42 protein-coding genes (1 of these 42 running past the window's edge) are annotated in these 46,178 nt (G+C 71.3%); 25 read left to right on the top strand and 17 right to left on the bottom strand.

Features of this window, described 5'->3' with window-relative positions; all coding sequences use genetic code 11:
• The first annotated feature begins 417 nt into the window (after positions 1-417).
• The gene (trpS, locus tag AB0E24_RS40380; RefSeq protein ID WP_359384604.1) at positions 418-1,437 is read left to right on the top strand and encodes a tryptophan--tRNA ligase; all 1,020 of its coding nucleotides are present in this window, start codon (positions 418-420) and stop codon (positions 1,435-1,437) included.
• Between the two features lie 72 nt (positions 1,438-1,509).
• On the opposite strand, the gene proC is transcribed toward trpS, so the two are convergent.
• Entirely contained in the window at positions 1,510-2,319 is an 810-nt protein-coding gene (gene proC / locus AB0E24_RS40375) for a pyrroline-5-carboxylate reductase (protein ID WP_069873493.1), read from the bottom strand.
• Positions 2,320-2,641: 322 nt separating this feature from the next.
• Here proC and AB0E24_RS40370 point away from each other — a divergent pair, with 322 nt between their 5' ends.
• Together AB0E24_RS40370 and AB0E24_RS40365 are read left to right on the top strand one after the other, a co-directional pair.
• Complete coding sequence (locus AB0E24_RS40370; protein ID WP_079260598.1) at positions 2,642-3,028, top strand: hypothetical protein; 387 nt, start codon at positions 2,642-2,644, stop codon at positions 3,026-3,028.
• A gap of 178 nt (positions 3,029-3,206) precedes the next feature.
• Entirely contained in the window at positions 3,207-4,745 is a 1,539-nt protein-coding gene (locus AB0E24_RS40365) for a SulP family inorganic anion transporter (protein WP_069873495.1), read from the top strand.
• 113 nt (positions 4,746-4,858) lie between these two features.
• Here the strand turns inward: AB0E24_RS40365 and AB0E24_RS40360 are convergent, their stop codons facing one another.
• The gene (locus AB0E24_RS40360) at positions 4,859-5,221 is read right to left on the bottom strand and encodes an SH3 domain-containing protein (protein WP_359384600.1); all 363 of its coding nucleotides are present in this window, start codon (positions 5,219-5,221) and stop codon (positions 4,859-4,861) included.
• Between the two features lie 120 nt (positions 5,222-5,341).
• Here AB0E24_RS40360 and AB0E24_RS40355 point away from each other — a divergent pair, with 120 nt between their 5' ends.
• Complete coding sequence (locus AB0E24_RS40355) at positions 5,342-7,675, top strand: protein kinase domain-containing protein (protein ID WP_359384598.1); 2,334 nt, start codon at positions 5,342-5,344, stop codon at positions 7,673-7,675.
• A gap of 72 nt (positions 7,676-7,747) precedes the next feature.
• Positions 7,748-9,973 carry a serine/threonine-protein kinase gene (locus tag AB0E24_RS40350; RefSeq protein WP_435865377.1) on the top strand — a complete coding sequence of 742 codons (2,226 nt, stop codon included), beginning with the start codon at positions 7,748-7,750 and terminating at the stop codon, positions 9,971-9,973.
• Here the strand turns inward: AB0E24_RS40350 and ilvD are convergent.
• The 4 genes from ilvD to AB0E24_RS40330 all read right to left on the bottom strand — a co-directional run bounded on the left by ilvD (position 9,957) and on the right by AB0E24_RS40330 (position 14,628).
• Positions 9,957-11,807, bottom strand: coding sequence for a dihydroxy-acid dehydratase (gene ilvD, locus AB0E24_RS40345; protein ID WP_359384594.1), 1,851 nt, complete (start codon positions 11,805-11,807; stop codon positions 9,957-9,959). The genes AB0E24_RS40350 and ilvD overlap by 17 nt on opposite strands.
• Positions 11,808-12,130: 323 nt before the next feature.
• Entirely contained in the window at positions 12,131-12,760 is a 630-nt protein-coding gene (locus AB0E24_RS40340; RefSeq protein WP_174885640.1) for a TetR/AcrR family transcriptional regulator, read from the bottom strand.
• Positions 12,757-13,602: a sugar phosphate isomerase/epimerase family protein gene (locus AB0E24_RS40335; protein WP_069873661.1), complete on the bottom strand. Its 846-nt coding sequence runs from the start codon at positions 13,600-13,602 to the stop codon at positions 12,757-12,759. The genes AB0E24_RS40340 and AB0E24_RS40335 overlap by 4 nt, the downstream gene beginning before the upstream one ends.
• A gap of 96 nt (positions 13,603-13,698) precedes the next feature.
• A complete protein-coding gene (locus AB0E24_RS40330) occupies positions 13,699-14,628 on the bottom strand; it encodes a Ppx/GppA family phosphatase (RefSeq protein WP_069873505.1) in 930 nt (309 codons plus the stop codon).
• A gap of 131 nt (positions 14,629-14,759) precedes the next feature.
• Between AB0E24_RS40330 and AB0E24_RS40325 the strand changes: the two genes are divergently transcribed.
• Positions 14,760-15,695 (top strand): DUF3109 family protein, encoded by a 936-nt coding sequence (locus AB0E24_RS40325; protein ID WP_359384591.1) that lies wholly within the window; start codon positions 14,760-14,762, stop codon positions 15,693-15,695.
• A 115-nt stretch (positions 15,696-15,810) separates the two neighbouring features.
• On the opposite strand, the gene AB0E24_RS40320 is transcribed toward AB0E24_RS40325, so the two are convergent.
• On the bottom strand, positions 15,811-17,520 hold the full coding sequence (locus AB0E24_RS40320) for a BACON domain-containing protein (protein ID WP_069873509.1): 1,710 nt from the start codon (positions 17,518-17,520) through the stop codon (positions 15,811-15,813).
• Between the two features lie 200 nt (positions 17,521-17,720).
• Between AB0E24_RS40320 and radA the strand changes: the two genes are divergently transcribed.
• Both radA and disA read left to right on the top strand, forming a co-directional pair.
• Positions 17,721-19,145 carry a DNA repair protein RadA gene (gene radA, locus AB0E24_RS40315; protein WP_079258500.1) on the top strand — a complete coding sequence of 475 codons (1,425 nt, stop codon included), beginning with the start codon at positions 17,721-17,723 and terminating at the stop codon, positions 19,143-19,145.
• 514 nt (positions 19,146-19,659) lie between these two features.
• Positions 19,660-20,718: a DNA integrity scanning diadenylate cyclase DisA gene (gene disA, locus AB0E24_RS40310; protein WP_069873662.1), complete on the top strand. Its 1,059-nt coding sequence runs from the start codon at positions 19,660-19,662 to the stop codon at positions 20,716-20,718.
• A gap of 411 nt (positions 20,719-21,129) precedes the next feature.
• On the opposite strand, the gene AB0E24_RS40305 is transcribed toward disA, so the two are convergent.
• On the bottom strand, positions 21,130-21,987 hold the full coding sequence (locus AB0E24_RS40305) for a hypothetical protein (RefSeq protein WP_359384588.1): 858 nt from the start codon (positions 21,985-21,987) through the stop codon (positions 21,130-21,132).
• A 292-nt stretch (positions 21,988-22,279) separates the two neighbouring features.
• On the opposite strand from AB0E24_RS40305, the gene AB0E24_RS40300 reads away from it, so the two are divergent.
• From AB0E24_RS40300 to cseC, 5 genes are all read left to right on the top strand, one after another.
• The gene (locus AB0E24_RS40300; RefSeq protein WP_069873517.1) at positions 22,280-23,206 is read left to right on the top strand and encodes an iron-sulfur binding domain-containing protein; all 927 of its coding nucleotides are present in this window, start codon (positions 22,280-22,282) and stop codon (positions 23,204-23,206) included.
• 392 nt (positions 23,207-23,598) lie between these two features.
• Positions 23,599-24,210 (top strand): SigE family RNA polymerase sigma factor, encoded by a 612-nt coding sequence (locus tag AB0E24_RS40295; RefSeq protein ID WP_069873518.1) that lies wholly within the window; start codon positions 23,599-23,601, stop codon positions 24,208-24,210.
• A gap of 26 nt (positions 24,211-24,236) precedes the next feature.
• Positions 24,237-24,926 carry a hypothetical protein gene (locus tag AB0E24_RS40290; protein ID WP_069873520.1) on the top strand — a complete coding sequence of 230 codons (690 nt, stop codon included), beginning with the start codon at positions 24,237-24,239 and terminating at the stop codon, positions 24,924-24,926.
• Between the two features lie 9 nt (positions 24,927-24,935).
• On the top strand, positions 24,936-25,643 hold the full coding sequence (gene cseB, locus AB0E24_RS40285) for a two-component system response regulator CseB (RefSeq protein WP_069873528.1): 708 nt from the start codon (positions 24,936-24,938) through the stop codon (positions 25,641-25,643).
• Positions 25,644-25,649: 6 nt separating this feature from the next.
• On the top strand, positions 25,650-26,969 hold the full coding sequence (gene cseC / locus AB0E24_RS40280) for a two-component system sensor histidine kinase CseC (protein ID WP_079258497.1): 1,320 nt from the start codon (positions 25,650-25,652) through the stop codon (positions 26,967-26,969).
• 81 nt (positions 26,970-27,050) lie between these two features.
• On the opposite strand, the gene AB0E24_RS40275 is transcribed toward cseC, so the two are convergent.
• The 3 genes from AB0E24_RS40275 to AB0E24_RS40265 all read right to left on the bottom strand — a co-directional run bounded on the left by AB0E24_RS40275 (position 27,051) and on the right by AB0E24_RS40265 (position 29,814).
• Positions 27,051-27,512 carry a VOC family protein gene (locus tag AB0E24_RS40275; RefSeq protein WP_069873532.1) on the bottom strand — a complete coding sequence of 154 codons (462 nt, stop codon included), beginning with the start codon at positions 27,510-27,512 and terminating at the stop codon, positions 27,051-27,053.
• Positions 27,513-27,595: 83 nt separating this feature from the next.
• Positions 27,596-28,078, bottom strand: a complete 483-nt coding sequence (locus AB0E24_RS40270; protein WP_069873663.1) for a helix-turn-helix transcriptional regulator — start codon at positions 28,076-28,078, stop codon at positions 27,596-27,598.
• Positions 28,079-28,179: 101 nt separating this feature from the next.
• Positions 28,180-29,814 (bottom strand): MDR family MFS transporter, encoded by a 1,635-nt coding sequence (locus tag AB0E24_RS40265; RefSeq protein WP_079153742.1) that lies wholly within the window; start codon positions 29,812-29,814, stop codon positions 28,180-28,182.
• A gap of 158 nt (positions 29,815-29,972) precedes the next feature.
• Here AB0E24_RS40265 and AB0E24_RS40260 point away from each other — a divergent pair, with 158 nt between their 5' ends.
• Positions 29,973-30,551 (top strand): TetR/AcrR family transcriptional regulator, encoded by a 579-nt coding sequence (locus tag AB0E24_RS40260; RefSeq protein WP_069873536.1) that lies wholly within the window; start codon positions 29,973-29,975, stop codon positions 30,549-30,551.
• Positions 30,552-30,577: 26 nt separating this feature from the next.
• Here the strand turns inward: AB0E24_RS40260 and AB0E24_RS40255 are convergent, their stop codons facing one another.
• Complete coding sequence (locus AB0E24_RS40255) at positions 30,578-31,201, bottom strand: M23 family metallopeptidase (RefSeq protein WP_206333000.1); 624 nt, start codon at positions 31,199-31,201, stop codon at positions 30,578-30,580.
• A gap of 379 nt (positions 31,202-31,580) precedes the next feature.
• Between AB0E24_RS40255 and AB0E24_RS40250 the strand changes: the two genes are divergently transcribed.
• The 4 genes from AB0E24_RS40250 to AB0E24_RS40235 all read left to right on the top strand — a co-directional run bounded on the left by AB0E24_RS40250 (position 31,581) and on the right by AB0E24_RS40235 (position 34,953).
• Positions 31,581-32,375, top strand: coding sequence for a DUF4232 domain-containing protein (locus tag AB0E24_RS40250; RefSeq protein WP_359384582.1), 795 nt, complete (start codon positions 31,581-31,583; stop codon positions 32,373-32,375).
• Positions 32,376-32,799: 424 nt separating this feature from the next.
• Positions 32,800-32,925 carry a hypothetical protein gene (locus AB0E24_RS40245; protein ID WP_359384580.1) on the top strand — a complete coding sequence of 42 codons (126 nt, stop codon included), beginning with the start codon at positions 32,800-32,802 and terminating at the stop codon, positions 32,923-32,925.
• A gap of 326 nt (positions 32,926-33,251) precedes the next feature.
• A complete protein-coding gene (locus AB0E24_RS40240; RefSeq protein ID WP_079258493.1) occupies positions 33,252-33,998 on the top strand; it encodes a hypothetical protein in 747 nt (248 codons plus the stop codon).
• 232 nt (positions 33,999-34,230) lie between these two features.
• A complete protein-coding gene (locus tag AB0E24_RS40235) occupies positions 34,231-34,953 on the top strand; it encodes a dienelactone hydrolase family protein (RefSeq protein WP_359384578.1) in 723 nt (240 codons plus the stop codon).
• Positions 34,954-35,090: 137 nt separating this feature from the next.
• Here the strand turns inward: AB0E24_RS40235 and AB0E24_RS40230 are convergent, their stop codons facing one another.
• Positions 35,091-35,351: a hypothetical protein gene (locus AB0E24_RS40230; RefSeq protein WP_174885631.1), complete on the bottom strand. Its 261-nt coding sequence runs from the start codon at positions 35,349-35,351 to the stop codon at positions 35,091-35,093.
• Positions 35,348-35,782 carry an ATP-binding protein gene (locus AB0E24_RS40225; protein WP_069873548.1) on the bottom strand — a complete coding sequence of 145 codons (435 nt, stop codon included), beginning with the start codon at positions 35,780-35,782 and terminating at the stop codon, positions 35,348-35,350. Before AB0E24_RS40225 ends, AB0E24_RS40230 begins: the two co-directional genes overlap by 4 nt.
• A 159-nt stretch (positions 35,783-35,941) precedes the next feature.
• Between AB0E24_RS40225 and AB0E24_RS40220 the strand changes: the two genes are divergently transcribed.
• Both AB0E24_RS40220 and AB0E24_RS40215 read left to right on the top strand, forming a co-directional pair.
• On the top strand, positions 35,942-36,829 hold the full coding sequence (locus tag AB0E24_RS40220) for a helix-turn-helix domain-containing protein (protein ID WP_102937699.1): 888 nt from the start codon (positions 35,942-35,944) through the stop codon (positions 36,827-36,829).
• A 10-nt stretch (positions 36,830-36,839) separates the two neighbouring features.
• Positions 36,840-37,037, top strand: coding sequence for a DUF397 domain-containing protein (locus AB0E24_RS40215; protein WP_102937700.1), 198 nt, complete (start codon positions 36,840-36,842; stop codon positions 37,035-37,037).
• A gap of 561 nt (positions 37,038-37,598) precedes the next feature.
• Here AB0E24_RS40215 and AB0E24_RS40210 read toward each other — a convergent pair.
• Positions 37,599-38,711: a methyltransferase domain-containing protein gene (locus AB0E24_RS40210; RefSeq protein WP_359384575.1), complete on the bottom strand. Its 1,113-nt coding sequence runs from the start codon at positions 38,709-38,711 to the stop codon at positions 37,599-37,601.
• Positions 38,712-39,043: 332 nt separating this feature from the next.
• Here AB0E24_RS40210 and AB0E24_RS40205 point away from each other — a divergent pair, with 332 nt between their 5' ends.
• The 5 genes from AB0E24_RS40205 to AB0E24_RS40185 all read left to right on the top strand — a co-directional run bounded on the left by AB0E24_RS40205 (position 39,044) and on the right by AB0E24_RS40185 (position 44,385).
• Positions 39,044-40,177: an NADH:flavin oxidoreductase gene (locus AB0E24_RS40205; protein WP_359384573.1), complete on the top strand. Its 1,134-nt coding sequence runs from the start codon at positions 39,044-39,046 to the stop codon at positions 40,175-40,177.
• 106 nt (positions 40,178-40,283) lie between these two features.
• Positions 40,284-40,544 (top strand): RNA recognition motif domain-containing protein, encoded by a 261-nt coding sequence (locus tag AB0E24_RS40200; RefSeq protein WP_069873558.1) that lies wholly within the window; start codon positions 40,284-40,286, stop codon positions 40,542-40,544.
• Positions 40,545-40,645: 101 nt separating this feature from the next.
• Entirely contained in the window at positions 40,646-41,947 is a 1,302-nt protein-coding gene (locus tag AB0E24_RS40195; RefSeq protein ID WP_359384570.1) for an LmeA family phospholipid-binding protein, read from the top strand.
• Positions 41,948-42,196: 249 nt separating this feature from the next.
• Positions 42,197-42,325, top strand: coding sequence for a hypothetical protein (locus AB0E24_RS40190; protein WP_256115369.1), 129 nt, complete (start codon positions 42,197-42,199; stop codon positions 42,323-42,325).
• A gap of 113 nt (positions 42,326-42,438) precedes the next feature.
• Positions 42,439-44,385 carry an ABC transporter ATP-binding protein gene (locus AB0E24_RS40185; RefSeq protein ID WP_359384607.1) on the top strand — a complete coding sequence of 649 codons (1,947 nt, stop codon included), beginning with the start codon at positions 42,439-42,441 and terminating at the stop codon, positions 44,383-44,385.
• Here the strand turns inward: AB0E24_RS40185 and AB0E24_RS40180 are convergent.
• Together AB0E24_RS40180 and AB0E24_RS40175 are read right to left on the bottom strand one after the other, a co-directional pair.
• Positions 44,354-45,775, bottom strand: coding sequence for a sensor histidine kinase (locus AB0E24_RS40180; protein ID WP_079153744.1), 1,422 nt, complete (start codon positions 45,773-45,775; stop codon positions 44,354-44,356). The two genes, AB0E24_RS40185 and AB0E24_RS40180, sit on opposite strands and share 32 nt — an antisense overlap.
• On the bottom strand, positions 45,772-46,178 hold the 3' portion of the coding sequence (locus tag AB0E24_RS40175; RefSeq protein WP_102937704.1) for a response regulator transcription factor. Its footprint extends 331 nt past the window's final position; only the last 407 of its 738 coding nucleotides appear in the window; its start codon lies off the right edge, out of view — the gene reads right to left on this strand; its stop codon occupies positions 45,772-45,774. The genes AB0E24_RS40180 and AB0E24_RS40175 overlap by 4 nt, the downstream gene beginning before the upstream one ends.

Raw genomic sequence — 46,178 nt, 5'->3', positions numbered from 1 at the left:
CTTCCGGCGTGTCCACCACTTTAGCGGATTCCCCCGGATGCTCATAATCGAGTTCCCCGGTCCGAATTCCGGCATGCCGAAATCCATCCCGATGAAGGGCCGTGCAGTAGTGGTTTGCCGCCGGTGCGGCTCAAGTGGTTGTCGCGTTTCCCCGTAGGGCTCCGTGGCAACCCGGTGAACACTACACGACGCCCCGAGGACCATCAAACTCATGGCCGAGCCCCCTGCCAGGGCGTACTCTCCATGGCATGACGAGCGCATGTGTTCACCCACGGTGGTGGGCCGCCTGACGGCGGCCGCCTCATCAACACATGCGCAACCACGGCCGCCGCTCCGGCGGCCGTTCGCGTATCTCCCTCTCCGCGAATCCCGGCCGACCGGGTCGGCGGCCCCGACACAGCGGGAGATGGCGGAGAGATGACAGAGACGAAGACGGCACGGCGCCGGATCTTCAGTGGGGTCAAACCGAGCGGGCATCTGACCCTCGGGAATTACCTCGGGGCCGTACGCCGGTGGGCCCAGGAGGACCAGCACCGCGCCGACGCGCTGTTCTGCGTCGTCGATCTGCACGCGCTCACGGTGGAGCACGATCCGGCGCGGGTGCGGCGGCTCACCCGGCAGGCCGCCACGCTGCTGCTGGCCTCGGGGCTCGACCCCGAGCACTGCACGCTGTTCGTACAGAGCCATGTGGACGAGCACGCGCGGCTGTCCTATCTCATGGAGTGCACCGCCACCGACGGCGAGATGCGGCGGATGATCCAGTACAAGGAGAAGGCCGCGCGGGAGCAGGCGAGGGGGCGGAGCGTACGGCTGTCGCTGCTCACCTATCCGGCGCTGATGGCGGCCGACATCCTCGTATACGGAACGCATGAGGTGCCGGTCGGCGAGGACCAGACCCAGCATGTGGAGGTGGCCCGGGATCTGGCGCAGCGGTTCAACCAGCGGTACGGACCGGTTTTCACCGTGCCCCGGGCCACCAATCCAAGGGTTTCGGCACGGGTGATGGATCTCCAGGACCCGACGTCGAAGATGGGGAAGTCGCATGCGGAGACGGCGGGCATCGTCTATCTGCTCGACGAGCCGGATGTGGTGCGGAAGAAGATCATGCGGGCCGTCACGGACAGCGGAACCGAGGTGCGGTACGACCGGACGGGACAGCCGGGGGTGGCCAATCTGCTGGATGTGCTCGCCTCGTGCACCGACGGCAAGCCGGAGGTGCTGGCCGGGGAGTTCTCCTCGTACGGGGAGTTGAAACGGGCCACGGCGGAGGCGGTGCTGGAACTGTTGCGGCCGCTCCAGGCCCGGCATGCGGAGCTGTGCGCCGACCCGCCGTATGTGGACGGGGTGCTGCGGGCCGGGGCCGAGCGGGCGCGTGACCTGGCCCGGCCCCGGGTGAACGAGGCGTATGCGGCGGTCGGGCTGCTGCCGCCCGCGTGAGTCAGGCGGCTCCCGTTTGACCGGAGCGGTTCGCCCTTGCCGTCGGTCATTCGCCCTTGCCTCGGTCGGACGTCAGCCGTTGCCGGAGGCGAGTTCGCGGCTGCGGTCGCGGGCCGCCTCCAGCGCGGCGATCAGCGCGGCGCGCACCCCGTGGCTCTCCAGCTCGCGGATGGCGTTGATGGTGGTGCCCGCCGGGGAGGTGACGGCCTCCCGCAGCTTGACCGGGTGCTGATCGCTGTCGCGCAGCATCACCGCCGCGCCGATGGCCGCCTGGACGATCAGGTCATGGGCCTTGTCACGGGGCAGGCCCAGCAGGATGCCCGCGTCGGTCATCGCCTCGACCAGGAAGTAGAAGTACGCCGGGCCGGAGCCGGAGAGGGCGGTCGCGGCGTCCTGCTGGGACTCGGGGACGCGCAGCGTCTTGCCGACACCGCCGAAGATCGCCTCGGTGTGGGCGAGGTGCTCCTCGGTGGCGTGGCTGCCCGCCGAGATGACGGACATGGCCTCGTCGACCAGTGCGGGGGTGTTGGTCATGACGCGGACGACCGGGGTGCCCGCGGCCAGGCGCGCCTCGAAGAAGGAGGTGGGGATGCCGGCGGCGCCGGAGACGATCAGCCGGTCGGTGGGGACATGGGGGGCGAGCTCGTCGAGCAGGGCGCCCATGTCCTGCGGTTTGACGGTGAGGATGAGGGTGTCGGCGGACTTGGCGGCCTCGGGGTTGGATACGGCCTCGACGCCGTAGCGCGACCGGAGCTCCGCTGCGCGCTCGGGGCGGCGCGCCGTGACCAGCAGATCGGACGGCGACCAGCCGCCGCGGATCATTCCGCTGAGAAGGGCTTCGCCGATCTTTCCCGTGCCGAGCACGGCGACCTTCTCCGTCATGGTGCGGCTCTCCTCATGCCTGTTCGGTATGTCTGTTCGGTTTCGCGCTGTGGTGCGTGTGTGTTCTCCGCCATCTTCGCACGAGTGGCGCATTCTCCTTGTCTCTTATGAATTACTTATTCGTCGTTCGATGAATTAAATTTTACGCGCCATCCGGCGTGACGTGATAAGCGCTTTGCGCCAGCGCCAACCAGGGCGCCCGGAACGAAGCAGTCCTGTTCGATGACCCCGTGTTCACAAGTCGGTTACATATCGACTTGCAAACGGTCACAGTCCCATGGACACAATGGGGGTCGCTGTCTATACGTACGGGAAGGGGGCGATGGTGAGGACCGTCCGGCTTACCGCTCACGCACTGGTTACAGCGGTAGCCGTATTGCTTGCCCTCTTCATCGCGGCCGATTCCGCGTCCGCACAGGTCATCCATCCCGAAGCAATCAGCGCGAGCGCAGCAGCCGATCCACGGCCGGCCTCGGAGACATTGGTCTTCGCGCATGGCGACAACGGAACAGTGGACTGCAAGGGGCTTCGCGGACGAACCCCGCTCACCGCTCCCACACCGAGCGGCAAATACGGATGTGTGTGCGGTTGCGATGCCGGTATTCCGGCGCCGCGTACCGCTATCTCCACATCGGTCACCGGACGGCAGGCCGTTCCGGTGTCGAGATCGGGCGAGCTGCCCGTCATCCTCCAGATCTTCCGCTGCTGAGTGCTACACCGCCGTAGCCCGGCGGTCCGTCCCACGCGCTTTCCCACGCTTTTCTCGCGTCTCGCAGCTAGCGATCTCAACCGCCAGCGACCGATTCCATCGATCCCACTGACGTAGCGCTATGCCGTGCCCCCGCCTGCCCATGAGCCGGTGACGGGGCGCACTGGAGGCAACCCTCATGCGAAACTCTCTTCTTGACCGTTTCCGTGGTGCCCGAGGCACCTCAGGCTCATCCGGCGCCGGTACGTTCCGCGCCGACTTCACCGCTTCACTCGTCGTCTTCCTCGTTGCCGTCCCCCTGTGCGTGGGGGTGGCGGTGGCCTCCGGTGTACCGGCCGAACTCGGCCTGATCACCGGCATCGTGGGCGGGCTGATCACCGGTTTCCTGCCGGGCAGCAGCCTTCAGGTCTCCGGCCCGGCCGCCGGTCTGACCGTGCTGGTCTACGAGGCCGTGGAGGAATACGGCGTCGCCGCGCTCGGCGTCCTCGTCCTGATCTCCGGACTGCTCCAGCTGGCCATGGGCGCGCTCGGCCTAGGCCGCTGGTTCCGGGCGATCTCCGTCGCCGTGGTGCAGGGCATGCTCGCGGGCATCGGCCTGGTGCTGATCGCCGGGCAGCTGTACGCGCTCGCCGACGCCAAGGCGCCGAGCAGCGGGCTCGACAAAATCTTCGGCATCCCGGAGCTCATCGGGGACGTGGCCGGATCCGGTGACGCCCTGAAGGCGGTCGCCGTGGGCGTCGGCACGATCGCGGTGCTGGTGCTGTGGCCGCGTTTCCGCCAGGGGGCCAAGGTGCTGCCCGCGCCGCTGGCGGCCGTCGCACTCGCCACGGCCGCGACCGCGATCTTCGACCTGCCGATCGCGCGGGTCGAGGTCAAGGGCCTGCTGGACGCGGTCCAGCCGCCCGGTGGCAGTGAGTTCGCGGCCCTCGCCGAGGTGGGTGTCATCGGCACCGTGCTCGCCTTCACGCTGATCGCCTCGGCCGAGAGCCTGTTCAGCGCCGCGGCCGTGGACCGGCTGCACGACGGTGCGCGCACCGACTACAACAAGGAGCTCATGGCGCAGGGCGCGGGCAACGCGGTGTGCGGTGTCCTCGGTGCGCTGCCGATGACCGCGGTGATCGTGCGGAGCGCGGCCAATGTCCAGGCCGGTGCGAAGACCAAGGCGTCGCGGGTGCTGCACGGTGTATGGCTGCTGATCTTCGCGGTGCTCTTCCCCGCTGCCCTGGGCATCATCCCGGTGGCGACGCTCGCCGGTGTGCTGGTCTACTCCGGCTGGAAGCTGATCCCGACCAAGGACCTGGTGCCGCTGTGGCGGACCCACCGCGGTGAGGCGATCATCCTGATCGTCACCGCAGGGGCGATCGTGATCACCAATATGTTCGAGGGCGTGATCATCGGTCTGCTGATGGCCGTGGCCAAGACGGCCTGGGAGACCTCGCATGTGCATGTCGAGGTCAGCGGGCGCGAGGACGGGGACGGGAACGGGGACGGCGACAAGCCCCTGTACGTCCGGGTGCGCGGCAACGCGACCTTCCTGCGGCTGCCCAAGCTGCTGGACGAGTTGGAGGGCCTGCCCCGTGAGCGGGAGGTGGAGCTCGACCTGACCGGGCTGCGCCATGTGGACCACGCCTGCGAGATGGCGCTGGCCACCTGGACCGAGCGGCACAACGCCGTGGTCAAGCGGGACGCCGCCGTGGAAACGCAGGTCCCGGCCTAACGGCGCCCGCGTCGGACACTCCCCCTTCTTCGGGGACACTCCCCCTTCCGCCACCCCCGGCCCCCGGCGCCGCCCTCGCGGCGCCGGGGGCCGGCTGCGCTCCGGGCCGTGGCTCAGCCGCAGGGCACGGTGACGAAACCGTCGCTGCCGGTCTTCACATACGCGTCGGAGACGTACTGACCCGGGGCGATGTTGTCCCAGATGTCCGAGGTGCCGTAGGGCCCCGACACCTTCTGGCCGTGCCGCTGGCAGCGGATGGGGACACGGCTGTTGTACGGCAGCACCTTGACGACCCTGTAGTTGGTGCCGGGCCCGCTGCGGACGTTCACCTGATAGCCGGGCGCGACCGGATAGGTGATCGCTCCGGCGGCGATCCCGACGGCGTCCGTGGTGGCTTCCGCGGTGTCGTTCGCCGTGTCGTTCGCGGTGTCCGCGCCGTCGGTGGCGGCGGTGTCCGCGGTCTCTTCGATGGCCATGTACGGCCCCTCCCCCGTTGAACTTCTTTCCGAAGTTGTGCACATGTCGTGTGAAGTGACACGACATGCGGAGGCTAACAAGGCTCGCACGTGTCATCGACTAGGCTCGCCGAGTCGCGAATGCGGCCGAATTCACGGGGGTGGGGCATGCCGCCGGTGCGCAGAGCCGGGACGGGCCCGGAAGCGGAGGATCCGGAATACGCCGGGCAGTACCGGCTCGAGGCACGCCTCGGATCGGGCGGCATGGGCGTGGTCCATCTGGCCCGTTCACCCTCGGGACGGCGGCTCGCGGTGAAGGTCGTCCATGCCGAGTACGCCGAAGACCCCGAGTTCCGGGCGCGGTTCCGGCAGGAGGTGGCGGCCGCCCGGCGGGTCAGCGGCGCGTTCACGGCGCCCGTGGTGGATGCCGACCCGCAAGCGCCGAGGCCCTGGATGGCCACCCTCTACATCCCCGGCCCGACCCTCGCCGAACACGTCAAGCGGAGCGGCCCGTTGCCGCCGGACGACACGGTGCAGCTGGCCGCGGGGCTCGCGGAGGCGCTGCGGGACATCCATCGGGTGGGCGTGGTGCACCGCGATCTCAAGCCGAGCAATGTGCTGCTCGCGGCGGACGGCCCGAAGGTCATCGACTTCGGCATCTCCCGGCCGGCCGACAGCGAACTGCGCACCGAGACCGGGAAGTTGATCGGCACTCCGCCGTTCATGGCGCCGGAGCAGTTCCAGCGGCCGCGTGCGGTGGGCCCGGCGGCGGATGTGTTCGCGCTGGGGTCGGTGCTGGTGCACGCGGCCACCGGGCGGGGGCCGTTCGAGTCCGAGAGTCCGTACATCGTGGCGTACCAGGTGGTGCACGACGAGGCGGATCTGGCGGGGGTGCCGGATGAGCTGCTGCCGCTGATCCAGCGGTGCCTGGCCAAGAACCCCGAGGAACGCCCCACGCCCGACGCCCTGATGACGGTCCTGCGCGCCGTCCGCGGCCCCCACGCGCCGGCGCCGCGCGGACCGGTTCCGCTGGTGCCGCAGCAGCGGACGCCGGAGCCGCACTCCCTGCCGGGTGGGCGCGCGGAGCGGGACGGCGGCGGCGCCACGGATACGCATGTGAAGGCGGCATCCGGCGAGTCGGCGCCCCGGCTCGCGGAGGGCACGCCGGAACCGGTGGCGGACGAGTCGGGGACGGATGGATCGCTGACCAACGAATCGGTCGCGGACGAGCCGGGGACGCGGCGCCGGGGCATTCCGCGGTGGACCCTTTCCGGGCTCGCGGCCGCCGTGCTGCTCGGCGCGGCGGGCACGGCCGTCGCGCTGCGCCCGTTCGACGGCAGGGACTCCTCCGGCGGCGGCCGGCCGCGGATCAGCGCCGCGACCGCGGAGGCGTGGCGCCCCTGGGTCACCGGGCTGGAGGCCGGAAAGTCCGCGGGTTCGGGGGCGCGGCCCGCGTTCTGCTCGTACGGAGCGGACGCGCTGTACTGCTCCCGGCGCGGTGTCGAGGTCGCCCGGGTCGATCCGGACGACGGCCGGGTGGTCTGGTCGCGCCCGTCCGCGGCGGGGCGCCCCGGCGAGGGCGAGGCGATCTCCGCTCCCGTGTTCTCCGGTGGTCTGGTGCGGACGGTGTCCCCGGACGGCGGGCGGCTGCGGGCGCTCGACCCCACGACCCACCGCGTGCGCTGGAGCCGTGATGTGTCCGGTTACGAGGGCGGGGTCTACTCCTCGGGTGACACCGTGCTGCTGGCCGCGCCGGACGGCACGGTCACGGCGGTGAACGGCGCGACGAACAAGGAGCGTTGGAGCCACCCGCTGCCCGGCCACGCCCGGCCCGTCTTCTTCTCGTACGGCGACGGCCGCACGGCGTACGCCGTGACCACCGCGGGCGACGGCTCGCACACGCTGGTCACGGCGGTGGACCCGGTGCGCGGTACGACGCGCTGGCACGCCTCGCTCGACGGCCACCTCACCCCGGCCGGGAGCGGCCCTGGCGGAACGTTGCTGCTGACCGAGTCGGACAGCCGGACCCGTACCACCGCCGTCGTCCGCTACGACCCTGAGCGGCGCGCGGAGCGGCGGGTCGCGCTGTCCGCGCCGGTGTCCGCGTCCGGCGCCGTCACCAGCGGCGACCGGGTGTATGTGCTGGGCGCGGACGGCGGGTTGGTGGCGGTCGACACCGCGCGCGAGGGTTCGGCGAAGGCGCAGCGCTGGCGCCTGGAGACCTCGGTGTCCAACGCCTCGCCCCTGGTGACGGCGGACGGCCGGCTGTACTTCTCGGCGGCGGACGGCCGGCTGCTGGCCGTGGACGCCGAGCGGGGCGAGGTGATCGGCGAGACCCGCTCGCGCGGGGGCGCGGCCGGTCGCGGCTTCCTGGATCTGATGGCGGCGCCGGTGGTGGCGGACGGCAAGGTCTTCGCGACGACCCCGGACGGCACGGTCTTCGCCGTGAACGGGCGCAATCCGGCCGGTTGGTGAGCCACGACCCGGCCTCCGGCGCCAATCGGGCCTAAGGTGACCGCCGATCGTGGGTCGGTGGGGGAGACGGAAATGGCACTGCGCGCCGGGGACCCGGAGTCCATCGGAGGCTACGCACTCGAGCGGCGGCTCGGCCGCGGCGGTATGGGCACGGTGTATCTGGCCCGGTCGCGGTCGGGGCGGCGGCTGGCGCTGAAGGTGGTGCATCAGCAGTTCGCCGACGACGACGAGTTCCGGGTGCGGTTCCGGCAGGAGGTGGCGGCCGCCCGGCGGGTCAGCGGCGCGTTCACCGCGGCCGTCGTGGACGCGGATCCCGATGCCGTACTGCCGTGGATGGCGACCTCGTACGTGCGCGGGCGCACCCTCGCCGAGCGGGTCGCGGCGGACGGTCCGCTGCGCGGTGCCGAGTTGCGGCGGCTGGCGATCGGGCTGGTCGAGGCGTTGCGGGACATCCATCGGGCGGGCGTGGTCCACCGGGATCTGAAACCGGCCAACATCGTGCTGTCCGAAGAGGGCCCCCGCGTGATCGACTTCGGCATCTCCCGGGCGGCGGACCACCAGACCCTGACCATGACGGGCCGGGTCATGGGCACGCCCCCGTTCATGTCGCCGGAGCAGCTGCGCGATCCGCGGGAGGTCGGACCGGAGTCCGATGTGTTCTCGCTGGCGACGGTGGTGGTGTACGCGGCGACCGGCCACAGCCCGTTCGACGCGGACAGCCCGTATATGACGGCCTATCAGGTGGTGTACGAACCGCCGGAGCTGGACGCGGTGACCGGGCCGCTGCGTGACGCGGTCGCGGACTGCCTGGACAAGGATCCGTCCGCGCGCCCCGCGCTGGACGAGCTGCTGGAGCGGCTGGGGAGGCTGCCCGAGGACGATACGGACGCGGTCGGTACGGCCATGGACGGTACGGATAAGGACGATACGGACGCGGATGGCGCGGGCTCGGATGGCGCGGCGCACCCGGTCGGCACCGGTGATCGCGGCACGGACGAGGCCGATGCCGTACCCACCGAAGTCGGCCGTGCGCCGCGCCGTCCCCCGCTCCGGAGCCGCCCCCTGGTGGCCGCCGCGGCGGCCGCGGGCCTGGTCGCCGCTGTCGTGGGGACGATCGTCGTCCTCCGTGCCGGATCCGGACCCGATGGCGGGCCGGACGCCCGCCCCACCACCGGATCCTCGGCCAACTCCGCGCTCCCCTCCGGATGGCGCCCCTGGCAGCGCACGCTCGCCAAGTCCGGCGGCGATGTCATGACCCGTGTCGACGGCACTCCGCGCACGGTCAGCGGGCTGACCGGCCGCCGCTGTCTGGCCTCGGGCACGGATCTGTACTGCGGCGGTTCCGGGGTCGCCCTCACCCGGCTGGACACCCGGGGGCATATGGCCTGGCAGCGGCCGACGAAGCCGGGCGACCTGATCGGGGTGGCCGACGGTCTCGTCCTGGGCACCGTGGAGGCGTCGGACGGCACGACCCGGCTGGAGGGCTACCGCACCGGTGACGGTGAGCGGGTCTGGAAGACCGATATCGGCAGCTCGTACCAGGGGGCGGTGTTCCAGCGGGGGCGCCACCACGCCGTGCTCACCCAGAGCTGGGACGAGGAGACCTTCCAGGCGGTGGATGTGCGCACCGGCGGCACGCTCTGGTCGCGCCGGATCGCCCACGGGCTGAGCTGCGGCCCCGATGTGGTGGCCGGACGCCCTCTCGCAGACTGCGGACCGGTGGAGGACCGGGGCGACCCGGACACCCCGAACCAGCTCTACGCCCTCTCCCCCACCACCGGAGCGCCCGAGCGGATCGCCACGCTCGGCTCGGGCTCATTCCTCGCCGAGCGCTCGGGTGACCTCCTCTATCTGGAGGAGCACGGCGACGACTACACCGATCTGCTGTTCCTCGGCACGGACGGCGGACGGGAGCGCCGGGTGAAGCTGCCCCCGGGGCTCTCCGCCCGGCAGACCACGCCCACGCTGGTGGGCGACACGCTCTACTTCGTACGGCAGAACGGCGAGGTCACCGCCGTCACCACGGCCGGAAAGCGGCTGTGGACCAGGGCGACGCAGGTGGAGTGGCTGGGCCCGCCCGTGGTGTCCGGGCGCCGGGACGCCCTGTATCTGGGCACCGCCGCGGGCCGGGTGATCGCGCTGGACCGCGGGGACGGCCGGGTGCTGTGGCGGGGCGAGGCGCGCACCGACCCCGGTGGCATCCCCGCCGAGCTGACGCTGAACGGGGACGCCCTCACCACGGTCTACGGGTTCGACAGCGTGGAGGCGGCCGGGTCCGACGTCAGCCGAGGAGGCTGACGTCCCGGATCGCGCCCTTGTCCGCGCTGGTGGCCATCGCCGCGTAGGCGCGCAGCGCGGTGGACACCTTGCGCTCGCGGTTCTTCGGGGCGTAGACACCGCCGAGCGCCTCGCGGCGGGCCGCCAGCTCCTCCTCGCTCACCAGGAGTTCGATGGAGCGGCCGGGGATGTCGATGCGGATCCGGTCGCCGTCCTGGACCAGGGCGATGGTGCCGCCGGACGCCGCCTCCGGCGAGGCGTGGCCGATGGAGAGACCCGAAGTGCCGCCGGAGAAGCGGCCGTCGGTGACCAGCGCACACGCCTTGCCCAGGCCGCGGCCCTTGAGGAAGGAGGTGGGGTAGAGCATCTCCTGCATACCGGGGCCGCCCTTGGGGCCCTCGTAGCGGATGACGACGACGTCGCCCTCCTTGACCTGCTTGCCCAGGATCCGCTCGACGGCCTCATCCTGGGATTCGCAGACCACGGCAGGGCCCTCGAAGGTCCAGATGGACTCGTCCACGCCGGCGGTCTTCACCACACTGCCGTCGACGGACAGATTGCCCTTGAGGACGGCGAGTCCGCCGTCCTTGGAGTAGGCGTGCTCCATGTCGCGGATGCAGCCGCCCGCGGCGTCGGTGTCCAGCGAGTCCCAGCGCTCGGACTGCGAGAAGGCGGTGGCGGAGCGCTTGCAGCCGGGGGCCGCGTGCCACAGCTCGACGGCCTCGGCCGAGGGCGAACCGCCGCGCACGTCCCAGGTCTTGAGCCAGTCGGCGAGCGAGGCGCTGTGCACGGAGTGGACGTCCTCGTTCAGCAGCCCGCCGCGGAACAGCTCGCCGAGGATCGCCGGGATGCCGCCCGCGCGATGCACGTCCTCCATGTAGTACGTGCCGCCGGGGGCGACGTTGGGGGCGACCTTGGCCAGACAGGGCACCCGCCGCGAGACCTCGTCGATGTCCTCGAGGTTGTAGTCGAGACCGGCCTCCTGGGCGGCGGCCAGCAGATGCAGGATCGTGTTGGTCGAGCCGCCCATGGCGATGTCGAGCGCCATGGCGTTCTCGAAGGCGGCGCGGGAGCCGATGGAGCGCGGCAGCACGGTGTGGTCGTCCTGCTCGTAGTGGCGCTTGGTGATCTCCACAACGGTGCGGCCCGCGGTCTCGTAGAGCGCCTTGCGGGCGGTGTGGGTGGCCAGCACCGAGCCGTTGCCCGGCAGGGAGAGGCCGATCGCCTCGGTCAGGCAGTTCATCGAGTTGGCGGTGAACATGCCGGAACAGGAGCCGCAGGTCGGGCAGGCGTTGTTCTCGATACGGAGGATGTCCTCGTCCGAGACGCTCTCGTTGACCGCGTCCGAGATCGCGTTGACCAGGTCCAGCTTGCGGACGGTGCCGTCCACGAGCGTGGCCTCGCCCGCCTCCATGGGGCCGCCGGACACGAAGACGGTCGGGATGTTGAGCCGCATCGCGGCCATCAGCATCCCGGGCGTGATCTTGTCGCAGTTGGAGATGCAGATCAGCGCGTCGGCGCAGTGGGCCTCGACCATGTACTCCACGGAGTCGGCGATCAGGTCGCGGGAGGGGAGGCTGTAGAGCATCCCGCCGTGGCCCATGGCGATGCCGTCGTCCACGGCGATGGTGTTGAACTCGCGCGCGATGCCGCCCGCCGCGTGGATCGCCTCGCTCACGATCCGGCCCACCGGCTGGAGGTGGGTGTGGCCGGGCACGAACTCGGTGAAGCTGTTGGCCACGGCGACGATCGGCTTGCCGAAGTCCTCGCGCGCTACGCCGGAAGCCTGCATAAGGGCGCGGGCGCCCGCCATGTTTCGGCCGTGGGTGACGGTGCGAGACCTCAGCTCGGGCACGGTGCTCGGCTCCCTCGTAGTACGTGCGTCATGCGAATCGGATCAGAGTCTTCTGAGACTACGCCTCTGTCCACGGATCCGGATGGTCCGTCCGGATCCAGAGACGGCCGGGTCACTGTGCGGAGCGGGGGAACGGCGCTGGGTCAGCGGCCGGGTCCGTCGTCGGGCCGGGGTCAGCGGCTGAGGCTGTCGTCGGCTCTGAGTCGGCGGCCGGATCCGTCGTCGGGCCTCGATCAGCGGCCCGGTCCGTTGTCGGCTCTCGATCAGCGGCTGAGTCCGTCGCCGGGCCTCGATCAGGGGCTGAGGCTGTCGTCGGGTCTCGATCAGCTCTCGGTCAGATAGCGCTGGATGGTGGGCCCCACCATGGCCACGATGTCGTCGACCGCCGCCGACGCGATCGGCTCCATCCGGATCACATAGCGCAGCATCGCGATCCCGATGAGATGGCCGGCCGCCAGCTGCGCCCGGAACTCGGGGCTCGGGACGTCCAGCTCACCCGCCATCCGCAGCAGCACCCGGCGCTCGATCATGCCGCGCAGCACCGCGGCGGCGGTCTCGTTCGTCAGCGCGGAGCGCATCACGGCGAGCATGGGCGGCCGGCTGACCGGGTTCTCCCAGATGCCGAACATATAGCGGGCCATCCGCTCGCCCGCGCCCTCCCGGCTGCCGTGCACCGCGTCCGGGGTGCCCATGGCGGGCGCCAGGATCAGCTCGATGGCCGCCTCGAAGACCTGCTCCTTGGTGCCGAAGTAGTGGTGGACCAGGGCCGGGTCCACCTCCGCGGCCTTGGCGATACCGCGGATCGAGGTCTTGTCGTAGCCGCGCGCGGCGAATTCGCCGCGCGCCGCGGTCAGGATCCGGTCGCGGGCCGCGGGGCCCTCGGAGGCGCTGGTACGGGCCGGGCGGCCACGCTTGCGCGGGCCCGTGGCGGGCCCGGATGCGGCGGGGGTCATGAACCGGGCACCACCCTGCTCGGCGGGTTGGCCGAGGTCGGCGAGGCGAGATGCAGCCGGGTGAAGGCCAGGGCCTCCGCCAGATCGGCCTCGCGCTCGGTCGTGGACATGGCACGCCGGGTGTTGACCTCGACGACCACATTGCCGTCGAAACCGGTGGTCGCGAGCCGTTCCAGCAGTTCGGCGCAGGGCTGGGTGCCGCGTCCTGGCACCAGGTGCTCGTCCTTGTTGGAGCCCTGGCCGTCGGCGAGGTGGAGATGGGCCAGCCGGTCGCCCATGCGGTCCACCATCTCCAGGGCGTTCGTACGGGCGGTCGCGGTGTGCGACAGATCGATCGTGAAGTGGCGGTAGTCGTCCTTGGTGACGTCCCATCCCGGGGCGTACGCGAGCATCTCGCGGTCGCGGTAGCGCCACGGGTACATGTTCTCGACCGCGAACCGCACATCGGTCTCATCGGCCATCCGCCAGATTCCGCGGACGAACTCGCGGGCGTAGGCCCGCTGCCACCGGAACGGCGGATGGACCACGACGGTGGACGCGTCCAGCTTCTCGGCGGCCGCCCTCGCCCGCTGGAGCTTCACCCACGGGTCGGTCGACCAGACCCGCTGGGTGATCAGCAGACAGGGGGCGTGCACGGCGAGGATCGGCACCTGGTGGTAGTCCGACAGCCGACGCAGCGCCTCGATGTCCTGGCTGACCGGATCGGTCCACACCATGACCTCGACGCCGTCGTAGCCCAGGCGTGCCGCGATCTCGAAGGCCGTCGCCGTCGACTCCGGATAGACCGAGGCTGTGGACAGCGCGACCTTCGCATCCGGGATGCGCACCACTGGCTCTGTCACGAGGGACAGCGTACGGCGGCTGCTCTCCGCAACCGAACCGCGGCGGTCTTCGCGGCCGAACGGCCGCCGCTTTCCGGCCCCGGTCACGCTCCGTGGTCAGGTGGGCAGATGGTCGAGGCGGCGCAGGATGACGCCCTCGCGCAGCGCCCAGGGGCAGATCTCCAGCTGGTCCACGCCGAACAGATCCATCGCGGCCTCCGCCACCAGCGCCCCGGCCGGGAGCTGCCCGGCCCGGCCCTCGGAGACCCCGGGCAGCTCGGCCCGTTCCTGGGTGGACATGACGGCCAGCTTGGGCACCCACTCCTCCAGCGCCCGGCGGGTGAGCCGGCGCTCCACGTACAGCCCCTCGGCGGAGCGCGCGGCGCCGGTGATCCTGGCCAACTGCTTGAACGTCTTGGAGGTGGCCACCACATGGTCCGGTGCACCATGACGGCTGAAATCGCCGACGCTCCGGGCGATCTCGGCCCGCACATGGCGCCGCAGGGCCCGTATGTCGGCCGTGTCCGGCGGGTCGCCGGGCAGCCAGGATCCGGTCAGCCGGCCGGCCCCCAGCGGCAGCGAGACCGCCGCGTCGGGCTCCTCGTCCATGCCGTACGCGATCTCCAGCGAACCGCCGCCGATGTCCAGGACCAGCAGCTTCCCCGCGGACCAGCCGAACCAGCGGCGGGCGGCCAGAAAGGTGAGCCGCGCCTCGTCCGCGCCGCTGAGCACCTGGAGCCGTACCCCGGTCTCCTCGGTGACCCGGGCCAGGACCTCATCGGCGTTGGACGCCTCGCGGACGGCGGAGGTCGCGAACGGCAGAACGTCCTCGACGCCCTTGTCCTCGGCCGCCTCCAGCGCCTCCATGACCACCGCGACCAGGCGGTCGATGCCTTCGGGGCCGATGGCCCCGTCCCCGTCGAGGAGTTCGGCCAGCCGCAGTTCGGCCTTGTGCGAATGGGCGGGCAGCGGGCGCGCGCCGGGGTGGGCGTCCATCACGAGCAGATGAACTGTATTCGAACCCACGTCGAGGACACCGAGTCTCATGACGTGAACGCTACTGCTCCCACCTTGGTGTCATGCACAGGTCCCCCGCGATCTAGCGCAGCGGCGGCGCCGCCGGGTGTACGCGGTCCCCACCTTCGGCTTTTCGCCGGGCGGCCGCCTACCCTTGCACCGTGGCAAAGACGAAAAAGGCGAAGCGGGACAAAGGCCGGAAGAACGCCCTGGAGTGGGCGGCCGAGGAGCCGAACACGTCCGAGGCCGTGGATGCCGGGACCGGGGGCGCCGGGACCGGGGCCGCCGGGACCGGGGCCGCCGGGGCTGCCGAGGACGAGGTCGGTCTTGACTTCGCCCGCGCCTGGGTCGAATTCCCCGACCCGGCCGACGACGAACAGCTCTTCCGATGCGATCTGACCTGGCTGACCTCCCGGTGGACCTGCATCTTCGGCCAGGGCTGCCAGGGCATCCAGGCGGGGCGGGCCAGCGACGGCTGCTGCACGCTGGGCGCGCACTTCTCCGACGAGGACGACGAGGCGCGGGTCGGACGCCATATGGCCCGGCTGACCCCGGAGATCTGGCAGTTCCACGACGAGGGGCACGCCTCGGGGTGGGTCCAGGAGGACGAGGACGGCGAACGGCAGACCCGGCGCCACAAGGGCTCATGCATCTTCCAGAACCGGCCGGGCTTCGCGGGCGGCGCGGGCTGCGCACTGCACATCCTGGCGCTGCGGGAGGGTCGCGAGCCGCTTGAGACCAAGCCCGACGTCTGCTGGCAGCTGCCGGTACGCCGGTCCTACGACTGGATCGACCGGCCGGACGACACCCGGGTGCTGCGGATCACCATCGCCGAGTACGACCGCCGCGGCTGGGGGCCTGGCGGCCACGATCTGCACTGGTGGTGCACGTCGGCCACCTCGGCGCACGGCGGCGGGGAGCCGGTGTTCCGCTCGTACCGGCCGGAGCTCACGGAGCTGATGGGCAAGGGCGGCTACGACCGACTGGTCGAGCTGTGCGAACAGCGCATGGCGTCCTCGCTACCGCTGCTGGCGCCGCACCCGGCGGATCCAAGAGGTCCGATGGATTCGGCACACCCGACGGGTGGGACTGACTGACGCGGGCGATGCAGCCGCGCTGGGCCACCCCCCGTCCGGCCGATCCAACCGTCGATGCGCGTGTCGTGTCCGTCAGCGCCGTCAGCGCCGTCAATCGACGTTCCCGGGCCGTGGCTCAGCGTTTCGCGGCGGGGGCGTCGGGGGGCGTGGGCGAGGGGTTGCCCGGTGCCGAGGTCGGGTCGCCGGAGGGGTCCGTGGGGGTGGGCGTGGGGTCGGGGGCCGTGCCCCGGCCCTCGATCCGCACCACCGCGCCCGCCGGGTCCACCGAGACCCGTGCGCTCCAGTGCCCGGCTGGTTCCCGGCCATGGTCCACCGAGACCGTGATGGTGCTGGAGTCGCCGGGCCGCAGCACCCCGGACGCGTGGTTCAGCCGGAGCCAGGACGCCTCGGCGGAGGCCGACCAGTGGACCGGTGCGCCGCCGGACGCGGTGAGTGTGATGACCGTCACCTCGCCCTCGGGGTGTGCCGTGACCGTGAGCCGCCCCGGGCCGGGGACCGGCCGGGAGGGTCCGGAGCCGTCCCCGGGGCGGCCGCCACCGGCCGGGGAGCCGTCATGGTGCGAGGCGCCGCCCTTGTGGCCCGGCCGCCGCACCGCGCCGTCCGCGCCGAGGACCTCGACCGACACATCCGACGCCCCCCGGCCCGCCCTGGTGCTCCGCGGGCCGGAGCCGATCCGGGTGCCGGAACGGTCCTGCGCGCTGCCGGTCTGCTCGTACGAGCGACGGGCGGGCCGCTCCTGACCGGCCGGGGCCTGGTCCGCGCCGTCCACGTCGGCGGCGGCCACGGAGTCCGTGTCGCGCTCGTCACCGGCGAGCGGGGCGCCCCGGTAGGCGGCCCACAGCGCGAGCACCGGGGCCGCCACGACCGCGGCGACCACCGTCGTGGTCATCGCGCGGCTGCGCATCCGGCTACGGCGGGCGGCCCGGTCCTGGGGCTCCAGGGGGAAGCCGCGCCGGTCGAACCGCGGCCCGGCGCCCACGCGGGCTGGGCGCCCGCCGAGCGCGCTCAGCATCGCGGCGTGCACGGCGGCGCGGGGTGCCTCCAGCACCGGCAGCGCGGCGGGCGCGGCGGCCGTACCGGGCCAGGGTCCGTCGGCCGTGGCGCGCTCGGCCATCCGGCGGCACTCGCGGCAGTCGTCCACATGGCGCACCAGCTCACGGCGGAGCGCGGCGGAGAGCAGCACCTGGGTGTCGCCCGCGAGCCGCGCGACGACCGGGCAGTGGCCGAGCTCGACGACGGCGAGCGCGGCGCGGGTCCGCTCGACCTCGCAGGCGGCGCTGGAGAGCAGGGCGCGGGTCTCCTCCCGGTCCTTGCCGAGCACGGCGGCCACCTCGGAGGGGCCCAGCCGGTGGCGCACCGCGAGCTCGAGCGCCTCGCGCTGCTCGGCGGTGGTCCCGGCGGCCTCCGGCCAGGCCAGCGCGGCCAGTTCGCGGCGGCGCTGGGCGGCGATGGGCTCGGGCAGCCCGGCCTCGTCGCCGTCGCCCGGGGTGTCCGTCCCCGAACGGCCGCGGCGCTCGGCCAGTTTGCGCAGACAGGCCCAGCGGGCGACCGCGTAGAGCCAGGGGCGGGAGAGCTCGCCCGCCTCGTTCACCCGGCCGCGCCCCCGGCCGGGGCGGCGCTCGGCGACCGCCAGCACATCGCCCACCGCGACGGCGGCGGCGTCGTGCTCGCACAGGGCCGACAGACAGTAGGTGAACAGGCCGTCGAGATACGGCTCGTAGCGTTCGGGAGGCCGCTGGGGGCGGGTGGTGGTGGAGCGGGGCGCACGGCGCCGCGCCCGCTGTGCGCCGGTGGGCTGTGTCGAGTGCTCGGACCTGCTGCTCATCACCCGGTGACGGTAGGCGGATGATGCAGACTTCCTCGCGCCACTTGCGCTGTTTTAACCCTTACGGGTGACCATCTCCCTCATAAGGGGACAGGTGTCCCACTCCGGTGGCCGCAACCTGCTATGCGCCCCGGCGCCCTCCGGCGGTGCCGTCACCAGCGCCGTTCGGCTCTGTCGGCGGCCGACGCTAGCGTTACGGCATGGCTGCCCGTAGCTCCTCCCGCTCATCCGCCAAGGACCGCCCCTCCTACCGCTGTACGGAGTGCGGCTGGACCACCGCCAAGTGGCTCGGCCGCTGCCCGGAATGCCAGGCGTGGGGCACGGTCGAGGAGTACGGCACGCCCGCGGTGCGGACCACCACGCCCGGCCGGGTCACCTCCGCCGCCCTGCCCATCGGCCAGGTGGACGGCCGTCAGGCCACCGCGCGGACCACGGGCGTGGACGAGCTCGACCGGGTGCTCGGCGGCGGGCTGGTCCCCGGCGCCGTCGTGCTGCTCGCCGGGGAGCCCGGGGTCGGCAAGTCCACCCTGCTGCTGGACGTGGCGGCCAAGGCCGCCTCCGAGGAGCGCCGCACGCTCTACATCACCGGTGAGGAGTCGGCGAGCCAGGTGCGGCTGCGCGCCGACCGCATCGGCGCGCTCAGCGACCATCTCTACCTGGCCGCCGAGACCGACCTCTCCGCGGTCCTCGGCCACCTCGACTCGGTCAAGCCCTCGCTGCTGGTCCTGGACTCGGTGCAGACCGTCGCCTCGCCCGAGATCGACGGCGCGCCGGGCGGGATGGCGCAGGTGCGCGAGGTGGCCGGGGCGCTCATCCGCGCGTCCAAGGATCGCGGGATGTCCACCCTGCTGGTGGGCCATGTCACCAAGGACGGCGCCATCGCGGGGCCCCGGCTGCTGGAGCATCTGGTCGATGTCGTCCTGCACTTCGAGGGCGACCGGCACGCCCGGCTGCGCCTGGTCCGCGGGGTGAAGAACCGCTACGGGGCGACGGACGAGGTCGGCTGCTTCGAGCTGCACGACGAGGGCATCACGGGGCTCGCCGACCCCTCCGGGCTGTTCCTCACCCGCCGTGACGAGCCGGTGCCGGGCACCTGTCTGACGGTCACCCTGGAGGGCCGCCGGCCGCTGGTGGCCGAGGTGCAGGCGCTCACCGTTGACTCCCAGATCCCCTCCCCCCGCCGCACCACCTCCGGTCTGGAGACCTCCCGGGTCTCGATGATGCTCGCCGTGCTGGAGCAGCGCGGCCGGATCAGCGCGCTGGGCAAACGGGACATCTACAGCGCCACGGTGGGCGGGGTGAAGCTGTCCGAGCCCGCCGCGGACCTCGCGGTGGCGCTCGCGCTGGCCAGCGCCGCCAGTGACACCCCGCTGCCCAAGAACCTGGTGGCGGTGGGCGAGGTGGGGCTCGCGGGCGAGGTCCGGCGGGTCACCGGCGTACAGCGGCGGCTGTCGGAGGCGGCCCGGCTCGGCTTCACCCACGCCCTGGTGCCGGGCGATCCGGGCCGGATACCGGACGGGATGCGGGTGCTGGAGGTCGCGGACATCGGGGACGCGCTGCGGGTGCTGCCGCGGCGGCGGGAGCGTGGCGAGAAGGCGCGGGCGGAAGCGGAGGGCAATGGCTGAGGTGAACGGTGGCTGCGACTGCGACTGCGACTGCGACTGCGACTGCGACTGCGACGAACGGTGGCTGAGGCAGCGGGCCATGTCCGTGTCCGAGGTGGCGGGCCGTGTCCGAGCCGATGGCGGCGGGCCGTGTCCGAGGTGGCGGTGGCGGGCCGTGCGAACGTGGTGGCCCCCGGCCGAGGCGGCGGTCCGTGGCTGAGGCACCGTCGGAGCACCCGCGGGAGCATGGCCGAGCGCACAGCCGAGTGCGCTGGTGAGGGCGTGCGGCAGGGGGTGGCGAGCCGGGTGGCGCGCGGCCCAGGGGGAGTCACACTCCGCTTCACGGCTACGGGCGTACGCCGGGAGACCCCACGGGACGCCGGTGGCCGCCGGTAGACTTTGCCCTGGTCTCGCCCATACGTGGCCTCGCGCATCGGCATGGCAGGGCGACTCGTGGCACCGACAGACCTTGCGACGGAGGAGTGCAGTGGCAGCAGGCGACCGGGCAACGGCACCCGGCAAGGCCGACGGTCTGATGCGTGCCTCCCTGAGCGCGGTCGCGCCCGGCACGGCGCTGCGCGACGGCCTCGAGCGCGTTCTCCGGGGAAACACCGGCGGGCTGATCGTGCTCGGCACCGACAAGACCGTCGAGTCGCTGTGTACCGGCGGCTTCGTCATCGACGTCGAGTTCACCGCGACCCGGCTGCGCGAGCTGTGCAAGCTGGACGGCGCGCTGGTCCTCGACAAGGACATCACCAAGATCGTGCGGGCCGGGGTGCAGCTGGTGCCCGACGCGGCGATCCCCACCGAGGAGACCGGCACCCGGCACCGCACCGCGCAGCGCGTCTCCATCCAGACGGGGTTCCCGGTGGTCTCGGTCAGCCAGTCGATGCGGCTGATCGCGCTGTATGTGGACGGTCAGCGGCGGGTCCTGGAAGATTCGGCGGCGATCCTGTCCCGCGCCAACCAGGCGCTGGCCACGCTGGAGCGCTACAAGCTCCGCCTCGACGAGGTGGCGGGCACGCTCTCGGCGCTGGAGATCGAGGACCTGGTCACCGTCCGGGATGTGAGCGCGGTCGCACAGCGGCTGGAGATGGTTCGCCGCATCGCCACCGAGATCGCGGAGTACGTGGTCGAGCTGGGCACCGACGGCCGGCTGCTCTCCCTCCAGCTGGACGAGCTGATCGCGGGCGTGGAGCCGGAGCGTGAGCTGGTGGTGCGGGACTACGTCCCCGAGCCGACCGCCAAGCGCACCCGTACGGTGACCGACGCGCTCGCCGAGCTGGACCGGCTGACCCACGCCGAGCTGCTCGAACTCCCCATCGTGGCCCGGGCGCTGGGGTACACCGGCTCGCCCGAGACCCTCGACTCGGCGGTCTCGCCGCGCGGCTTCCGGCTGCTGGCGAAGGTGCCGCGGCTTCCGGGCGCCATCATCGAGCGGCTCGTGGAGCACTTCGGGGGCTTGCAGAAGCTGCTGGCGGCGAGCGTGGACGACCTCCAGATGGTGGACGGCGTGGGCGAGGCCCGCGCGCGCTCGGTCCGCGAGGGCCTGTCGCGGCTGGCCGAGTCGTCCATCCTGGAGCGGTACGTCTAGTTCTGGGCGGGCCGTACGTCTGTGGGGTGCGCGGTGGGTCTTTCCCCTCCCCGCCCCTTCCCGTAACCATGGGCTCCGCCCCTGGACCCCAAAGCCCGCGCCGCAGCCCCGCCATGCCGCAGCCCCGCCATGCGGCAGCGCCGCAGGAGCGGGCAGCCTAGCCACGGCTGCCCGGGCCGCAGCCCCGGTTACGGAACCCGGGACGCAACCCCGACCACAGGGCCCCGGGCGGAGCCCGAGACACAACCCCGGTTACGGGGGCCGGGGCGGAGCTCCGGTTACGGGGAGGGGCGGGTGGGGGAGCAGGCCGCTGTAGGCGTCGCGGTCCGGCGGGTGGCTGCTGGCCGGGTGGGTTCGGCGGTGGGGCGCGGCGCCCGGCGTGATCGTGGACGCGGCCGCGAAAGCCGCTGGTCAGTCCTTTTCGAGGACGAACGACACCTTCGCCGTGCCGAGGCCGTCCACCTTCACCTCGACCAGATAGGTGCCGGACTTGGCCGACGCGCTGCCCGACGGGGTGGCGCAGTGCTCGGCGCTGCGCTTGCGGTCCCACTCCACGGTGCGCTTGGCCTGGCCGGAGCCCGCCACCTCGATCAGCGCGGAGGCGCTCCCCTCCGGGCAGTCGCCGGAGGCCCAGACGTGGGTGTTCTCGGCGTCGGTGATGGTCAGCGAGGCCGCCGTGCGGCCGAAGTCGACCTTGCAGGAGCTCGACTTGGTGTTCTTCACGACGATCTCGAAGGTGGGCTTCTCGCCCGGCGCCCAGGTGTTCTTGACCTTGGAGTCCTTGACGCTGCGCACCGTCAACTCCGCGTCACCGGAGCGGCAGTCCGGCAGGCTCGACCCGGCGGGCAGGCCCCGCCCGGTCCCGGTGCCGATGCCACCGCCCGCGCCGCCACCGCCCGAAGAGCCACCCGCGCCACCCGCACCGCCGGAGCCGCTGCCGCCGCCGGTGTCCTTACCGCCGTCACCGCCGTCGTCCGAGCCGCCGCCGCTGCCGCCGGAGCCCGAGCCGCCGTTGTCCGACTCGTCGCGTCCGCCCGGCCGTTCGCTGTTGACCGGCCCGGAGGAGGAGGGTCCCGGGGTGATCGTGCTCGCGGGTCCCCCGCCGCCCGATCCCTTGCCCTCGTCACTTCCGCCGCCGCCCGAACCACCCCAGCCGAAGGCCCAGATGACCACGAGAACGATGGCGATGAAAAGGGCGAGCGCAACGGCCCTCCGCCGCCAGTAAATGGAGGAGGGAAGCGGCCCGATCGGATTGCGCAGAGATCCCACGCGGAAACTCTACGAGAGATCGGGAGCGGTACCGGCCAATAACCCCCGCTACGGGCCCTACTTTTCTCATGATCCGACCGGATCCCGCACATGAGGGGTCCACAAGGCGTCCACGAGGTCACCCCGAGATCACCCCGAGATCACGAAAAGACCGCACCCAGGCGCGGCAAGCGTCCATCCGTTCCCTTGTCGGCGCCCGGATCGCACGATTTGGCAACGACTGGAGCGGCTCGACCCGAACGCCCGCGCCCTGGGCCCCGCGAGCCGCCCCGTCGTGTCAGGATCGAGGGCGATGACTGCCATTTCCGCTTCCGCCGTCCCGGCCGCCGCCTCCTCCGACCCCGACGGAGCCGCGCTGCACCGGCCCGTGATCGACTGGTTCGACGCGCACGCGCGCGACCTGCCCTGGCGCCGCCCCGAGGCCGGCGCCTGGGGTGTGATGGTGAGCGAGTTCATGCTCCAGCAGACCCCGGTGAACCGGGTGCTGCCGGTGTACGAGCAGTGGCTCGCCCGCTGGCCGCGCCCCGCCGACCTGGCCGCCGAGCCGCCCGGTGAGGCGGTCCGCGCCTGGGGCCGGCTCGGCTATCCGCGCCGGGCGCTGCGGCTGCACGGCGCCGCGGCCGCCATAAGGGAGCGGCACGGCGGTGACGTGCCGCGTGACCACGCCCAGTTGCTGGCGCTGCCGGGCGTGGGTGAGTACACGGCGGCGGCCGTGGCCTCGTTCGCGTACGGCCAGCGCCATCCGGTGCTGGACACCAATGTCCGCCGGGTGTTCGCGCGCGCGGTCAGCGGTGCGCAGTACCCGCCGAACGCCACCACCGCCGCCGAGCGCAAGCTGGCCCGGCTCCTGCTCCCGGAGGAGGAGCCGACCGCGGCGCGCTGGGCGGCCGCCACGATGGAGCTGGGCGCGCTGATCTGCACGGCCCGCACCCCCGACTGCGCGCGCTGCCCGATCGCCGCGCTGTGCGCCTGGCGTCAGGCCGGTTCCCCGGAGCACGACGGACCGCCGCGGCGCGGCCAGACCTACGCGGGTACGGACCGCCAGGTGCGCGGCAAGCTGCTCGCGGTGTTGCGGGAGGCCGTGACACCGGTGCCGCAGACGACGCTGGATCAGGTGTGGGACGAGCCGGTGCAGCGGGCCCGCGCGCTGGACGGGCTGGTCTCCGACGGGCTGGTCGAGCCGCTTTCCGGCGGGCTCTACCGGCTGCCGCTGACCTGAGAACATCCCTCGTCACGGCCCTGTCTGTGACAGACCTGTGACACCCCCAGGACCCGGTTCTGACACTCCGTCGAACCGGGTTCCGTTGTTACACAACCTATGGATAGCTGTGCGTTCGCCGAGGCGCAGATGCGCATGGCGCCGCAACAGCGCCTCCGTAGCGTCCTTCCCGTGCCGAGCGAAGAGCCGGTCACATCAACGGTGGGGAAGACGCGGCGAGTGAGCCAAAGGGGCGCGTCGCTGTCGTGAGGGAGAGCGCGCGCAGGCCGTGAGGAACGAGCGGCCGAGCACGGTCGACCGTCGACAGGGGGCACCTCCCAGCGGTAGCTGGGGGAGGCGGAAGCACCCCGGAGGCGAACCGAGCCCAAAAAGGCGGATGGAGGCTGCACACCATGAGCAGCGGCAATGTTCTGGACTTTGAGGAGTACGTGCGGAATCGGCAGGACGCGCTGCTGCGCAGCGCCCGTCGGCTGATCCCGGACCCGGTCGAGGCACAGGATCTGCTCCAGACCGCCTTGGTGCGCACCTACGGCCGTTGGGACGGCATAGCGGACAAATCACTCGCCGATGCCTATCTCCGGCGCGTGATGATCAACACCCGTACCGAGTGGTGGCGCGCCCGCAAGCTGGACGAGGTGCCCACCGAGCAGCTTCCCGAGGCGAGTGTCGACGACGGCACCGAGCAGCACGCCGACCGCGCCCTGTTGATGGACATCCTCTCGGTGCTGGCTCCCAAGCAGCGCAGTGTCGTGGTCCTGCGACACTGGGAGCAGATGACGACCGAAGAGACCGCGGAGGCGCTCGGAATGTCGACCGGAACGGTCAAGAGCACACTGCACCGGGCGCTGGCCCGGCTGCGGCAGGAGCTGGAGAGCCGCGATCTGGACGCCCGCGCGCTCGGCCGTCAGGACGGGGACACCAAGCCGGCCGCCAACGTCCGGCGGCACACGGGTCGGGTCCGGCGCGCCCGCCAGGAGCGGGGGCAAGAACGGTGCGCGGCCTGACCAGGGCCTCTCCCGGCAGAACAGCCATGATCACCGGCGGTGCGGTCGTGGGCCTCGCGGCCGCCGGCGGCTGGATGCTGGCCGGATACGGCGCCGCGGACCAGGGTGTGCGCAAGGAGGGACCGGCGCGCACCGAATGGGCCTCGGCCGCCGACTCGGGTGCGTACACGAGCGGACACGGCTCGGGCCGGTCGTCACCGGCCGGGCAGAAGGTCGACGCGATCAAGCTGGTCAAGGCGGATCCGAGCGTCAGCGGCGACCTGAAGGCGAACCTCAAGCCCTGCGCCAAGGGCAAGGGGCCCGACGGCAAGCGGAAGATCGAGGGCTACCCGGTGGACGTGACGTACGGCCGGCTGACCGGGGCCTCCCCCTCCGACCTGGTCATCAACGTCATGACCTGCGCCGATGGCTTCGGCATCGGCTCGTATGTGTACCGCAAGGTGGGCGACCGGTATGTGAACGTCTTCAGCGACGAGCAGCCGCCGGTCTACGCCGATGTCGCCAAGGACACGCTGCGGGTGACCAAGCTCTCCTACACCTCCGGGGACTCGGTCTGCTGCCCGTCGAGCGAGACCGTGGTCACCTACCGCTGGGCCGGGGCCGACCGGACGTTCACGGTGCGGTCCCGCAAGTACACCGACTACAGCAAGAATGTGCCCAAGGACGACGCGACCCCGGTGCCCGCCGCGAGCGCCCACGACGGAACGGAAGGCTGAAGCGAGGCTGTGGCCGAGACCCATGTGCTCTTCGTCGAGGACGACGATGTCATCCGTGAAGCCACGCAGCTCGCCCTGGAGCGCGACGGCTTTCTCGTGACGGCCGCGCCCGACGGGCTGACCGGCCTCGAGCGCTTCCGCGCCGACCGCCCGGATATCGCGCTGCTCGATGTGATGGTTCCGGGCCTGGACGGGGTCAGCCTGTGCCGCCGGATCCGCGATGAGTCCACCGTTCCCGTGATCATGCTCTCGGCGCGCGCCGACTCCATCGATGTGGTGCTCGGCCTCGAAGCCGGCGCCGACGACTATGTGACCAAGCCCTTCGACGGCGCGGTGCTGGTCGCCCGCATCCGGGCCGTTCTGCGCCGCTTCGGCCACGCCAGCGGCCCCGGCGGGCGGGGCGGGGAGCCCGTCCCCGAGGAGCCCGACGGCGGGGTACTGCGCTTCGGCGATCTGGAGGTCGACCCCGAGGGCATGGAGGTCCGCAAGGGCGGCCGGCGGGTCGCGCTCACCCCGACCGAGATGCGGCTGCTGCTGGAGTTCTCGGCCGCGCCCGGCACCGTGCTCTCCCGCGACCGGCTGCTGGAGCGGGTCTGGGAGTACGGCTGGGGCGGGGACACCCGGGTCGTGGACGTCCATGTGCAGCGGCTGCGCGGCAAGATAGGCCAGGACCGGATCGAGACGGTCCGCGGCTTCGGCTACAAGCTCAAGGGCTGAGCGGCGTTGCGGCGATTCGCACTGCGCACCGGGCTGCGGTGGAAGGTCAGCCTCGCCATCGCCGCCGTGAGCACGCTCGTCGCGGTCGTGCTGAGCCTCGTCGTCCACAACGCGGCCCGCGTCTCGATGCTTGACAACAGCCGCACGGTGATGGACGAGCGGGTGAAGGTCGCCCAGCGGTGGTACGAGCAGTCCCGGGTGCTGGGGTTCGGCGCCAAGCTGGACGATCCGCATCTGCCTGAGCAGCTGAAGAAGGAGGCGTGGCGCGGCCAGCGCGCCACGTATCTGGAGGACTCCGGCACCGGCACCCCCGAGGTGTGGGCCTCGGTGCCGCTGCGTAACGGCAAGGTGCTGTCCGTCCACACCAAGTTCCAGGACCGCTTCGCCGTCCTCGACGACCTCGACCGGGTGCTGATCATCGGCTCGTTGTCCGTGGTGCTGGGCGGTATCGCGCTCGGTGTGCTCGTCGGCGACCAGCTCTCCCGGCGGCTGCGCAAGGCGGCCACCGCCGCCCGCAAGCTGGCCGAGGGCGACTCCGAGGTCCGGGTGCGCGAGGCGATCGGCGGCCGGGTGCGCGATGAGACCGACGATCTGGCGCGGGCGGTCGACGGTATGGCCGAGGCGCTCCAGCAGCGGCTGGAGGCCGAGCGCCGGGTCACCGCCGATATCGCACATGAGCTGCGCACCCCGGTCACCGGGCTGCTCACCGCCGCCGAACTGCTGCCGCCCGGCCGCCCCACCGAGCTGGTGCGGGACCGGGCGCAGGCGATGCGCACCCTGGTCGAGGACGTCCTGGAGGTCGCGCGGCTGGACGGCTTCGCGGAGCGCGCGGAGCTCCAGGAGATCGCCGTGGCCGAGTTCATCACCCGCCGGGTGCGGACGGTGGCCCCCGACGCGGTGATCAACGTGGTGCGCGACGCCCATGTCTCCACCGACCCCCGGCGGCTGGAGCGGATCATGGGCAATCTGCTGGCCAACGCCGCCCGGCACGGCAAACCGCCCTTCGAGGTCACCGTCGAGGGACGGATACTGCGCGTCCGCGACCACGGCGCCGGCTTCCCGGAAGAGCTGCTGAAGGACGGGCCCAGCCGGTTCCGCACCGGCAGCAAGGACCGCGCGGGCACCGGGCACGGCCTGGGGCTGACCATAGCCGCGGGCCAGGCGCGGGTGCTGGGCGCCCGGCTGACGTTCCGCAACGCCGATCCGCTGATGGACAGCGCTGACGGGACGGAGGGCGAGTGCCGGGGCGCGGTCGCCGTGCTCTGGCTCCCGGAGTCGGCGCCCACCAACACCGGCAGCTTCCCGATCATCGAGGTACCGGACTGAGCGCTCGCCTCAGGAGCACTCGGCTCAGGACCAGTCGCCTCAGGAGCGTCGCTCGCCCAGGAGCGCTCAGTTCAAGCGGTCTCAGCTCGAGGTACAGCCGTCCCAGGGCCGGCTGTAGTCCATCTCCTCGCGGGGCTGGGTGAACGAGAACCAGTTGCCGGAGTCGTCGCGGAAGAGCGCCTCGGTGCCGTACGGACGCTCCTGGGGCTCCTGGACGAACTCCACGCCCTTCGCCTTGAGCGCCTCGTAGTCCCGGTGGATGTCATCGGTGGTGATCACCCCGGGGCCGAGCACACCCTTGGCGACCAGCTTCCTGAGGGCCTCGGCGGACTCCGGATCGAGCCCCGGCGAGCTGGGCACCATCAGGGTCAGCTGCACATCCGGCTGGTCCTTGGCGCCGACGGTCAGCCAGCGCATACCGCCGCCGCCCTCGCCGACGGTCATATCGGTGCGGATCTCGAAGCCCAGCTTCTCGGTGTAGAACTCCTTGGCCCGGTCCTGGTCGAGGACCCAGACGGTGACGATGGACATCCCCTTGATCATTGCTGCCTCCGGAGGTATCGGGATGGATCGCGCGCATCGCCGCGACGTCGCCACCGTAGGCAGCAGGGGGTCCACCCCGCTTCTCAAGAATTGCTGTCCTCGGCATCGCCGGTCCCGGAGGGCGTCTCGCTCTCCTCGGCGCGGAGGGCACGGGCATCGCGCCCGCCGTACCAGAGCATGGCGTAGCACCCCGGGATGACCGCCGCGCCCCGGCCGACGTGCAGGTCCCGGTAGGCGGTGGGGGTGAGTCCGGTCTGCTTCTTGAAGCTGGTCGAGAAGGTGCCGAGGCTGCTGAAGCCGACGAGCGAGCAGATCTCGGTGACCGAGAGATTGGCCGAGCGCAGCAGCTCCTCGGCCCGCTCGATGCGGCGCCGGGTCAGGTACTGGCCGGGTGTGGAGCCGTAGGCGCCCTTGAAGGCGCGGATGAAGTGGTAGCGCGAATAGCCGGCGTGCGCGGCGACCGCGTCCAGGTCGAGCGGCTCGGCCCAGTCGCGGTCCATCACGTCCTTCGCGAGGCGCAGCCGGCGCAGGAGCGCCAGCCGCGCCTCGTCCGGCGAGGTCACCATGGGGCCGATGCTGCCATGCCCCACTGACAGCGGCCGCAACGGACGTGGGGCCCCTGCGAACTTCCGTTCACAGGGGCCCCACAGGAAGAGGAAGTCGTCGCTCAGACGGTCTCGGCGACCGGCGCCGCCTCGGCCGGAGCCCCGTCGCCGTCGGCGGGCTTGGCGGCGGCCCCGCGCAGCGGGACCTCCTTGACGAACCAGGCGGCGACGGCACCGATGATGCTGATCAGCGCGCCCCACAGGAACACCTGGTGGGCACCGCTGGCCACCGCGTGGGTGTACGCGTCCCTGATGGGCGGCGGCAGCAGCTTGAGGCTGGCCGGGTCGAGCTGGGCGCTTCCGGAGGTGATGGCCGCGGCCTTCCCGCCGCCGCGCTCGGTCATGGTGTCCCGCACCTGGCTGGTGAACAGGGCGCCGAGGATGGCGACGCCGAAGGAGCCGCCCAGGGTGCGGAAGAGGGTGGCGGAGGAGCTGCCGACGCCCATGTCCTTCATCTCGACGCTGTTCTGCGCCACGAGCATGGTCGTCTGCATCAGGCAGCCCATGCCCATGCCGAGCACCGCCATGTAGAGACCGGAGGTGAAGCGGGTGGTCCCGGTGTCCATCGTGGACAGCAGGAACATCCCGACGGTGATCAGCAGGCCGCCGACGATCGGGAAGATCTTGTACTTGCCGGTCTGGGTGGTGACCCGGCCCGCGACCAGCGAGACGACCAGCATGCCCAGCAGCATCGGGAGCAGCAGCAGCCCGGAGTTGGTGGCCGTGGCGCCCTGGACGGTCTGCTGGTAGAGCGGCAGGAAGGTGGTCGAGCCGAACATCACGAAACCGGTGAGGAAGCCGATCGCGGTGACCAGCGTGAAGTTGCGGTTCCGGAAGATGTGCAGCGGCAGTACGGGCTCTGCGACCTTTGTCTCGACGTAGAGGAACGCGACGAGCGCGAGGACACCGAGCGCCCCGAGCCCGATGATCTCGAACGAGCCCCATGCGTACTCGTTGCCGCCCCAGGTGGTGATCAGCACGAGCGCGGTGATGCCCACGGTCAGCAGGGCCGCGCCGGTGTAGTCGATCCGTCCCTGGGAGCGCTTCTTGGGCAGGTGCAGCACCGCGGTGATCGCCGCGAGGGCGATGGCACCGAGCGGAAGGTTGATGTAGAAGATCCAGCGCCAGCCGAGGTGGTCGGTGAGGGTGCCGCCGACCAGCGGGCCGCCGATCATGGCCACGGCCATCACCCCGGCCATGATGCCCTGGTAGCGGCCGCGCTCCCGGGGCGGCACCAGATCGCCGATGATCGCCATCACGCCGACCATCAGACCGCCCGCGCCCAGGCCCTGGATGGCCCGGAAGCCGATCAGCTCACCCATGCTCTGCGCCATACCGGACAGCGCCGAGCCGCCGAGGAAGATCACGATGGAGGTGAGGAAGACGCCCTTACGGCCGTACATATCGCCGAGCTTGCCCCAGATGGGGGTGGAGGCGGCGGTGGCCAGGGTGTACGCGGTCACCACCCAGGAGAGGTGGTCCAGGCCGCCGAGCTCGCCGACGATGGTCGGCATCGCGGTGCCCACGATCATGTTGTCGAGCATCGCGAGCAGCATCGCGATCATCAACGCGAAAATGACCACACTGGTGCTGCGCTGCTTCGGCCCGGCCTTGGCCGGGGGCTCCTGGACCGCCTGGGGTGCCTGAGCCGATCTCGAAGCGGATGGCGCTTCGTCGTCTGATTGTTTACGGACCATGTTCTCCGTCTCCCCCAGGTGATGAGAGCCCTGACGCCCACTTACTTGCCGCCCGGCTAGTTCAGTACAGTGGAGACGGTAAGGCGCCAACTAGCCGGGCGTCAAGTAAGTTACGTTCGGCCTGCCGACGGCAGCCACACCCAGCACAGGAGAGCACCATGGCCAGCACACCGCGGCGGGGCGACACCCGCCAGCGCATCCAGGACGTGGCCCTGGAGCTCTTCTCGGAGCATGGCTACGAGAAAACGTCACTGCGCGAGATCGCCGAGCGGCTCGAGGTCACCAAGGCGGCCCTCTACTACCACTTCAAGACCAAGGAGGATATCGTCCTCAGCCTGTTCCAGGACCTGGGCCGACCGCTGGACGAGCTGATCGCCTGGGGCGAGCAGCAGCCGCGCACCCTGGAGACCAAGCAGGAGCTGCTGCGCCGCTACAACACGGCCCTGGACATCGGCGAGCCGCTGATGCGGTTCATGCAGGAGAACCAGGCGACGGTGCGCGAGCTCAGCATCGGCCAGATCTTCAAGAACCGGATGTTCGCGATGTCCGCCCTGATCCGGGACCCCGAGGCGCCCCTGGTCGACCAGGTCCGCAGCATCACCGCGCTGTTCAGCATGCATGCGCGGATGTTCGCGCTCCAGACGGTCGAAGGCGACCCCGAGGACAAGCGCGAGGCTGTCCTGGAGGTCGCCCTCGATCTGCTGAAGCAGGCCCATGCGTCATCGGCACACGGCTGAGAACGCGCGATGGGAGCTGACCGGCGTCAGACCTTGACGCCGTGGTCGCGGAGGAACTTGAGCGGCTCGACGGCGGAACCGTAGTTCGGCGTCGTACGGATCTCGAAGTGCAGGTGCGGGCCGGTGGAGTTGCCGGTGCTGCCGGACAGGCCGATCTGCTGGCCCTCGCGCACCGTCTGGCCGATCCGTACGTCGATCCGGGACAGGTGGGCGTACTGCGAGTACGTCGCGTTGTCGTGCTTGATCACTATCGCGTTGCCGTACGCGGGGCCGTCGCCGCCGCCGTTCGGACCCGCCTTGACGACCACGCCGTCGTGGGCCGCGTGCACCGGGGTGCCCGACGGCACGACGAAGTCCTGACCGCTGTGGTTGTGCGACCACAGGTTGCCGGCCAGGCCGAAGGCCGCGCCGATCGTGTACTTGTCGACCGGGGTCTGCCAGTCGCTCGCCTTCGCGGGGGCCTTGGGGGCCGGGGCATTGGCGACGGCCGGGCTGATGGACGGGGCGGAGGCGGGGGTGCCCGCCCCCACGGCGAACGCCGTCCCGGCGCCGAGCGCGAGCGAGGCACCCAGGCCCACGGCGACCACGGCGGCGCGTCCTCGGGACACGGGCGTAAGCGAAAATCGGCGGTTTGTGGCGCGCGGGACCATGGGAAGTACCTCCAGAGGCGTCTTTGGGTCGCCTCTTGTTATCCCGTTCTCGTTAATAGGCCAAGGCGTTGTTCTACTAAGCGGGTACGTAGTCAATTGCCATCCGGGACGTTTCCCGAGCGGAATTCCCGGAAATCTCCATCACGCCCCTGACCTGCGAGATCCCCTATTTCCCGTAGTAGATCCCAAAAACCATGTGCGGGAAGTCACCTTCGCCGGGACTTTCGGATGTCCGATTCGGGACCAAGGACCTTGGCCGCCCTGGTCACAACCGGGTCAGCCGGGCGTTAGCGGGGCGGCAGTTTCGCGGTAGTGGCCCCGGCCAGAGTTGTTGTCGTACCGAGCGGACCACGACACCGACCACCCTGGGGGACCCGAAATGCGCTCCAACACCACTGCCCGCACCGCCCGCCGTCGCACCCTCCGCGTCGCCGCCGCGGTCCTGACCGCGGCCGCCGCCCTGACCCTGACGGCCTGCAACGACTCGGACGCCGGCAACGCGAAGTCCGCGGGCCAGGCCGACACGGCCCCGGCCGGGTCCGGCTCCTCGGGCTCCTCCGACGGTGCACAGGGTTCCTCCGACGGTGCGCAGGGTTCCTCCGACGGTGCACAGGGTTCCTCCGACGGTGCGCAGGGTTCCGACGCCAAGGCCAAGGGGGGCTCGGAGACGGGCGCCGGGGAGAATGCGCCGGGCAGCGGACAGGCCGCCACCGAAGGCGGCGGCAGGGCGCACGCGGGCGTCGAGCGCTGCCACACCGAAAACCTGGAAGCCGCCTTCGCCACGGGTGAGGACGCGCTCCCGGTGCCGGAGGGGGACGCGGACGGCTCGACGACCGCCACCATCGTCCTGACGAACAAGGGCTCCTACTCCTGCAAGCTGGGCGGTTTCCCCGGTGTGGACCTGACCTCGGTGAACGGCGGCCAGCGCTGGTCGCTGGTCCGCTCCTCGCAGAAGTGGAGCTCCATGGAGGTGGAGGCCGGCCAGAGCACCGAGTTCACCCTCAACCTCGCCTTCACCAAGGAGGAAGAGGGCTTCTACCAGCCGGCCTGGGTCGAGATCACCCCGCCCAACGAGACCGAGGCCCTCAAGATCGAGTGGCCCTGGGAGGGCGACACCCTCGTCGACCAGCGCAGCGCCACCCACCCCGGCACCTTCGTCAACCCCATCGGCTGATTGGTTCGGAGCCGCGCCATGAAGGTCCGCTGCCCCGCCGGTGCGTCACGGCCGGTGCGTCACACCGGGGCAGCGGCCTTCCGTTTCACGGCGCGCGCCCGTAAAGGCCCTGAAACCCGGCGAGCCCACTCCGCATGCGGAGTGGGCTCGTCTCTTGAGCGCTGGGCAAGCCTTGCACCTGCATCTCCCCGCAGGAAGCGGGGCGTCTTTCCTTGGACCACCAACGCGCGGCCGACTGCCCGGAGTTCGGGCGGCTTCGACAAGATCGAGTATAGCGCACCGAATCGAACACCACTGCCGCGGCGGCGTCCGCCCAACGGCTTGCACGTCGCCGCGTGATCAGGGCCAGGCGGTCCGGAGGGCCGGTGGCCTGGCTCACCGAGTTGATCCGGCCAGCCGCGGCGGCCGCGAAGTGGGCTGTGTAATGGAGGAGTTGGCGGCGGGCGGATACCCGGTGATCGCGGTCGGCTGCCCGTCGGTGACGGCGGTCCTCCAGGTCACGGACGGCGGCCGTACCGAGCGCGATCTCCAACTGGGCCATGAGAACTGAGCACTCCGAGGCAGGGCGCGGTTCGTCTTCGTGCCCTAGAATTCCCCGGCCACTGGCGAAAAACGCGCGGTCGACCGCGTGGACGGGGAGGAGTCACGATGGCAACGGGGGGATGGGGTCTGCCGAACGACCCTGGGCAGGGAGGCAATCATTGGGGGCCGCCGCCCCCGGCACCCAATCCGTACGCGCCGCCGCCTCCGGGCCCGTACGGGCCGCCGCCGACCCCCGATCCGTACGGGCCGCCGCCGCCGAACCCCTACGGGCCCCCGCCCCCGCCGCCCGGGCCCTACCGGCCGAGGCCCGCGGGTCGGCGCTGGTATCGGCGAGTGCCCTTCCTCTTCATCCTCGTCCCCCTGCTCCGCCTGGCACACCGGCCCGCGCGGAAACTCTTCGACCAGGACGGCGGCGGGCGCGTCCACGACCCCGTGGTCGGCCGCGTCCAGATCACCCGGACGGTGCTCGGCGTCCTCGCGACGTTCGCGCTCTACTACGCGTACGGATCGGACGGCGACCTGGAGGACCAGGCCAGCGAGAGTGCCGCCCAACTCATCGTGACCCCGGTCCTGCTCCTCATCGCCGGACCGGTGATCATCGCCCTCTTCATCCGCTACGCGCCCGCGGAGCGGCGGCGGATGCTGCGCTCCCGGCTCAGCGTCCCGGCCAAGACCGTCGGCTGGTACGTCCTGACCGTGGCCGTCCTCGCCGCCACGCTGTGGGGGCTCTCGGCCAACCCCCAGGTGCTGGAAGGGCTGCACGGGGTGTGGCTGTTCGTGGCCGCGGTCCCGGCGCTCGTGTTCGTGCTGTGGGGGCTGCCGTTCTTCTTCCTGGCCTCGGCCTACGTCGCCCGCTCAGCCTTCAACACCGCCTATGTGCACGCCGCGCTGCCGGCCGTGATCACCGTGGTGATGGTGTGGATCATCGCCGTCTTGAACGCGACCGGGGGCGGTATGCCGGGCGGGCCGCTGTGGGTCCAGCTCTGCTCCCTGTTCGGCGGCCCGCTATCGGTGACCGCGCTCTCCCTGTGGGAACTGCACCGACTGCGCACACGCCACGGCGTGACCATACGCGGCTGAGACAGCCCCCTATACGGGTATCGCGGCGCGGAGGCGGCCGACTCGTCACCGAGCCTCCGCGAAAACCCGTTGGCGGGCCTCGGCGGCCACTGCTACTTTTCCGGAGGCCGTGCGAGAGAACGAGGAGGTGGTACCCGTGAACGTATCGACATGGGTGCTCTCCTCCGGGGTCACGGTCGGGCGATAGGTCGTCCGGGAGCGCCGTTCAGCAGCACTCCCGAAAGGCACGACCATGCGATTCACTTCCGAACAGCGCCTCGACGACGGCGTCCTCGAGCGCGAATTCACCCTCGGCGAGATCCCCGGCACCCTGTGGACACCCGGATCCGCCGCACCGACCCCGCTGATCCTGATGGCCCACAACAACGGCCTGCCCAAGGCGGAACCCCGGCTGGTGGCACGGGCCCGGTACACCGCGGCGTGTGGCTACGCGGTGGCCACCATCGACGCCGCCGGATGCGGTGCCCGGCCCCGTTCCGCCGTCGATGAGCAGGCCCGCGCCGACCTCCGGCGGGCGATGCAGACCGGCGAGCCGGTCGACGAGATCTTCGAATCCCTCGTCGGCCCGCTGGTCGACAAGGCGGCCCCGGAATGGCGGTCCACCCTGCACGCCCTCCTCGCGCTGCCCGAGATCGGCGGCCCGGTCGGATACTCGGGGTGGACCGCCCTCGGTATCCGCCTCGCGGCGGTCGATCCGCGCATCGCGGCCGCCGGCTTCTTCGCCGGGGGCTACGTACCCCTCGCCCAGCGCGAGGAGGCCCGGCAGGTCACCATTCCGCTGCTGCTTCTGCTCCAGTGGGACGACGAAGGGAACCCCCGGCAACGGGCCCTGGACCTGTTCGACGCCTTCGGCAGCAAGGAGAAGACGCTGCACGCCAACCTGGGCGGGCATCTCGGCACCCCGTGGTTCGAGGTGGAGGACGGGGACCGGTTCTTCGGTCGACACCTGAAGTGAGGCCGGGCCGTCCGGCGGGCAGCGGACGGTAGGCGGTACCCGCCACGATGCCGCTCATCGAGGACAGGCCCCGGCCTTCCTCGATGAGCGGTGCCCGGCAGACGCACAACCGCCCCGATCGCGGCGGTACCCGTTGACTACACGTGGCCGCTCGGAGGCTCATCGCAGCCTCCCCGAGTGGGGGGCCTGATCCGGACCCGCTCAGCCTTCAACAGGCGCTGGTAGTCCGTGAGTACGCGCAGCAGCGCGAAGCCCGTGCCGAGCGGGACGGTGCCGAGTTCCAGTCGCGGGTGCCGGGCGTCGCCGAGGTCGGCCCGTATGTCGGGGAGCCGTACGCCATGGGCGGCGAACTCGTCACGGAGGATTGCTGCGACCCGCTCGGCGGGGGTGGGGTTCATGCGGTGCTTTTCGTGTTCGTGGGCGGAAGGTTGAACTCGAACCACACCGCTTTGCCTGTGCCTTCGGCCGGTTCGTCGATGGTCATACCGCAGATGTCGGAGAGGGCCGTGACCAGGAAGAGGCCGCGGCCGTTGGTCTCATGGCCCGCCGCGCGGCGGGGCGAGGGGAGTTCGAGGCTGTCGTCGTGGACGGTCACCCGCACGCGGTCGTGCCGGACGGTGGCGGCCATCCGTACATCGCCCTTGCCGTGCCGATGGACGTTGGTCACTAACTCCGACGTGCAAAGGGCTGCCGCCTCGGCGAGTTGGGAGAGTCCCGAGGCCGCGAAGATCCCGCGCACGAAGTCGCGGCACAGACGGGGGGTAGTGGGGAGGGCGGGGGCGGAGAGGGTGTAGCGGTGCGGATGTTCCGGGTGTGCGGGTGCTCCCATGCGACGCCTCCGTGGCGCTCGTAGCTCAATACCCTGTGTGAGCAAGGCAACACCCAAGGTATGGCAGAGCTCAGCAATGTTGCAACCAGTGCGCGAAGATGATTGGACTGCCCCACCCGCGCGGGGCACACTGACACCGATTCCCCTGGAGGACCGGCCGTGGCGCTGAGAACGCTCATCACCGAACGGCAACGCCGACTCGGCGTAGAGCTGAAGAAGTTACGACTCCAAGCCGGGTTGTCGATCGCCGAGGGCGGCAAGCTGATCGAGATGGGCGCGCCGCACCTGAGCCACATCGAGGCGGGGCGGACGGCCATCCCAACAGATCGTCTTCGCGGGCTCGTTGATGCCTACGGATGCAAGAGTGAGCCGTACATTGACGAGCTTGTCAGCATGGCCGAGAGCAGCGGCAAGGGTTGGTGGTCGACGTATCGGAAGTCCTTCCCGCAGTCCACGCTCGACCTCGCCGAGTTGGAATCCCGGACGACGAGGGTCCAGACATACGAAACCCTCCTGATCCCCGGCCTGTTGCAGACCGAGTCCTACATGCGCGCCCTGTTCCGCAGCGGACTTCCTGACGCTTCACCCGAGGAGATCGAGCAACTCGTCCGCTTCCGAAGAGCCCGCCAGGCCATCCTGGGGCCTGAACAGCCCGTCACCTTCCAGGCGGTCATTCATGAGGCTGCGCTCCGCATGGAGGTAGGCGGTGCACAAGTCATGAGGGAGCAGCTGATAGAGCTCATCCGGGTGTCGATGAACCCGCATGTGACCATCCAGCTCTTGCCGTTCAAAGTTGGCGTGCGCTTCTGGCACAGCACGCCGTTCCTCATCCTGGGAGTCGGAGTTCCGGGCCTGGAGACAGTGGTCGCGGACCACCCGTCCGCGAACCTGCGGCTCGGCGACGCCGAGTCCATCACGCGTTACGAATCCACGTTCAGCGATCTGAGCCAGAGCGCACTGCCACCGGTAGTCGCAGACGCGGCCCCCGAACTCCACGAACAGCGTGACTCGTGGGGCCTCCTCCAACACATCCTGTACACCCTCTAGGGAAGGTGTCATGTCCGACCTCACCTGGCAGAAGTCATCGTTCAGTGAAGCTGGTGCGGCTAACTGCGTGGAACTCGCCGTCACCGACGGCATAGGCATCCACATACGCGAGAGCGACGAGCCGGAAGCGGTAATCCGCACCAGTCCCGCCGCGCTCGGCGTCCTCATAGGTGCCATAAAGGCTGGCCGCCTGGACCACACCCTCTGAGCACAGGCCGGATGTCAGGTGCGGGCATCGTTTCGCGCGCTTCGCGCGATTGAGCAGCGGCGGGCGGGGGCCGGGGCGCAGGGCGCATTGCCGGCTGCCGGGCCGGTGGGGGCCCATGCCAATCGGGAGCGCAGGGGTGGCGCGCCCCCTCCGGGTACCCCCTCCGAAAACGCTTGATCTGAAGCAACTACTTTGTCAAAGGTTTTCGGGAGGGGTACCCCCTGCGGCGTCGAGTGCGACGGTGGACCGTCCAGGCGCGGCCTGATGGGTGGCCAGCGTCGCAGTGGATGCGGAGTCCGGCGGCCCGGCGACGGGCCTCGCCCCCGCACACGGATGCCGCCACCGGCGGTCGCTCCCACCGGCCCGGCGGTCGGCAATCGGCCCGACGCCCCCGCCCCCCTGCCCCGCTGCTCAATCGCGCGAAGCGCGCGAGACGGCGCCGCACCCGACCAATGCGGCACCCCCAACGGAGACGGCACCCCCGACCGATGCGGCACCCTCCGCGAAGGCGGCCCGTCGGGCGCGCGGGACGGCCCCCGGCTGACGGGACGGCGCTCCGGGCTACGCGGCGGGTGGCAGGGGCCACGCCTCCGAGGGATCGCCGAGCCATACCCGGTGGTGGCCGTCGGCCGTGACCGTGAGGCCGAAGTCGAACAGCTCCGGCCTTCCGGCGCCCTCCCACCAGGTGAGAGCCTCGGCGGTCTCGTCGGCCAGGTTTCGCGGTCCCCACTGGTGCACCGCGCCATCCGCCGCGTACGCCCACGAGTCGCGGCTGCACCACCAGTGCCCGCCGTCCTGCGGCCAGTGCGCCACCTCGGCGAGCCTCAACCCGACCGCGAACTCGGCGTGCGGGTCGGCGAGCAGCGCCACGTCCAACTCCGCCTTGCTCTCGCGGCTCTCCTCCCACGACTCCGTGGAGAACACTCCATCGATACGCGGGCGCGCCCGCTGGCCGCGTACGGCCATGAACGTCACCGCGCCCGCGAACCGCCCCTCGGCACGGCCGTCCGAGACGGTCAGCCGCGCGAGACCGTGCGAGCAGAACGCGGTCCGGAAGGGAGCCAGGATCAAGCCGCCGGGCCGCACCTGCTCCACCCACGTCTGCGGGATCGACGTCACCGAGGCCGTCGCCACCAGGCGGTCGTACGGCGCGCCGCCACGCCAACCCTGCTCGCCGTCCGCCTCCAGCACCGTCACACCGCTGTACCCGGCCCGGTGCAGCGCGGCCCGTGCGCCGTCGGCCACATGCGGGTCGATCTCCAGCGTGATCACCCGCCCGGCGCTTGCCCGCTCCGCCAGCAGCGCCGCGTTGTACCCGGTGCCCGCCCCGATCTCCAGCACCCAGTGCCCGGGCCGCAGGTCCAGCTCGGCGAGCATGGTCACCACGGCGGCCGGTGCCGAGATGGAACTGGTGGGCACATCGCCGCCAGCGGGGGCAGGGGCCCCGTCGTCCACCTGGGTGGTGATGGCCCGCGCGGGGTCGTACACCATGCGGGCCCACCGGTCCGGGTCGTCCGCTCGGCGCAGCGGCCGGTACACCCCGCCGTCCACCACCCATACGGTGCCCGGGACGAACTCGTGCCGGGGGACGGTCTCGAACGCCTGCCGTATCCACGGCTCGGTGATGTCGAGCGTCTCGGCCGCCCGTGCGCGCAGCTCTTCCAGGTCAGTCACTTGCGGTGCGTCCCACCACCCGGCCTGGAGACGTCCGGGTGCTGTCCGTCCGAGTCCCGTGGGCTCGGCTGCTTCGGCTGCGGGTTCGGGGTGGGCGGCTTGCCGTGCGTTCCCATGTCGGGCCCCCTCACATCGTTGGTCGAGCGACCAGTGTGGGTCTGCCCGTCGGCCGACGGTAGGGCGTGAACGCACCAACGGGGGGGCGGACCGTGCCGTCGCGCGCCTCGCGGAGGCGGCCTCCGCTACTTGCCCCTGACGCCGACGTCAGATTTTACCTTGGCCGGGCCGCGCGATTCCGCGCGGGCGATGAGGTCCGGTCGAGGAGTATCCACGTGTCCATAAGCAGCAGTGCCGAGCGCGCGGCCCAGGTTCTGTCGCGCCCCTTCACCGTGGGCGGGCTCACCGTGCCCAACCGCATTGCCATGGCGCCGATGACCCGTATGTTCTCGCCCGGCGGCGTGCCCACCGGGGATGTGGCGGCCTACTACGGGCGCCGCGCGGCCGGTGGGGTGGGGCTGATCATTACCGAGGGGACCTATGTCGACCACCCCTCGGCGGGGCTGAGCGACCGCGTGCCGCGGTTCTACGGGGAGGAGGCCCAGGCAGGGTGGGCCGAGGTCGTGAAGCGGGTGCATCTCGCCGGTGGGCGGATCGCGCCGCAGATCTGGCATGTGGGGGTTTCGCGGGAGGAGGGCGCCCCGCCGTACCCCGAGGCGCCCGTGCTGAGCCCGTCCGGTCTCGGGCTGAACGGTGAGCCGGTCGGGCGGGCGATGACGCAGGACGACCTGGACGCGGTGATCGCCGCCTTCGCCGACGCGGCCGCCGCCGCGGAGCGGATCGGCTTCGACGGGGTCGAACTGCACGGGGCACACGGCTATTTGATCGACCAGTTCCTGTGGAGCGGCACCAACCGCCGTACCGACGGCTACGGCGGCGACCCGGTCTCCCGGGCCCGTTTCGCGGCCGAGATCGTGGCCGCCTGCCGTAAGGCCGTCTCCGCCGAGTTCCCGATCATCTTCCGTACGTCCCAGTGGAAGCAGGACCACTACGACGCGCGGATGGCCGAGACCCCGCAGGAGCTGGAGGCGCTGCTCGCGCCGCTGGTGGAGGCGGGGGTGGATGTCTTCCACTCGTCCACGCGGCGCTACTGGACGCCGGAGTTCGAGGGCTCGGACCTGAACCTCGCGGGCTGGACGAAGAAGCTGACCGGAAGGCCCACCATCACGGTCGGCTCGGTCGGCCTGAACCAGGACTTCCTGCCGACGTTCGTCCCCGGGACCTATAGCGGGCCGGCCCAGGTGGCGGACATCGAGAATCTGCTGGACCGGCTGGAGCGGGATGAGTTCGATCTCGTCGCGATCGGGCGCGCGCTGCTCGCCGACCCCGAGTGGGCCGAGAAGGTGCTCACCGGGCGTACGGACGCGCTGGTTCCGTACGCCAGGGAGCTGCTGGGCACGCTGCACTGAGCCGGATGACCGGTTCAGCCCATGCGAATGGCCGGTTTCGTACCTAGTTGAGAGGATTGACCCGGTTCGCTCCACTGGGAACCACGGAGAACAAGGAGAGCCGGTCATGTCCAAACGACTGCATGTGGGCAACTTGAGCTACCAGACGACAACAAGGGACCTGGCGACCCTGTTCGGGCAGTTCGGCGAGGTGCTGGACGCCACCGTGATCACCGACCGGGAGAGCGGCCGCTCGCGCGGATTCGGGTTCGTGGAAATGGACGAGGCGGCCGCGGACAAGGCGATGGCCGAGCTCGACGGCTCGGAGATGGACGGCAGGGCGGTCACCGTCACCGAGGCGCGGGCCGTCTCACGTGGCACACGCTGAGAAACGGCGCGTGTACGGAAGGCAAAATCGGAACGTGCCGTTCGCCACGTATCGCCGCTAGGACTTGCGGGTGGCGGAGTGTGGCGTGGTGGTATTGAGTGATGCGATCCCCCACACGCATACCTTCACCCCAGTCCTCACATCCTCACAGCGGTTCACCCGGGGTTCACTACAGCAACCCCTACGAGGAACTCGCCGAGCTGGCCGATCCGTACGATCCGGATGACCCCCTGGGCCTCGGCCCGACGTCGGAGGACGACGACGATGACCTCGGCGGGCGCAGGGGCAAAACGGTCAGCTCGGGTTCGGCGGAGGCGGACGACGGCGAGGCGTGGTCACCGCCCAACCACCGCCGCTCGTCCCGGCGTCGGCGCGGCCGTTTCAGGGCGGTGCCGCGCACCGCGAAGGCGCTGATCGGGCTGCTCGTACTGGCCCTGCTGCTGGTGCTGGGCGACCGCTGCGCGGTGATGTACGCCGAGCGCCAGGCCGAGCAGGAGCTCCAGAAGAAGCTGGACCTGGCCACGGCGCCGAACGTGACCATCCACGGCTTCCCGTTCCTCACCCAGGTGCTCGGCAAGCACCTCCAGCAGGTGGACATCGCCGTACCGGACGTGGCGGCCGACCGGGTCTCGCTCGCCGAGGTGCGCGCCCAGGCGCAGGGCATCCGGATCGTGGGGGATCTGCCCAGTTCCTTCAGGGGCGCGGTGGTGAGCCGGATGAAGGGCGATGTGCTGCTGTCCTTCGAGGACCTCAGCCGTGAACTGGGCGCCTCCCAGGTGCGGTTCCGGGCGCTGGGGCCCAGCTCGGTGCGCGCGGACGGGAAGCTCCCCGTCGCCGGGCAGCAGGTGTCGCTGCACGCCCAGGCGCATATCCAGCGCCAGGGCGACCGCGGGATCTCCACCAGCGTCACCGATATGCGGCTGGACATCCCCGGGATCGCCTCCTACCGGCCCGGCCCCGAACCGCGCGCCGGGCTGTATCTGCACAAGAAGGCGGCCACGCGGATCAGCGAGGACTCCGAGAAGGCGCGGGCGCTGCTGGCGATCCCCTCGGTGGCGGAGAAGCTGGGGGTGCCGCCCGCGGAGGCGGGGCAGGCGCTGAACGACGGCCAGAAGCTGGACCGGATCACCGGGTCGCCGCGCTTCGTCCCCGCGCTGCTCGCGGTCAACCTCGTCCGGGCGGCCAACGACCATCCCGATCTGGCCAGGAAGCTCGGTATCGACCCGATGGTGGCCGCCGCGCTGACGCGGCTGAAGGTGCCGGAGCTGACGGACAAGCTGGAGCTCTCCTTCCAGCTGCCCAAAAAGGCCAAGGGCATCCGGCTGGCGAACATCGGCGTCTCCCCGGAGGGGATTCGGGCGGATCTGGTCGGTGCGGAGCTGAATTTCGGAAAGACCCGCTGAAACCTGCCGGTCGGCGGATTCCGCTTTTTTATATGCCCCTGAACAGGGGCATGCGCATGTCCGAGGCGCCCGGACGCGGCTGGTCGCGCCGCGGTTCCACATCTCGCATGAAAATTCCTTGAGACCGTTCTTGGCAAACGCACAGCTCAGTCCGATCTTCCTCACGGATATCGCTCCTAATGTCTTCCATGTCGAAGCCGAACGGCTCCGGCAAAGGAAATGAAAGACCGAATTCCGAGAGGCAGAATCATGAGCTTCCACAAGATCGTCCCGGTCAAGCCCGCCCGCAAGTCCGAGCCGAAGAAGAAGCACCACGCCCCGAAGCCGGCCCCGAAGAAGGCGCCGAAGAAGCCCCACCGTCGCCCCATCGGCGGCTGACCCACACACCACCTTCAGGCGGGTCCGCGGCAGCGCGCCGCGGGCCCGCCTCGGCCATGTCCGGAGCCGAGCGGGAGAGAGCGACCGTGACCTCGTACGAAGACCAGCCCACCATGGAGCTGCGCGCGCTCGGGTCCGACCCGGCCGCGGGAGCCGAGGCGGGGGCGGAACGGTCCGCTCCGCGGCTGGCCGCACGGCAGGCGTTCCGCCGGTTCTGGCCGCTCACCAAGGGCGACCGGCGCTGGCTGGCACTCATCTGCGGCTGTGTCATCGCCGCGGCGCTCGCCGAGACCGCCGCGATCCTCCTCTTCTCCGATCTGACCGACAACGCCCTGCGGCAGGGCTCGCTCGGCGCCTTCTGGGCCCCCGCCGCGCAGTGGCTCGCGGTCGCGGTGCTCGGCGCCGCCGTCGGCTATACGGGCAACTCGCTCGCCGTATGGACCGCCGAGCGGTTCGTGCTGCGGCTGCGGGCCCGGGTCTTCGCCCATGTGCAGGATCTGCCGCCGCACTTCTTCCAGCGCCACCGCCAGGGCGATCTGGTCGAGCGCCTCACCGGGGACGTGGAGGCCATCGAGCAGATGGTGGTCTCCGGGGTGGTGAGCACCGTCTCCGCCGTCTTCAGCACGGTCTTCTTCTCCATCGCCGCGTTCCGGCTGCGCTGGGACCTGGCGCTGGTCACCTTCTTCCTGGCGCCGCTCTTCTGGCTGGCCGCGCGGCGCTTCTCCGGGCGGATCGGCGCGGTCGCGCGGGAGGAGCGGGTCGCCGACGGCGCGATCACCTCCGTGGTCGAGGAGTCGCTCGGCAACGTCGTGCTGACGCAGGCGTACCACCGTAAGGACGCCGAGGAGCGGCGGCTGGGCCGGGAGGCGCGGGCGTGGATGCGGGCGTCGGTGGCGGGTGCCCGGATGAGCGAGCTGTACGAGCAGTTGGTCGAGGTCATCGAGACGCTGTGCGTCCTGGCCGTGATCGGGCTCGGCGCCTGGGAGATCTCCCGGGACCGGATGACCATCGGACAGCTGCTGGCCTTCGCCGCCTTCCTCGGCTACCTCTACCCGCCGATCCGCAACCTCGGACAGCTCGGTCTCACCCTTACGGCCGCCACCGCGGGCGCCGAGCGGCTGCTGGAGATCCTCGACGCCGAGCCCGCCGTGAGCGATCCGCCGCCGGGGGCGGCGGTGGCGCCGTGGCGGGTGCACGGCACGGTGGAGTTCGACCGGGTCGGCTTCCGCTACCCCGGGGGCGACCGGCGCACCCTGGCCGGAGTCTCGTTCACCGCCCGGCCGGGTGAGTTCGTGCTGATCACCGGGGCGAGCGGGGCGGGCAAGTCCACCGTCTCCAAGCTGCTGACGCGCTTCTACGACCCCGGGGAGGGGTTCGTACGGCTCGACGGCGTCCCCCTGTACGCGATGCCGCTGGGCTTTCTGCGGACGAACGTGACGCTGCTGCCGCAGGAGACGCTCATCCTGCACGACACCATCCGCGAGAACATCGCCTGCGGCCGCCCCGGCGCCGCCGAGCACGAGATCGTCCGGGCGGCGCGGGACGCCGCCGCGCACGACTTCATCGCGGCCCTGCCCGAGGGCTACGGCACCCGGATCGACCCGCACACCGCGCGGCTGTCCGGCGGCCAGCTCCAACGCATCGCCATCGCCCGCGCGATGCTGCGCGACGCGCCCGTCCTCGTCCTGGACGAGCCCACCACCGGTCTGGACGCGCCGGCCGCGCGGCGGGTGGTCCGGCCGCTGCGGCGGCTGATGTCCGGCCGTACCACGATCATGATCACCCACGATCTGAACCTGGCGCCGGACGCGGACCGCATCCTGGTGCTGGACCACGGGCGGGTCGTGGAGACGGGCACCCATCGCGAACTGCTGGCGCTGGACGGGACGTACGCACGGCTGCACGGCTGCGGGGGCGGCTCGCTGACCGAGACGGGCCCGCAGCCGACACTCCGGCTCGGGCCGCTCCGAGAGCCGGACCGGTCCCTCAGAGCGGGCCGGACCGGGCCCGAGCCGGATGGGGCCGCGCTCAGTCGAGGTCGATCCCCGGCGGAGCCGTAGGCGCACCCGGGAGCCTGATCCAGGCGACCGTGCCGCCGCCCGGGGCCGGTTCCAGCCCCACCTGACCGCCCGACTGCTGAACCGTACGGGCCACGATCGACAGTCCGAGGCCCGAGCCGGGCATGCTGCGGGCGGACGGGGAGCGCCAGAAGCGCTCGAAGACATGCGGCAGCTCCTCGGCGGGGATACCGGGGCCATGGTCCCGCACCCGTACCTCTCCGCTTTTGAGGACGACGTCGATCACACCACCCGAAGGGCTGAACTTCACGGCGTTGTCGAGCAGATTGACCAGCGCCCGCTCCAGAGCGGCCACCTCGCCGCGCACGTACCAGGGCTCGATCGAGGCGTTGATCGTGAGATGCGCACCGCGCAGCCGGGCCCGCTCCAGGGCCGTCCGCACCACCTCGTGCAGGGCCATCACCTGCGGGGGCCCGCTGCCGGGCTCGGCGTCGGGGCGGGACAGCTCCTGGAGATCGCCGATCAGCGCGGCCAGCTCGGTCATCTGCGCCTTGACGCTCCCCATGAGCGCCTTACGGTCACCGGGCGGCAGCGCGCGGCCGGTCTCCTCGCTGCGGGCGAGCAGCTCGATATTGGTCCGCAGCGAGGTGAGCGGGGTGCGCAGTTCATGCCCGGCATCCGCGATCAGCTGCTGCTGACGGTCGCGGGAGGAGGCGAGGGCAGCCGTCATGGAGTTGAACGACCGGGACAGCCGGGCGATCTCGTCATCGCCCTCCGTAGGGATGCGGACGGCCAGGTCCTCCGTGCGGGCCACATGCTCGACCGCCTCGGTCAGCCGGTCCACGGGCTTGAGCCCGGTCCTGGCGATCCACAGGCCCGCGGCGCCCGCGCCGACCACGCCGCCCCCGGTGACGAGGGCGAGGACCAGCGCGAGCGTGCCCAGCGGACGCTCGACCTCGCTCAGCGGGCGGGCCATCGAGACGGCGATCCCCCGCGGCAGCGGGCTGCCGGGGCCCTCGGTCGGCCGGTAGGTGAACACCCGCATGTCCCCGCCGCCCGCGCCCGTCGCGTCATGCAGCGCGTTCGGCCGCTGCCCGACGGCCACGGCCACATCGGCGGTGGTCACCGGCAGCTGGGTCGCCCCGGGCTGGGTGCAGCGGCTCCCGTCGGCCAGCACGATCTGCACGGAGTACGAGCCGAGGGCGTGCGGAGTGTGGCCGTCGGCGCCGTCGGGGTTCTGGCACGCCTCCAGGATGCTCAGCACATTGCGCTCGTCCACCTTGACGTTGCGCAGGGACGAGTCGAGTTGGGCGCTGAGCTGCTCCCGGACGATCAGCCAGCACGCGAACGCGGACACCGCCACCGCGACCGCCACCGCCACCGCGGTCAGCAGGGCCAGCCGCGAACGCAGCGGCAGGGTGCGGAACCTCACGAGGGCTCGCCCTCCGCGGACCGCAGCACATACCCCACCCCGCGCACGGTGTGCACGAGCCGCGGCTCGCCGCCCGCCTCGGTCTTACGGCGCAGATACATCACGTACACATCCAGCGAGTTGGACGAGGGCTCGAAGTCGAAGCCCCATACCGCCTTGAGGATCTGCTCCCGGGTGAGCACCTGACGGGGGTGCGCCAGGAACATCTCCAGCAGGGTGAACTCGGTGCGGGTCAGCTCGACGCGGCGCCCTCCCCGGGCGACCTCGCGGGTCGTGAGGTCCATCCGCAGATCGCCGAAGGTCAGCAGATCCTCCTCGGGCAGCGCCGCGCCCTGCTGGGCCGCGTAGGAGCTGCGGCGCAGCAGGGCGCGGATGCGGGCCAGCAGTTCGTCCAGTTCGAAGG

The organism is Streptomyces malaysiensis subsp. malaysiensis, assembly GCF_040653035.1.
Taxonomy (GTDB): domain Bacteria; phylum Actinomycetota; class Actinomycetes; order Streptomycetales; family Streptomycetaceae; genus Streptomyces; species Streptomyces malaysiensis.
This window is presented reverse-complemented; position numbering and strand designations above follow the sequence as displayed.

Excerpts from the sequence above, each read along its gene's own strand:
- AB0E24_RS40290 (WP_069873520.1), top strand. The coding sequence starts at position 24,237 with ATGATCACCGGCGGTGCGGTCGTGGGCCTCGCGGCCGCCGGCGGCTGG.
- AB0E24_RS40350 (WP_435865377.1), top strand. The coding sequence starts at position 7,748 with ATGGCACTGCGCGCCGGGGACCCGGAGTCCATCGGAGGCTACGCACTC.
- AB0E24_RS40185 (WP_359384607.1), top strand. The coding sequence starts at position 42,439 with ATGGAGCTGCGCGCGCTCGGGTCCGACCCGGCCGCGGGAGCCGAGGCG.
- AB0E24_RS40360 (WP_359384600.1), bottom strand. The coding sequence starts at position 5,221 with ATGGCCATCGAAGAGACCGCGGACACCGCCGCCACCGACGGCGCGGAC.
- AB0E24_RS40225 (WP_069873548.1), bottom strand. The coding sequence starts at position 35,782 with ATGGGAGCACCCGCACACCCGGAACATCCGCACCGCTACACCCTCTCC.
- AB0E24_RS40275 (WP_069873532.1), bottom strand. The coding sequence starts at position 27,512 with ATGATCAAGGGGATGTCCATCGTCACCGTCTGGGTCCTCGACCAGGAC.
- AB0E24_RS40245 (WP_359384580.1), top strand. The coding sequence starts at position 32,800 with ATGGAGGAGTTGGCGGCGGGCGGATACCCGGTGATCGCGGTCGGCTGC.
- AB0E24_RS40195 (WP_359384570.1), top strand. The coding sequence starts at position 40,646 with ATGCGATCCCCCACACGCATACCTTCACCCCAGTCCTCACATCCTCAC.
- AB0E24_RS40320 (WP_069873509.1), bottom strand. The coding sequence starts at position 17,520 with ATGAGCAGCAGGTCCGAGCACTCGACACAGCCCACCGGCGCACAGCGG.
- AB0E24_RS40370 (WP_079260598.1), top strand. The coding sequence starts at position 2,642 with ATGGTGAGGACCGTCCGGCTTACCGCTCACGCACTGGTTACAGCGGTA.
- proC (WP_069873493.1), bottom strand. The coding sequence starts at position 2,319 with ATGACGGAGAAGGTCGCCGTGCTCGGCACGGGAAAGATCGGCGAAGCC.
- AB0E24_RS40340 (WP_174885640.1), bottom strand. The coding sequence starts at position 12,760 with ATGACCCCCGCCGCATCCGGGCCCGCCACGGGCCCGCGCAAGCGTGGC.
- AB0E24_RS40255 (WP_206333000.1), bottom strand. The coding sequence starts at position 31,201 with ATGGTCCCGCGCGCCACAAACCGCCGATTTTCGCTTACGCCCGTGTCC.
- AB0E24_RS40215 (WP_102937700.1), top strand. The coding sequence starts at position 36,840 with ATGTCCGACCTCACCTGGCAGAAGTCATCGTTCAGTGAAGCTGGTGCG.
- AB0E24_RS40260 (WP_069873536.1), top strand. The coding sequence starts at position 29,973 with ATGGCCAGCACACCGCGGCGGGGCGACACCCGCCAGCGCATCCAGGAC.
- AB0E24_RS40265 (WP_079153742.1), bottom strand. The coding sequence starts at position 29,814 with ATGGTCCGTAAACAATCAGACGACGAAGCGCCATCCGCTTCGAGATCG.
- AB0E24_RS40365 (WP_069873495.1), top strand. The coding sequence starts at position 3,207 with ATGCGAAACTCTCTTCTTGACCGTTTCCGTGGTGCCCGAGGCACCTCA.
- disA (WP_069873662.1), top strand. The coding sequence starts at position 19,660 with ATGCGTGCCTCCCTGAGCGCGGTCGCGCCCGGCACGGCGCTGCGCGAC.
- AB0E24_RS40330 (WP_069873505.1), bottom strand. The coding sequence starts at position 14,628 with ATGAGACTCGGTGTCCTCGACGTGGGTTCGAATACAGTTCATCTGCTC.
- AB0E24_RS40300 (WP_069873517.1), top strand. The coding sequence starts at position 22,280 with ATGACTGCCATTTCCGCTTCCGCCGTCCCGGCCGCCGCCTCCTCCGAC.
- trpS (WP_359384604.1), top strand. The coding sequence starts at position 418 with ATGACAGAGACGAAGACGGCACGGCGCCGGATCTTCAGTGGGGTCAAA.
- AB0E24_RS40270 (WP_069873663.1), bottom strand. The coding sequence starts at position 28,078 with ATGGTGACCTCGCCGGACGAGGCGCGGCTGGCGCTCCTGCGCCGGCTG.
- AB0E24_RS40190 (WP_256115369.1), top strand. The coding sequence starts at position 42,197 with ATGAGCTTCCACAAGATCGTCCCGGTCAAGCCCGCCCGCAAGTCCGAG.
- AB0E24_RS40250 (WP_359384582.1), top strand. The coding sequence starts at position 31,581 with ATGCGCTCCAACACCACTGCCCGCACCGCCCGCCGTCGCACCCTCCGC.
- radA (WP_079258500.1), top strand. The coding sequence starts at position 17,721 with ATGGCTGCCCGTAGCTCCTCCCGCTCATCCGCCAAGGACCGCCCCTCC.
- AB0E24_RS40200 (WP_069873558.1), top strand. The coding sequence starts at position 40,284 with ATGTCCAAACGACTGCATGTGGGCAACTTGAGCTACCAGACGACAACA.
- AB0E24_RS40295 (WP_069873518.1), top strand. The coding sequence starts at position 23,599 with ATGAGCAGCGGCAATGTTCTGGACTTTGAGGAGTACGTGCGGAATCGG.
- AB0E24_RS40230 (WP_174885631.1), bottom strand. The coding sequence starts at position 35,351 with ATGAACCCCACCCCCGCCGAGCGGGTCGCAGCAATCCTCCGTGACGAG.
- AB0E24_RS40355 (WP_359384598.1), top strand. The coding sequence starts at position 5,342 with ATGCGGCCGAATTCACGGGGGTGGGGCATGCCGCCGGTGCGCAGAGCC.
- AB0E24_RS40235 (WP_359384578.1), top strand. The coding sequence starts at position 34,231 with ATGCGATTCACTTCCGAACAGCGCCTCGACGACGGCGTCCTCGAGCGC.